A 44,469-nucleotide genomic window follows, 5' to 3' on the forward strand; every position below is an offset into this window, starting at 1 on the left:
ACCCAGATGGCCGACCAACTCGACCAGGCCATCGAACAGCGCGGCAAGGGCGACCTCACCACCCTCCTCACCGGCAACGACACCTGGACCGTCACCGGTTAGGACCACCATGGGGGCAACCTGAATCAGTACGGGTGCCCGGCCGGGGAGTCTGCGCGGGCCCCCGGGCGGGCACCCGTACTGATATGCCCATGGACCGTCTCGCGTACCGTGTCAAACGGCGGCTGCTCGGCAAACCGCTCACCACCGAGCGCATCGGCGCCGAGAAGCTGGACAACCGCACCGCGCTCGGGGTGCTGGCGTCGGACTGCATCAGCTCGTCGGCGTACGGTTCCGAGGAGATGCTCCGGGTCCTGGTGCCCGTGGTCGGGGCGGCGGCGTTCAGTCTGCTGATGCCCGTGACCGGGGCGATCCTCTTCGTCCTGGTGCTTCTGACGCTCTGTTACAGCGATGTCGTCACCATCTACACGCGGGCCGGCGGCTCGTACGTCGTGGCGCGCGAGAACTTCGGGCCGGACGTCGCGCAGATCGCGGCCGTGGCGCTGCTCGTCGACTACATCGTGACCGTCGCCGTCCAGGTGTCGGCCGGGACCAACGCGATCATCTCGCTCGCGCACCTGCTGGGCGGCGGCTGGACCGGCATGGACCACCTCCAACTGCCCATCTCCGTCGGGGTGGTCCTCTTCCTCGCGTACGGGAACCTGCGCGGGGTGCGCGAGGCCGGGCGGCTGTTCGCGCTGCCCGCCTATCTGTTCATGGCGGCCATCGCACTGCTGCTGGCCGTCTCCGCCGCTCGCGGGCTCAGCTCCGGGCTGCCGCGCGCCGATCTGCACGCGGCGGGGGCGATCCCGGTCGGCAGTGCGGGCAGCGGCTGGCTGTACGGGGCGTCGCTGTTCATGGTGCTGCGGGCGTTCGCCAACGGCGGGTCGTCGCTCACCGGGCTGGAAGCGATCTCGAACGGCATCTCGGCGTTCCGCGAGCCGCAGGGCCGCAACGCCCGCCGCACGCTGATCACGATGAGCTGTGTCCTGGGCGTGCTGGTGCTCGGTGTGTCGACGCTCGCGCACTTCACGCACGCGGTGCCGTACAGCGACGGGACCCCGACCGTCATCGCGCAGGAGGCCCACTTCGCGTTCGGCGGCGGGGCGCTGGGCACGGCCGGGCTCGTCTTCGTACAGCTCGCGACCGCGCTGATCCTCTACACCGGCGCCAACACTCCGTTCACCGGCTTCCCCTATCTGGCCAGCTTCGTGGCCGAGGACCGGTTCCTGCCGCGGCTGTTGACCCGGCGCGGGCACCGGCTCGCGTTCTCCAACGGGATCATCTCGCTGACCGTCGTCGCGATGGCGCTGCTGCTCGTGACCCGCGCCAACGTCGACAAGCTGGTGGCGCTGTACGCGATCGGGGTGTTCACCGCCTTCACCATGGCCGGAGCCGGGCTCACCGCGTACCACCTGCGGCGGCGCGAGCGGCACCGGCGACTGAAGGTCTCCGTCAACGGGCTGGCGGCCGTGGTGTCGGCGGCCGTCGTGCTGATCTTCGCGGTCACCAAGTTCACCGAGGGCGCCTGGCTGGTGGTCGTGGTGTTCCCGCTGGGGGTGTGGGCGCTGACGCGGATCAACCGGGAGTACCGGCGGGAGGCGGCGGCCCTCGACACCCTTCAGGCGCCCGGCGCCGATCTGCCGCACGGCCGCCGCCATCTGGTGTTCGTGCTGGTGGAGACGCTCGACCTGGCGGCGCTCAAGGCGCTGCGGTACGCGCACGAGCTGCGGCCCGACGAGACCCGGGCGGTCCACTTCGCGATCGACGAGCCGCACGCGCGGCGGCTCTCGGCGCAGTGGGAGGCGACGGCGGCGACCACGGTGGCGCTGGAGCTGGTGGAGTGCCCGGACCGGCGGCTGCGGCACGCCATGAAGGAGCTGGCGGCCCGGACGACCGAGGACGGCCGGACCTGGCTGACGGTGCTGGTCCCGCACCGCACGTACACCGGATTCCTCGGCAGGCTGCTGCACCGGGGCACCGGCGAGGCGATGGCCAAGGCGCTGGAGCAGCTGCCGTCGGTGGCGGTGACGGTGCTGCCGTTCGACGTGTCGCGGGCGCTGCGGTCGCTGGAGGCGGGGCGGGAGCCGCAGCGCGACTAGGCATCACGCCCGCCTGGCCTCCCGGGCCGTGTCGTAGACGGCGCGCGCCTCCTGCACCTGCTCCATCCGCACGCCGGTCCACTCGGCGAGGGCCCGTACGCGTTCGGCGGCCTCGCGGCCGAGGGGGGTCAGCGAGTAGTCGACGCGCGGCGGGATGACCGGCTTGGCGTCGCGGTCCACGAAGCCGTCGCGCTCCAGCGTCTGGAGGGTCTGGGCCAGCATCTTCTCGCTGACCCGGCCGACGTGCCTGCGCAGCTCACTGAACCGGTACGACCGGTCGAGCAGCGCGAGGAGGACCAGGACGCCCCAGCGGCTGGTCACGTGCTCCAGGACGAGCCGGTGCGGACACATCGCCTCGCGGAGGTCCTCTGAGGACCGGGTACTTACTGCCATACCAGTACCTTACTTCAAAGTGGGTACTTACGAAAGGTTAGCGCCAGCCGTACGGTGAGTGGCACGGGGTCCGCACGGGAACCCAGAGCCAAGGAGTCAGCAGCCATGAGCATCGTCGTCACCGGAGCCACCGGAGCCCTCGGCCGTCTCGTCGTCGACGAGCTGCTCGCCGCGGGCGTGCCCGCGAGCGGGATAGCGGCCGTCGTACGCAACAAGGAGAAGGCCGCCGGGCTCGCCGAGCGCGGTGTGGAGCTGCGCGTGGCCGACTACAGCGCGCCCGAGACGCTGGCCGGGGCCTTCCGCGCCGGTGACCGCGTGCTGCTGATCTCCGGCAGCGAGGTCGGGCAGCGGGTGGCGCAGCACGCCGCCGTGATCACGGCGGCGAAGGACGCCGGGGTGGCGCAGCTCGCGTACACCGGCATTCTCGGCGGACCGGAGGCCGACTTCCGCCTCGCGGACGAGCACAGGGCCACCGAGCAGCTGATCCTCGACTCGGAGCTGCCGTACACCTTCCTGCGCAACGGCTGGTACACCGAGAACTACACCGCCCACCTGGAGCCGGTCCTGGCGCACGGGGCCGTCGTCTCCAACGCGGGCGAGGGCCGGGTGGCCTCGGCCGCCCGCGCCGACTACGCGGCCGCAGCGGCGGCGGTGCTGACCGGCGAGGGCCACCTGGGCCGGACGTACGAGCTGAGCGGCGACGTGGCATGGTCCTTCGCGGAGTACGCGGCCGAGGTCGCGCGGGCGACCGGCAAGGAGATCGCGTACCAGGCCGTCGCCCCCGAGGTGCACCTCGGCATCCTCACGGGCGCGGGCATCCCGGCACCGTTCGCCGAGATCCTGGTCGACGTGGACCTGGCGATCGGGCGGGGGCGGCTGGCGGGCACGTCCGGCGAGCTGTCCCGGCTGATCGGGCGGCCGACGACGCCGATCTCGGAGACGATCGCGGCGGCCACCGCGGGGGCCGTGGCCTGACGGGATCCGGCAGCGGAATCGGGCCACACCACGGTCAGGACCGTTTTCGGATATAGGGCATGACAGGTGCGGACACCTGGCGCTACCTTCGATCACGTCGACGTGCGCGCGTCGACGTGCGCGCAGGGAGGGCCCATGGCCGAGGAACCGAGTACCGCCGCCGGTGAAGAGCGGACAGGACTGCTCTACGGGATCGGTGCCTACGGGATGTGGGGGCTGGTCCCGCTCTTCTGGCCGCTCCTGAAGCCGTCCGGCGCGATCGAGATCCTGGCCCACCGGATGGTGTGGTCCCTCGCCGCCGTCGGCGTCGCGCTCCTCGTACTGCGCCGCTGGGCGTGGATCGGCGAACTCCTGCACCAGCCGCGCCGGCTCGCGCTCATCGGCCTCGCCGCCGCCGTGATCACGGTCAACTGGGGCGTCTACATCTGGTCGGTGAACTCCGGCCACGTCGTCGAGGCGTCGCTCGGCTACTTCATCAACCCGCTGGTCACCATCGCGATGGGCGTACTGCTGCTCAAGGAGCGGCTGCGGCCGGTGCAGTGGGCGGCGGTGGGGATCGGCGCGGCGGCGGTGGTCGTCCTGGCGGTGGGCGCCGGCCGGCCGCCGTGGATCTCACTCACACTCGCGCTGTCGTTCGCCACGTACGGGCTGGTGAAGAAGAAGGTGAACCTCGGCGGGCTGGAGTCGCTGGCCGCCGAGACGGCCATGCAGTTCCTGCCGGCGCTGGGGTATCTGGTGTGGCTCGGGACGCGGGGGGAGGCGACCTTCGCGTCCCACGGCGCCGGGCACGGGGCGCTGCTCGCCGCGACCGGGGTCGTCACGGCGGCGCCGCTGGTCTGCTTCGGCGCGGCCGCGATCCGTGTCCCGCTGTCGACGCTGGGGCTGCTGCAGTACCTGGCGCCGGTGTTCCAGTTCGGCCTGGGCATCCTGTACTTCCACGAGGCGATGCCGGCCGAGCGGTGGGCCGGGTTCTCGCTGGTGTGGCTGGCGCTGACGCTGCTGACGTGGGACGCGCTGCGGACGGCGCGACGGGGGCGGGTCGCACTGGCGGCGGCTGGGCGGCGGGTTGAGCCCCTCCCCGCCCCTTCCCCAAACCCTCCGGGGGTGAGGGTGGGGGAGGAGTAGGGGTTTCTTCCCGGGGCTCCGCCCCGGGACCCCCGTTGCGGGGCCCTGCGGCCCCTGCACCCCGCTTTCGGGGCTCCGCCCCGGATCCCGTTCGCCTGCGCGTCGTCTGTGGCTGGTCGCGCCCACGCGGCGGAGCCGCACATGTCACGGCCCCGCGCCCCTGAAGGGGCGGGGGCTACACCCCCTGCCCAGCTCCTCGAACGCCGGAGGGGCTGATTTGCCCGGCCCCCCTCCTGCCGCTTTCAGGGGCGCGGGGAACTGCGCGACCAGCCCCCACCGGCCCGCAGACAAACGGGTCCCCGGGGCGAAGCCCCCGCCCTCCCAGGGCTTGAGGGGACGGGCGGGGTGGGGGAACAATCCGGCCACCGTCCGCCCACCGAACACCCATGTCCGGAATACGTTCTTGACGGTGAGTGAAACTCTCCCTGAACATCAGGCTCGCGTTTCCGTACCATCCCCGAACGGAATACGGAGCCCCCACATGCGCACCAAGCACTCCAAGCACCGCAGAAGCGCCCTCGCGGCCGCGACCCTCGCCGTCACCACCCTCGGCCTCGGCCTCGCCGCGCCGGCCGCTCAGGCAACCGCCACCGCCGCCGCACCCGACATACCCCTCGCCAACGTCAAGGCGCACCTCGCCCAGTTCCAGCAGATAGCCAACGCCAACGGCGGCAACCGCGCCCACGGCCGGGCCGGTTACAAGGCCTCGCTCGACTATGTGAAGGGCAAGCTGGACGCGGCCGGGTACACCACCTCCGTCCAGCAGTTCACCTCGTCCGGCGCCACCGGCTACAACCTGATCGCCGACTGGCCGGGCGGTGACACCACGCAGACCGTGATGACCGGCGCGCACCTCGACTCGGTGACCGAGGGGCCCGGCGTCAACGACAACGGCTCCGGCTCGGCCGGGGTCCTGGAGACCGCGCTCGCCGTCTCCCGCGCCCAGCTCAAGCCCGACAAGCACCTGCGGTTCGGCTGGTTCGGCGCGGAGGAGCTGGGCCTGGTCGGCTCGAAGTACTACGTGAACAGCCTGTCGTCGGCCGACCGCGGCAAGATCTCCTCCTACCTCAACTTCGACATGATCGGCTCGCCGAACCCGGGTTACTTCGTGTACGACGACGACCCGGCCCTGGAGAAGGTCTTCAAGGACTACTTCGCGACCCTCTCCATACCCACCGAGATCGAGACGGAGGGCGACGGGCGCTCCGACCACGCGCCGTTCAAGAACGCCGGCATACGCGTCGGCGGCCTCTTCTCCGGCGCCGACTACACCAAGACCTCGGCCCAGGCCCAGAAGTGGGGCGGCACGGCGGGCCGCGCGTTCGACGCCTGCTACCACTCCTCCTGCGACACCAGCGCCAACATCGACGACTCCGCGCTCGACCACAACAGCGACGCCATCGCGTACGCACTGTGGCAGCTGTCCGCGGGCACCACGCCCCCGCCCACCGGGGACGCGCACGAGAACACCACCGACGTGACCATCCCGGACTCCCCCGGCGCGGCCGTGACCTCGTCGGTCTCGGTCACCGGGCGTACGGGCAACGCGCCCGCCGCGCTCAAGGTCGGGGTGAACATCGTCCACACCTACAGCGGCGACCTGGTGGTCGATCTGATCGGCCCGAGCGGCAAGGCGTACCGGCTGCACAACTCGTCGTCGGACTCCACGCCGAACATCAACACCACGTACACCGTGAACGCGTCCACCGAGACGGCGAACGGGACGTGGAAGCTGAAGGTGCAGGACAAGGGGCCGCAGGACACCGGCTACATCAACAGCTGGAAGCTGACCTTCTGACAGCCCGTCCCCGGACCCTGGCCCTGACCCCGGGGCCACCACTCCCGCAATGAGCATGCGCGTGCATATACTGCACGCGCATGCTTTTCTCTGGAGGGGACCATGGCCCGCAACTTCCTTTTCCTGCTCGGCAGTACGCGCTCCGGCGGCAACACGGAGGCGCTGGCCAGGCTGGCCGCCGAGCAGCTGCCGAGTGATGTCTCGCAGCGCTGGCTGGACCTCTCCCGGCTGCGGCTGCCCGAGTTCACCGACCGGCGCCACGACGGCGAGGGCCTGTACGCCGACCCGGCCGGGGACGCCGCGACCCTGCTCGGCGCGACCCTGGAGGCGACCGACCTGGTCATCGCCTCACCGCTGTACTGGTACGGCGTCTCGACCCCGGTCAAGCACTACCTCGACCACTGGTCGGGGTGGATGCGGGTGCCGGGTCTGGAGTTCCGGCCGCGGATGGCCGGGCGCACCATGTGGGGCGTGACGGCGCTGGCCACCGCCGACCAGTCCGTGGCCGATCCGCTGGTGGGGACCCTGCGCCACAGCGCCGCGTATATGAGCATGCGGTGGGGCGGCGTACTGCTCGGCTCCGCCAACCGGCCCGGCACCGTCGGGCAGGACACGGAGGCGACGGTCCGCGCCAAGACCTTCTTCAGCTCGGAGACGGTGCTCGCAACGCACGCATGACGTGCGCCACCAGCGAGGCGATCCTGTCAGGGGCGTGGAACGGCCGCTTCAGCGCATGCCGGTAGTACAGCGGCCCGTACAGCATCTCCACGGCCAGCTCCAGATCGGCGTCCGGCGGCAGCTGGCCCTGGCGCTGTCCGGCGCGCAGCCGCTCGTGCACCAGCGCGACGCGCGGGCCGACCAGCTCCTCGTTGACGGCCGCCGCCAGCGCCTCGTCGTGGAGCAGCTCGGAGAGGATGCCGGTGTACGCGGGGCCGATCACCGGCGAGGTGAAGACCCGCATCACGCTGGTGACATGCGTCACCATGTCCGTGTCGATGTCCCCCGTGTCGGGCAACGGCGAGGTGCTGACCACGGCCTCGATCACGGCCTCCAGGAGCACCGCGCCCTTCGTCGCCCACCAGCGGTAGATCGTCTTCTTGCTCACGCCCGCACGGGCGGCGATGCCCTCGATCGTGACGCGTCCATAGCCGTTTTCCGCGCAGAGTTCGAGGGCCGCGGAGAGGATCGCGCGGCGCGATCTCTCGCTCCGGCGCCGGGGGTTGGGGGCGGGGCGTGGCGACTCGGTCACGAGGCGAGTCTACGAGGACGGTCCGTAGCGTATTGACAGCGGAATGGTCTGATCCAAGAATGTGCCAAGGAAACGGCACGTGTCGTGTCGAGCCGCCACGGGGGTCGGCTCGCACGACCCGTCCCTTCCGTCGTCGTCCCGGGCCCGTTTTCAGGCCGTGATGTCCTTCGCCGTGAAGCGCGCCCAGGCGGCCGAGCCGAACACCGCCACGTACAGCGCCTGCAGCTCCAGGTTCTTCACCAGCTGGTCCCAGTAGACCGGCACCCGCAGCAGGTCCGCGAAGGACAGCCAGTAGTGCGGGAACAGATACGGGTGTATCGCGTGCAGCTGGGGGATCTGGTCCAGGATCTGCACGGTGATCAGCAGGCCGACCGTCGCCGCCATCGCCGCGACGCCGCTGCCGGTGAGGGTGGAGATGAACAGGCCGAGCGCGGCCACGCCGGTCAGCGACAGGGCCACCACCCCGGCGATCGCGAGCGCGCGTACCAGTCCGTCCGCGAACGTTATCTGCGTGCCGGAGATGGTCGTGACCTCGCCGAGCGGGAAGAGCAGCGCGCCCACGGCGAGCGCGGACGCCGCCACGACCAGGGTCGCCAGCAGGCAGAACGCGAGCACCGACGCGTACTTGGCGAGGAGCAGCCTGGTCCGCCCGGCCGGGGCGACCAGGAGGTAGCGCAGGGTGCCGCTGTTGGCCTCGCCCGCTATCGCGTCGCCCGCGACCACGCCGATCGCCATCGGCAGGAAGACGGGGAGGGTCGCGGCGAGTCCCGCGAAGACGAGGAAGAGCCCGTTGTTGGTGACCTGCGAGATGAAGGCCGGGCCGTCACCGCCGCTGGGGCCGGCCGTGCCGCCGTCGCTCGTCTCGATCTTCACGGCGATGCCGATCAGGACCGGGACGGCCGCGAGCACCCCGAGCAGCGCGAGGGTGCGCCACCGCCGCACGACGGTGACCAGCTCGGACCGGAAGAGCCCGAGCGCCCAGAGGGGGCTGGGCCGCCGGCCCCCGGAGCCCGGCCTGTCAGGAGCGGCCTGGGCCTCTGTGGCCGCCGCCGTCTCCACCCCTGTGGCGGACCCGGCCTCTGTGGTCTGTGCCGCGTCGGGGGCGGCCTGGGCCTCTGTGGCCTGCGCGGCCTCGGCCGTCTCCGCCTCCGTGGCGGACCGTGCCTCTGCGGTCCGTGCCGCGTCCGGGCCCGGCGGGGGCGCCGACGTGGGCACGTCCTCCGTTGCGTTCACCTCAGCCCGCGACATCGAACCCCTCCCCCGTCAGTGCCACGAACGCGTCCTCCAGCGAGGCCCGTTCGACCCCGAAGGCCCTCACCCGTACGCCGCCGTGCACCAGCGCGGCATTGAGCTCCGCCAGTTCCACGTCGTCCGGCGGGACTTCGCCCGTCACGCGGTCTCCGTCCACGGTCACGTCCGCGACCCCGCGCTCCTTGAGCAGCCGGGCCGCGTCGGCCGGGTCCGGGGTGGTGACGGCGAGCCGGCCCCGGTTGCCCGCCGAGAGCTCGGCGACCTCGCCCTGGACGACCAGACGGCCCTGGGTCATCACCGCCGCGTGCGTACAGACCTGCTCGATCTCGTCCAGCAGGTGCGAGGAGAGGAAGACCGTCGTGCCGTCGGCGGCGAGCTCCCGCACCAGGGCGCGGATCTCCCGCATGCCCTGCGGGTCGAGGCCGTTGGTGGGCTCGTCCAGGACCAGCAGCTTGCGCGGCTGGAGCAGAGCGGACGCGAGCCCGAGCCGCTGCTTCATGCCCAGCGAGTACGCCCGCGCCTTCTTGCCGGAGGCAGCGGCGAGCCCGACCCGCTCCAGGGCGTGGGCGACCCGGCTCGCGCGGGTGCGGGGGTCGGCGGTCGGGTCGGCCGAGTCGTACCGTACGAGGTTGTCGCGGCCGGACAGGAATCCGTACAGCGCTGGGCCCTCGATCAGGGCGCCCACCTGCGGCAGGACCGTGCGCCCCGCGCGGGGCATGGGGCTGCCGAGGACTCGGGTCGTGCCGGAGGTCGGCTCGATCAGGCCCATCAGCATGCGGATGGTGGTCGTCTTGCCCGAGCCGTTGGGGCCGAGGAAGCCGAAGATGCTGCCGCTGGGGACGGTGAGGTCCAGGCCGTCCACGGCGAGTTGGCCGCCGCGGTAGCGCTTGCTGAGACCGTGGGTCTCGATCACCGATGGAGAGTTCCCCACCCCGCCCCTTCCCGTAACTGGTGCTTGGCCCCGGCCCCCTCGGCCGGTCAGCGCTGAGATTTCAGGGGGTTGCGAGGGGGGACCCGGGTCCCCCCTCCCCCTGACTACTTCGCCGCGTTCGCCGCGTTCACCAGCGCGTCCTTGTTGACCGCGCCCACGAACACCTTGCCGTCGTCCGTCACCAGCGCGTTGACCAGGCGGGTCTTGTAGACCGTGCCCGAGCCGAACCTGCCCGTGACCTTGTCGCCCAGGGAGTCGAGGAACTTCCGGGCCTCCGGCGGGACATCGCCCTTGCCGCCCTTGCCGGAAGGTGCGGTCGGGATGCCCTTACCTCCTGGAACGTCGAGGCGGGCGATGGAGTTCCAGCCCTTCCCGATGACGTTGAGACCCTTGAACTCGCTGCCGGAGCCCTTGAACCCCTTGTCGCCCCGGCCCGCGTGCGCCTTGCCGTCGTCCTGGGTGACCTTCGCCCCCTTGGGCGGGGTGAAGTCGAACGTCGAGGCGGACGGCTTGCCGAAGTCGACCTTGGTGAAGCCCGCGTCGATCACGGCCTTGCCCCCGCCGGACGGCGCGAGCGTGAACTTCAGCGGCACCCCGTTCTTCGCGTCCACCGCGATCCGGATCGCGCCGATGGTCGAGCCGGACTGCTTCGGCTTGATCACCAGCTGGTAGGCGTCCCGGCCCGCCACGTGGGACGTGCCGTCGACGGTGACCGAGGTGGTCGGGTCGACCGCCTTCAGGGCCTGCTCGGCCATCGCCTTGGGCGTGGTCGGCAGGGCATCCGGGGCCTTGCCCGAGCGGCCGTGGCGCTTGGCCGCGTCGCCCCCGAGCTCCTTCTTGCCGTCGCCGGCCCGCTTCGAGTGGTACACCTCGTTCGAGGCGCTGTCGTACGCCCACACGTCGTCCCCGGTGTGGATGACGCTGTACTCCGACGCGTTGTCGAGCACCGACAGCTTCTGCTTGTCCGGGCCGTCGGCCGCGACCCGCAGGGTGTGCGAGCCGGAGGCGAGCTCCATCAGCTTGCTGTCGGGCGAGGCGGACGAGCCGCCCTTGCCCGCGCCCCCCTTGGGGGCGAACGAGCCGAGGCCGCCGAAGGACGGCAGACCCAGGTCCGTCTTGATCTTCACCGTGCCGGAGAGCTGCTGGGCGTCCGACGCGGCGATCTTCTCGATGAGCTGCTGTGCGCTGATCTTCGGCAGATCGGGGTCACCTGAATCCGCGAGCGCCGGGACCAGCCCGATGGTCGCGGCCGCCACCCCCGCCACCGCGACCGGGACCAGATACCGGGCGGCCTTGCGGCGGCCCGCGACGAGGTCCCTGGCCTCCTCGGTGGTGTGTGCGCTGTCGTTCGGTGCCATGTGTGCCTTACCTCCGTGGTCGGCGGCGTCCGTCCGTAGTGCTGCGCTCTGTCCACCCCGCGCCGCCATTCTCACCCGAATTGGTCAGGAGTGGTGTTCTCAATCTGACCAAATCAGCCGCCGTCAGGCGTCACCCCTCGGGAGCAACCTCGTGTACCTCTCTGGGATGACAACGGCACGCGAGACCTCCCCCGACCAGTAGGGGTTGTACGTCGCGTACCTGTCAGAAGCGCCAACTCCGCCGAGGCCAGGCGGGATTGCCTCCCACCACCGCCAACGACCCTCGGCGCGCTCCGGACTGAGCCGCCTTCAGGAGCTGCCCGTACGCCGAGACACCGCCACCGCCGCCCGCCCCCACGGCGGCGGCATCCGCGAACCGCTCCCCTCCTCGCGGTGCACATTGCTCCGCCAGCTATGCCACCGTTTGCGCAGCGTCACCAGGCATCCAATAGTGTGACCTGGGTCACACTATTGCCAGATCGGGTGTTCGAGTCGCTTTGGGCCGGAATCCGTACACCTGAGTGAGAGCAACCGGCACCACAAAAGGGGATCGCCATGCTCACCGTCCACCGCATCGCCGTCGGCGCTGCCGCCGGGACAGCCGTCCTCGCGCTGGCCGCCACGGGGTGCGGAAGCAGCAACAGCAGCAGCAAGACCGAGAAGCCGTCGACCACCACGACGGCCCCCGCGACCCCGAATCCGGCCGCCCCCACCCTCAGCGCCGCCGACGTCGACAAGGTAGGCACGGTCGTCACCGACAGCAACGGATACGTCCTGTACCGCTTCGACGAGGACACCGCGAAGCCGTCCCACTCGAACTGTCTGGCCGCCTGCGCCGCGATCTGGCCCCCGGCCCCCGCCACCGACGCGCTGACCGTCAAGGGCATCGACAAGGCCCTGGTCGGCAAGGTCACCCGCCCGGACGGCAGCGCCCAGCTGACCCTCGCGGGCTGGCCGCTCTACCGGTACGCCAAGGATGACGGGCCTCGCGAGGCGTACGGGCAGGGCGCCGGCGGCACCTGGTTCGCGATCACCCCGACCGGGGCGAAGGCCACGGCCGACACGGGCGGAGGCACGACCTCGGGCGGCGTCATGACACCGCCGGGCGGCTCCGGCTACTAGGAACGGGTACCCGTAACGAGTACCGGAACAGGAACCGGACGGGTACCGGGACCGGCGGAGACGGCTCCTAGCCCGCCCGGTGCACCACCGCGTCGCACAGCTCCTCCAGAGCCGACTTCGCGTAGCACCCCGGCAGCGGCGCCAGCGTGGCGCGGGCCTCCTCCGCGTACCGCACGGTGTCCCTGCGGGCCTGTTCGAGCGCCGGGTGCACCCGCAGCCGGCGCAGCGCCTCGGCGTGCCGGGCGTCGTCCGTCAGGTCGCCGTCGAGCAGCGCGACGAGCTCCAGGTCCTCCGGGCGGCCGTGCTGGGCGGCGTGCGCCCGCAGGTGCAGGACCGGCAGCGTCGGGATGCCCTCACGCAGGTCGGTGCCGGGGGTCTTGCCGGACTCGTGCGAGTCGCTGGCGATGTCCAGGACGTCGTCGGCCAGCTGGAACGCGGTGCCGAGCCGCTCGCCGTACTGCGTGAGGATGTCGACGACCGACTCGTCGGCCCCCGACATCATCGCGCCGAACCGGCCGGAGACGGCCACCAGCGAGCCGGTCTTGCCCGCGAGCACGTCGAGGTAGTGGTCCACCGGGTCGCGGCCGTCGCGCGGACCGGCGGTCTCCAGGATCTGGCCGGTGACCAGCCGTTCGAACGCCTCGGCCTGGATGCGCACGGCCTCCGGGCCCAGGTCGGCCAGTATGTGCGAGGCGCGGGCGAACAGGAAGTCGCCGGTGAGGACCGCGACCGAGTTGCCCCAGCGGACGTTGGCGCTGGGCACCCCGCGCCGCACCTCGGCCTCGTCCATGACGTCGTCGTGGTAGAGCGTCGCCAGATGCGTGAGCTCGACCACCACCGCCGAGGGCACGACACCCGGCGCGTAGGGGTCGCCGAACTGCGCGGAGAGCATCACGAGCAGTGGCCGGAAGCGTTTGCCGCCCGCGCGCACGAGGTGCTGCGCGGCCTCCGTGATGAAGGGGACCTCGCTCTTGGTGGCGTCGAGCAGGCCCGCCTCGACTGCCGCCAATCCGGTCTGGACATCGGCTTCAAGAGCCTGGTCCCGCACGCTCAGCCCGAACGGCCCGACGACGGTCACGAGGGGTACTCCTGTCTGCTGACGATCACACGGATTGTCGATGTGTCGCTGCCTTCACTCAAGTCAGCGTATCCGGTCGCTGTTCGATCACCGCTGGCGCCTTCCCGTCACCCCTCGCGCACAGCCCGATGGACCCCGGTATGTTCGTGATCAGCTCATACGATCAGGAGTAGGCCTTTTGTCCGGAACGATCACCGACACCGCGACCGACCCCGGCGCCGAGCGGCCGCCGCCCCGGGACGACCACGCCTTCCTCGGCCACCCGGAGGGGTTGCTGACGCTCTCCGGCCCGGAGGTGTGGGAGCGGTTCTCCTTCCTGGGGATGCAGGCGATCCCGGTCCTCTACTTCGGCGACCCCGTGGCGCACGGCGGCATGTGCCTGGACGCGGCCACGGCGGCCTCGGTCTCGGCGGCGTACGGAACGCTCGTCCATCCCGTCCCGGTCGCGGGCGGCCGGCTCGCGGACCGCATCCTCGGCTCGTACCGCGCGGTCCTGTACGGCGGCGTCCTGATCGCCTGCGGCCACTACACGATGGCCGTCCCCGCCCAGGCGGCGACCTGGGCCGGACTCGGCCTGATCAGCGCCGGTACGGGCCTGCTCAAGCCGAATGCGGCCTCGTTGGCGGGCAAGCCCTACCGCACCTGCGGAAAGGTCTCCAACGCCGCCCACTTCGGCGTCAACGGCGCGATCGCGGTGGCCCCCGGCCTCGCGGTGATCGCGGCCGCGCCCTGGCCCAAGCGCACCATGCACCCCGTCCACTGAGGTCCTGCGAGGCTGCCATGCGGATCCGAACCGACTTCCCGTACGAGACCACCCGAGTGGACGTGCGCATTCCGCTCCCCGACGGGACGCTCCTCTACGCCCGGATCTGGCGCCCGGTGACCGACGAGCCCGTACCGGCGCTGCTCGAATACCTGCCGTACCGGCTGACCGACTGGACCGCGCCGCGCGACTGGCAGCGCCATCCCTGGTACGCGGGGCACGGCTACGCCTCCGTGCGCGTCGATGTGCGCGGGCACGGCAACAGCGAGGGCCTGCCGGGCGACGAGTACGACGCGCGGGAGCTCGCGGACGGGGTCGCGGTCGTCGAGTGGCTCGCCGCGCAGCCCTGGTGCGACGGCAAGGTCGGCATGTTCGGGATCTCCTGGGGCGGCTTCAACTCCCTTCAGATCGCGGCCCTCGCGCCCGAGCCGCTCAAGGCGGTCGTCACGGTCTGCTCGTCGGACGACCGCTATGACAACGACGTGCACTACATGGGAGGTTCCGTCCTCGCCGTGGGCATGCACGCCTGGGCGGCGACGATGCTGGCGTTCACGGCGCGCCCGCCGGACCCCGCGTACGTCGGCGACCAGTGGCGGGACATGTGGCTGACGCGCCTGGAGTCCATGGAGCCCTACATCCACACCTGGCTGGCGCACCAGACCCGCGACGACTACTGGAAGCACGGCAGCGTCCGCGAGGACTACGGGGCGATCGGCGCCGCGGTGCTCGCGGTGGGCGGCTGGCACGACCCGTACCGGGACACCGTGCTCCGGCTGGTGGAGCACCTGCCCGCCGACCGGGTGCGCGGGCTGATCGGGCCGTGGTCGCACGAGTACCCCGACCGGGGGCTGCCGCCGGGGCCTGCCATCGGCTTCCTCCAGGAGACGCTGCGCTGGTGGGACCACTGGCTCAAGGGCAAGGACAGCGGGGCCATGGAGGAGCCGCTGCTGCGCTCCTGGATCAGCGAGTCGCACCGGCCCGCCACGGTGTACGAGGAGTTGCCCGGCCGCTGGGTCGGCGACCCGGCGTGGCCCTCGCCGCACGTCACCCCCGTCCCGTACGCGCTCGGGGGCGCCCCGGTCCGGGTCGACTCGCCGCAGCACACCGGCCTGGACGCGGGCCGCTTCTTCCCCTTCGGCAACGAAGGCGACCTGCCGCCGGACCAGCGCGCCGAGGACGCGTACTCGGCGGCGTTCGACTTCGCGGTGCCGGACGACGGGCCGCCCCTTGAGATCCTCGGGCGCCCGCAGGTGACGCTGCGGCTGCGCATGGACGTCCCGTTCGGGCAGGCGATCGCGCGGCTCTGCGACGTGGCGCCGGACGGCTCGTCCACGCTGGTCACCCGGGGCGCGCTCAATCTGTCCGCGCGCGAGAGCCGGGACCGCGCGGACGCCTGGCCGCTGGGCGCCACCCAGGACGTGACGTTTCTCCTCAACGGCATCGGCCACAGCTTCCCACCGGGCCACCACGTCCGCCTCGCGGTCTCCTCCGCGTACTGGCCGTGGATCTGGCCGCAGGCGGACTCGGTGGGCTTCACGATCGACCCGGAGGGCAGCTCTCTGAGCCTGCCGGTCCGGGAGCGGACGGCCGACGCGATCGCCTTCGGGGAGCCCGAGCAGTCGGCGCCCCTCGGTGCGGTCTCCCCCGCCTCGCTGGACGAGCCCCGCCCGGAGCGCCTCGTCGTCCGCGACGTCGCCAAGGGCGAGTGGCGCCTGGAAGTGGACCCGCGCCGCGGCGGTACGCGGGTCCACCCCGACGGCCTGGAGTTCACCGAGGACGCCCTGGAGACGTACACGATCGACGAGGCGGACCCCCAGTCCGCGCGCACCCGCTCGGACTGGACGATCCGGCTGCACCGGCCGGAGCTGGCCTGGGACGTCACGATCACCACGCGGTCCGAGATCGCCTGCGACGCGGCGGACTTCCTCACCTCGGACGAGGTGGTGTGCCGGGACGGCGGGGAGGTCGTCTTCCACCGGACGTGGGAGAAGCGCATCCCCCGGACGGCGGGCTGACGCGGCGCCCCGGCCGCTTCAGCCGCCCGCCGCCACCGACGCCGCGAGCCGGGGCGAGGCGTACTCCGTACCGCACACGAACCGCATCACCGGCCCGAACGACGACGCGGCCGGCAGCCCCGTGAAGTACAGGCCGGGCACCGTCGACCGGTACCCGGCGTCCAGGACCGGCGCGCCCCGCGAGGTGGACAGCTGGGTGCGCACGCCCGGGCCGAGGTAGTCGAGGGCGGCGACGTCCATGCGGTAGCCGGTCGCCGCCAGCACGTGGTCGGCGGCCAGTTCGCGCTGGGCGCCGGCGGCGCCGCTCAGCGTCAGGACCGGGCGGCCGGACTCGACGCGCGCGCGGACCACGCGGCGGCCGTCGGTCACCGCGACCCTGCCGGTGAACCGGTCGCGCAGCCACCACGCGCCCAGCGGGCCCAGCACCCTGCGCACCAGGTAGTGCCGGGTGGGCGCGGGCAAGTGGCGGAAGTGGGTGGCGTGGTACGAGAACGCGTACAGCGACCAGGCGCGGCCGAACGGCGAGTCGGGGCTGAGCCGAGGCTGCTGGTCGGGCGCGGCGCCGAAGCGGACGGCCCCGGTCCGGCGCGCCACGATCCGTACGCTCGCGCCCGCCTCCGCCATCAGCACCGCGCTCTCGATGGCCGACTGGCCGGCGCCCACGACCAGCACCTCGCGCCCGGCGAAGCGGGAGAGGTCGGCGTGCTGCGAGGCGTGCGAGACGAGGCCGGTGACGGAGGGGCCGTCGGGGACCACGGCGGCCAGCTCGCGCGGCATCCGGGCCAGTCCGGCGAGCCCGGTCGCGACCACCACCGCGCGCGCCTCGAAGGCCTCGCCGGAGTCCAGCTTCAGCTCGAAGTGGCCCGCCCGGGTGCGGTCCACGGAGACCACCCGTACGTCCTCCAGATCGGGCAGCAGCTTCTGGGCGAACCACTGCCCGTACGCCGCGAAGTCCTCCACCGCGATGAGGTCCCAGTCGGACTCGTACCGCCGGATCCCGGTGTCGGCGCAGAAGTCGACCAGGGTGTGGCCGGGTTGGGGCGCGTCGATGCTGGAGGCGGACGGCGTCGACTTCAGGACCATGCCCGCGGGCATGTGCGCGCGCCAGCTCACCATGGGCGAGCCGAAGACGCGGACCGGGAGGCCGCGCCCGCGCAGATGCGCGGCGGTGGACAGACCGTAGGGCCCCGCCCCGATGACAGCTACCGGACGAATCACGTGAAGGTCCCCTCCCCAGGGTGGTACGCGCAAGTGCTGGCCGTGCCTGTTCCGCTGGTCCCGCCGGGCTACTCGGCGATCGCGCGGCGGGAGCTCCGCCACAGCTGGTAAAGGTGCTCGGCCCCCGGTCGTACGAAGCGGGCGAGCATGGTGAAGAACGGCCTCGGGTCGTCCCGGGCGAGCCACGCCAGCTCGGTGCCACGGGGGCGCGCGGGCGCGTGCGGGGTGGTGTAGCCGCTGCGCCGGTAGGCGAGCAGCGCGGGCAGGTCGATGTTCTCCACTACATAGCGCCGCCCCGCCCGCTGTTCGCCCTCGGGGACCGCGCGGCCGGTCAGGTGCAGATGCTGGGCGCGGACGACGTCGATGCCCGCCTCGCTCTCGAAGAGGCGGAACTGAGCGCCCATCCGCGGGTTGAAGTCGAGCAGCTTGTACCGGCCGTCGCGCCGGTCGAAGCGCAGGTCGAGGTCGACGATCCCGCTGAAGCCGATCCGCTTCACGAACTGCTCGGCCAACAGCGCGAGTTCGGGGTTGTCGACGACGTACGCGGTGGCGGTCATCCCCGCGTGCGGCGGCCAGGAGCGGACCTTGACGCCGGTGAACATCGCCAGCGGCGTCGCGTTCTCGTCGAAGTAGGCGTGGACGATCCAGTCCTCGGCCTCCTCGCGCGGCAGGTACTCCTGGAGGATCACCCCCGGCCGTTCGCCCCACTCGCGGGCGAGGGCGAGCAGGTGCGCGGCGCTCTCCACGCGGGTGGTGCCGCGCACCGCGGGCCGCTCGCGCCGGACGAACGCCTCGCGGTTCTTGGCGACCAGCGGGAAGCGGGCGTGCCGGGCGAAGTCCTCGATGTCGTCGTACGTGTCGGGGAAGGCGGCCGCGGGCGAGGGCACCCCGTGCTCGACGCACAGCTCGTGCAGTCCGCGCTTGCTGGCCAGCCTGCGGGGCAACTCGGGGGCCACGGGCGGGAAGAGGAAGTGCCCGTCGAGCTCCTTCTGATGCTCGGCGATCAGCACCGCCGCCTCCTCGTCGGTCGGCACGAGGACGGTCGGCCGGCCGATCCGCCGCCCGATCCGCAGCAGCCCGTCGACCAGGGCGTCCGGGTCCTCGCGACCGGTGGTGGGCCAGGCGAAGGCGTGGCGCAGATAGCGGGAGCGCGCCGCGGGTGTCCAGCGGTCCTCGGTGATCGCGTACATCGGCACGCCGAGTCTGCCGAGGCTGCGGATGGCGCCGACGCCGCCGTGGTGCAGCGGATAGCTCCCGATCTTCACGATCAGTGCGGGCACGGTCCGGTCGGCCGTGAACAGGGCATTACTGCTCGACACCAGTCCCCCCTCAGGACGCACGGCCCCCTCGCCGCGTTCGTGTCCCGGCAAGGACGGTAAGGGGGAATCTCCCCCTCCGGACGGGAAGTTTCCGGACATTACGAACTCTTTAGGCACTGCCTACGCAACCATCGCCGACGTAACGTGTCCTCCACACCCGTGGAAAGCGAGGCAGGCACAGATGTCCGAGCAGAGCCCGCTCGACCTGGCCGAGGGCGACCCCTTCGGCCCGCACAACCTTCCGTACGGCGTCTTCTCCACGCCCGACGCGCCCGAGCACCGCCGCGTCGGCGTCCGCATCGGCGATCACGTCCTGGACGCGGGAGCCGCCGCGCACGCACTCGGCTCCCCGTACGCGGCACTGCTCGCCCGGCCTTCGCTGAACCCGCTGCTCGCGGCCGGGCGCACGGCCTGGCGCGATGTACGGCGCGCGCTCACGGCGTGGGTCACCGTCCCCGCGCACCGGCCCGACATAGAGCCCCTGCTGCACCCGCTGGACACGGTCACCCTGCATCTGCCGTACGAGGTCTCGGACTACGTCGACTTCTACGCGAGCGAGCACCACGCCACCAATGTGGGCCGGATCTTCCGGCCGGACGGGGACGCGCTCACCCCCAACTGGAAGCACCTGCCGATCGGTTACCACGGCCGGTCCGGCACGATCGTGGTCTCCGGTACGGACGTGGCGCGCCCGCACGGGCAGCGCAAGGCGCCCACCGACCCGGCGCCGGTGTTCGGCCCCTCGGTGAAGCTGGACATCGAGGCGGAGGTGGGCTTCGTGGTGGGCACCCCGTCCGCCCTCGGCCGGCCGGTGGACCTGGCCTCCTTCGAGGACCACGTCTTCGGCCTCTTCCTGCTGAACGACTGGTCGGCGCGGGACATCCAGGCGTGGGAGTACGTGCCGCTCGGCCCGTTCCTGGGCAAGTCCTTCGCCACGTCGGTCTCGGCGTGGGTCACTCCGCTGGAGGCGCTGACGGCCGCGCGGGTGGCCCCGCCCGCGCGGGACTTCCCGCTGCTGCCCTACCTCGACGACGCGGACGCCGAGGTGCCGGGCGGCTTCGACATCCGCATCGCCGTCGCGCTCAACGGGCAGCTGGTGGCCGAGCCGCCGTTCGCGGGCATGTACTGGACGGCCGCCCAGCAGCTCGCCCACATGACGGTGAACGGCGCGTCGCTGCGGACGGGCGACGTGTACGGCTCGGGGACCGTCAGCGGCCCCGAGCGCGACCAGCGCGGCTCGTTCCTGGAGCTGACCTGGAACGGTACGGAGCCGATGGAACTCCCCACCGGCAAGCGCACGTTCCTGGAGGACGGCGACGTCGTCACGATGACGGCGTGGGCCCCGGGGCCGGACGGGGTCCGGGTGGGTCTCGGCGAGGTCACCGGCCGGATCGTGGAGGCCTGACGGGCGTGGGGGGGGGGGGGGGGGGGGGGGGGGGGGGGGGAAGGGGGGGGGGGGGGGGGGCGGGGGGGGGGGGGGGGGCCCCCCCCCGCCCCCCCCCGCGGCTACTCCTGCTCCCCCAGCGCCTCCAGCACACCCTCCCCGTACGTCGCCAGCTTCTTCTCGCCCACCCCGGCGATCGTGCCCAGCTCCTCCACCGAGCCGGGGCGGGCGACGGCGATCTCCCGCAGGGTCGCGTCGTGGAAGATCACATACGCCGGGACGCCCTGCTCGCGGGCCTGCGCGGCCCGCCACGCGCGCAGCGCCTCGAAGAGCGGGGCCGCCTCCTCCGGGAAGTCGGCCGGGGCCGCCTTCGCCTTGGCCGCACCCCGTGCGCGGGGCGCGCGCTCCGGCTTCGCCGGTTCCGAGCGGAACCTGACCTCGCGCCGGCGCCCGAGGACCTCGCCGCTGGTCTCCGTCAGGACCAGCGTCCCGTACTCGCCCTCCACCGCCAGCAGGCCCTGGGCGAGCAACTGCCGCACCACGCCCCGCCACTGCGCCTCGGAGAGGTCCTCGCCGATACCGAACACCGACAGCGCGTCGTGGTCGAACTGGATCACCTTCGCCGTCTTGCGGCCGAGCAGGATGTCGATGATCTGGCCCGCCCCGAACTTCTGGCGCCGTTCCCGCTCCAGCCGTACGACGGTGGACAGCGCCTTCTGCGCGGCCACCGTGCCGTCCCAGGTCTCGGGCGGGTTCAGACACGTGTCGCAGTTGCCGCAGCGGTCGGCCGGGGCCTCCTGGCCGAAGTAGCCGAGGAGCTGGGCGCGGCGGCACCCGGCCGTCTCGCAGAGCGCCAGCATCGAGTCCAGATGCGCGGCCGCCCGGCGCCGGAACGCCTCGTCGCCCTCGCCGCTCTGGATGAGCTTGCGCTGCTGGACCACGTCCTGCAGGCCGTACGCCATCCACGCCGTGGACGGCAGGCCGTCGCGGCCCGCGCGGCCCGTCTCCTGGTAGTAGCCCTCGACCGACTTGGGCAGGTCCAGATGGGCCACGAACCGGACGTCCGGCTTGTCGATGCCCATGCCGAACGCGATGGTCGCCACCACGACCAGCCCGTCCTCCCGCAGGAAGCGGGACTGGTGCCGCGCGCGCGTGCCCGCGTCGAGCCCCGCGTGGTACGGCACCGCCGCCACCCCGTTGTCGCTCAGGTACTGCGCGGTCTTGTCCACGGAGGCGCGCGAGAGGCAGTAGACGATGCCCGCGTCCCCGTCGTGCTCCTCCTTCAGGAAGGTCAGGAGCTGCTTCTTGGGGTCGTTCTTCGGCACGATCCGGTACTGGATGTTCGGCCGGTCGAAGCTCGCCTCGAAGTGGCGCGCGTGCGGCATCGCCAGGCGGTCGGTGATCTCCCGGTGGGTGACCCGCGTCGCCGTCGCCGTCAGCGCGATGCGCGGCACGTCCGGCCAGCGCTCCCCCAGCAGCGAGAGCGCCAGGTAGTCCGGGCGGAAGTCGTGGCCCCACTGCGCCACACAGTGCGCCTCGTCGATCGCGAAGACCGAGATCTTGGCCCGCGAGAGCAGGTCGAGCGTTGCCTCCACGCGCAGCCGCTCGGGGGCCAGATACAGCAGGTCGAGCTCGCCCGCGAGGAGCTCCGCCTCCACCGTGCGGCGCTCGTCGAAGTCCTGGGTGGAGTTGATGAACCCGGCCCGCACACCGAGCGCCCGCAGGGCGTCCACCTGGTCCTGCATCAGGGCGATCAGCGGCGAGACGACGACGCCCGTACCCGGTCTGACCAGGGCCGGGATCTGGTAGCAGAGCGACTTTCCGGCGCCCGTCGGCATGAGCACCACGGCGTCCCCGCCGGCCACCACGTGCTCGATGACCGCACCCTGGTCACCGCGGAAGGTCTCGTAGCCGAAGACCCGGTTCAGCGTCCGCAGCGCCTCGCTCTCACCCACCGCAGCCTTCTCGTCCGTCCCGATCATCGCTCTGTCCCCGCCCGTCGTCCTCGTAACTCCGCCACCCCTGCCACGATAGGTGCCCGGGCCGACAGGCCCGGCCGAGGCGGTGCCAGATTTCCCCAGTACGGGCAAGAAACCCAAGGTCAGGGGCGGTAAAAAGTTATCCACAGGGGGCAGTGCAAAGCCCCGGCACCACCCACACGTGCCAGGGCCATGCACCCCTGAGGGGCGCGGGAAACTGCGCGACCAGCCACAGCGGACCCGCAGCCAAACCGAACCGCCTCCGCAGAGCGTCAGCGCACGAACACCCCCGCCTGACTGGCCAGATCCAGGAAGTACTGCGGCGCCACACCCAGCACCAGCGTCACCGCGACACCGACGCCGATCGCCGTCATCGTCAGCGGCGACGGGACCGCCACCGTCGGCCCGTCGGCCTTCGGCTCGCTGAAGAACATCAGCACGATCACCCGGATGTAGAAGAACGCCGCGATCGCCGACGAGATCACACCGACCACGACCAGCGGGCCCGCGCCGCCCTCCGCCGCCGCCTTGAACACGGCGAACTTCCCGGTGAAGCCGGACGTCAGCGGGATGCCCGCGAAGGCGAGCAGGAAGACCGCGAACACGGCCGCCACCAGGGGCGATCGGCGCCCGAGCCCGGCCCACTTGGACAGGTGCGTCGCCTCGCCGCCCGCGTCGCGCACCAGCGTGACCACCGCGAACGCCCCGATCGTCACGAACGAGTACGCCGCCAGGTAGAACAGCACCGACGAGATGCCGTCCGCGTTGGTCGCGATGACACCCGCCAGGATGAACCCCGCGTGCGCGATCGACGAGTACGCGAGGAGCCGCTTGATGTCGGTCTGGGTGATCGCGACGATCGCGCCGCCCACCATCGTGACGATGGCGACGCCCCACATCACCGGCCGCCAGTCCCACCGCATCCCGGGCAGCACCACGTACAGCAACCGCAGCAGCGCGCCGAAGGCCGCGACCTTGGTGGCGGCCGCCATGAAGCCGGTGACCGGGGTGGGCGCGCCCTGGTAGACGTCCGGCGTCCACATGTGGAACGGCACGGCGCCGACCTTGAACAGCAGCCCCATCAGGAGCATCGCGCCGCCGATCAGCAGCAGCGCGTCGTTGCCCATCGTGCCCGCGAGCGCCGGGTCCACGGTCTGGACCGTGCCGTCGACGACGTCCGCGATGGTCGCGTACTGGACCGAGCCCGCGTAGCCGTACAGGAGCGCGATGCCGAACAGCAGGAACGCCGACGAGAAGGCGCCGAGCAGGAAGTACTTCACTGCCGCTTCCTGCGACATCAGCCGCTTTCGGCGGGCCAGCGCACACAGCAGGTACAGCGGGAGGGAGAAGACCTCCAGCGCCACGAAGAGCGTCAGCAGGTCGTTGGCCGCCGGGAACACCAGCATCCCGGAGATCGCGAAGAGCGCCAACGGGAAGACCTCGGTGGTCGTGAAACCGGCCTTGACCGCGGCCTTCTCGCTCTCGCTTCCCGGTACGGACGCGGCCTGCGCGGCGAAGGAGTCGACCCGGTTGCCGTGCACGTCGGGGTCGAGGCGGCGCTCCGCGAAGGTGAAGATCGCGACGATCGAGGCGAGGAGAATGGTGCCCTGGAGGAAGAGCGCCGGGCCGTCGACGGCCACCGCGCCCATCGCCGCGATGTGCGCCTTCGTCGTGCCGTATCCGTCGGCGGCGAGCCCGACGACCGCGGCGAAGGCGGCGGCGAGCGCGACGACGGAGAGGAACACCTGGGCGTAGTAACGGCTCTTGCGCGGGACGAACGCCTCGATCAGCACGCCCACCACCGCCGCGCCGATCACGATCAGCGTGGGCGAAAGCTGTGCGTACTCGATGTGCGGCGCGGGGATCTTGTCCACCTTGCCGTCGGCCGCCGTCGTCCACAGGCTGTGGACAGCTGCTGCTGTGCTCACTGGGCCGCCTCCACCACGGGCTTGGGGTCCTTCTTGTGTACGTCTGTCATGGTGTGCTGCACCGCAGGGTTGACGATGTCGGTCAGCGGCTTCGGGTAGACCCCCAGGAAGACCAGGAGCGCGATCAGCGGGGCGACCACCAGGAGCTCGCGGACCTTGAGGTCCGGCATGCCCTGCACCTCGGCCTTGACCGGGCCGGTCATCGTCCGCTGGTAGAGCACCAGCACATAGAGCGCGGCAAGCACGATGCCCAGCGTGGCGATCACGCCGATCGCCGGATAGCGGCTGAACGTGCCCACCAGGACCAGGAACTCACTGACGAAGGGCGCGAGCCCCGGCAGCGACAGGGTCGCCAGACCGCCCACCAGGAACGTGCCCGCGAGCAGCGGGGCCACCTTCTGCACCCCGCCGTAGTCCGCGATCAGACGCGAGCCGCGGCGCGAGATCAGGAAGCCGGCCACCAGCATCAGCGCGGCCGTCGAGATCCCGTGGTTGACCATGTACAGCGTGGCGCCGGACTGGCCCTGGGTGGTCATCGCGAAGATGCCCATGACGATGAACCCGAAGTGCGAGATCGACGCGTACGCCACCAGGCGCTTGATGTCCCGCTGGCCGACCGCGAGCAGCGCCCCGTAGATGATGCTGATCACGGCGAGGACCATGATCACCGGGGTGGCCCACTTCGACGCCTCCGGGAAGAGCTGGAGGCAGAAGCGGAGCATCGCGAAGGTGCCGACCTTGTCGACGACCGCCGTGATCAGCACGGCGACCGGGGCCGTGGCCTCGCCCATCGCGTTCGGCAGCCAGGTGTGCAGCGGCCAGAGCGGGGCCTTCACCGCGAAGGCGAAGAAGAAGCCGAGGAACAGCAGCCGCTCGGTGTTGGTCGCCATGTCCAGCGAGCCGTTCGCGCGCGCGGCCGCGATCTCGTCCAGCGAGAACGTCCCGGCCACCACGTACAGCCCGATCACCGCGGCCAGCATGATCAGGCCGCCGACCAGGTTGTAGAGCAGGAACTTGACCGCCGCGTACGACCGTTGGGTGGCCGCCGCCTCGTCCCCGTGCTCATGGGCGCGGTCGCCGAAGCCGCCGATGAGGAAGTACATCGGGATCAGCATGGCTTCGAACAGGATGTAGAAGAGGAAGACGTCGGTGGCCTCGAAGGAGAGCACCACCATCGCCTCGACGGCGAGGATCAGGGCGAAGAAACCCTGGGTGGGCCGCCAACGATAGTTCTCGGTCTCCTTGGGGCCTCCCCTGCTCGAACGGAGTTGAGAGCTTGGGGAAGGATCCGCGTCGTGCCAGCCCGCGACGATGATGAACGGGATCAGCAGGGCGGTGAGCGCGATCAGCGCCACCCCGATGCCGTCCACGCCCAGCTCGTAGCGGACACCGAAGTCCTTGATCCAGGAGTGGGACTCCGTCAACTGATAGCGGTCACCGCCCGGTTCGAACCGTACGAGCTGGACGGCGCCCAGGACCAGTGTGCCGAGCGACACCAGCAGCGCCAGCCACTTGGCGGCGGTCCGCCGCTCGGCCGGGACGGCGGCGGTGGCGATCGCGCCGACCGCCGGGAGCGCCGCCGTCGCGGTAAGGAGGGGGAACGACATGCCTTACACCGCCCTCATCAGCAGGGTGGCGGCGATGAGCACCGCCGCACCTCCGAACATCGAGACCGCGTACGAACGGGCGAAGCCGTTCTGCAGCTTGCGCAGTCGGCCGGAGAGCCCGCCGAACCCCGCTGCGGTGCCGTTGACCACTCCGTCGACCAGGGTGTGGTCGACGTACACCAGCGAGCGGGTGAGGTGCTCGCCGCCGCGGACCAGGACCACGTGGTTGAAGTCGTCCTGGAGCAGGTCGCGGCGGGCGGCCCGGGTGAGCAGCGAACCGCGCGGGGCGACGACCGGGACCGGCTTGCGGCCGTACTGCGCCCAGGCGAGGCCCACGCCGACCAGCAGCACCACGATGGTGGCCGCGGTGACGACGCCGGCGCTCACCGGCGAGTCGCCGTGCGAGAAGCTCGTGACCGGCTCCAGCCACTTCACGAACGCCTCGTTGATGCTGAAGAGCCCGCCCGCCAGGACCGAGCCGAAGGCCAGGACGATCATCGGGATCGTCATGGTGCCGGGCGACTCGTGCGGGTGCGGCTCGGCGTGTGCGCCCCGGGTCTCGGCCGCGGGCTCCACGCCCGGCTCCGCCGGCGACGGGGTCGGCGCCTTGCGCCAGCGCTCTTCGCCGAAGAACGTCATCAGCATCACGCGCGTCATGTAGTACGCGGTGATGGCCGCGCCGAGCAGGGTGACCGCGCCGAGGATCCAGCCCTCGGTGCCGCCCTTGGCGAACGCCGCCTCGATGATCTTGTCCTTGGACCAGAAGCCGGACAGGCCCGGGAAGCCGATGATGGCGAGGTAGCCGAGGCCGAAGGTGACGAAGGTGACCGGCATGTACTTGCGCAGGCCGCCGTACTTGCGCATGTCGACCTCGTCGTTCATCCCGTGCATCACGGAGCCCGCGCCGAGGAAGAGCCCGGCCTTGAAGAAGCCGTGGGTGACCAGGTGCATGATCGCGAAGGCGTAGCCGATGGGGCCGAGGCCGGTGGCGAGGATCATGTAGCCGATCTGCGACATGGTCGAGCCCGCCAGGGCCTTCTTGATGTCGTCCTTCGCGCAACCGACGATCGCACCGAAGAGCAGGGTGACCGCACCGACGATCACCACGACCGTCTGGACGTCCTGCACCTGGTTGAAGATGGCGCCGGAGCGGGTGATCAGATACACGCCCGCGGTCACCATCGTCGCCGCGTGGATCAGGGCCGAGACCGGGGTCGGGCCCTCCATCGCGTCACCGAGCCAGGACTGCAGCGGCACCTGCGCCGACTTGCCGCAGGCCGCGAGCAGCAGCATCAGGCCGACCGTGGTGTTGCGGCCCCAGCCGGTTTCGCCGACCTGGTTGAAGACCGTCGAGAAGGCGAACGAGCCCCAGGTGGTGAACATGACCATGATGGCGATGGACAGGCCCATGTCGCCGACCCGGTTCACCAGGAACGCCTTCTTGGCCGCCGTCGCCGCGCTGGGCTTGTGCTGCCAGAAGCCGATGAGCAGGTAGGACGCCAGACCGACGCCCTCCCAGCCGACGTACAGGAGCAGGTAGTTGTCGGCGAGGACCAGGAGCAGCATCGCCGCCAGGAACAGGTTGAGATAGCCGAAGAAGCGGCGGCGGTTCTCGTCGTGCTCCATGTAGCCGATCGAGTAGATGTGGATCAGCGTGCCCACACCGGTGATCAACAGGACGAAGGTCATCGACAGCTGGTCGAGCTGGAAGCCGACGTCGGCCTGGAAGCCCTCCACCGGGACCCAGCTGAACAGGTGCTTGTGCACCGCCCGGTTGTCGGCCGAGCGGCCGAGCATGTCGGCGAAGAGTGCCACACCGAGGCCGAAGGACACGGCGGCGAGCAGCGTGCCCAGCCAGTGTCCGACGGCGTCGAGCCGCCGCCCGCCGCACAGCAGGACGGCCGCTCCTAGCAGAGGCGCCGCGATGAGCAGCGCAATCAGGTTGTCCACGATTCAGCGACCCCTTACAGCTTCATCAGGCTGGCGTCGTCGACCGAGGCCGAGTGGCGGGAACGGAAGAGCGACACGATGATCGCGAGCCCGACGACGACTTCCGCCGCGGCGACGACCATCGTGAAGAAGGCGATGATCTGGCCGTCGAGGTTGCCGTGCATCCGGGAGAAGACCACGAACGCGAGGTTGCAGGCGTTGAGCATCAGCTCGACGCACATGAAGACCACGATCGCGTTCCGCCTGATGAGCACGCCGGCCGCGCCGATGGTGAACAACAGGGCGGACAGGTACAGGTAGTTGACGGGGTTCACTTCGCGGCCTCCTCTTCACGGCCGAGCCGCTCGGCGGAGCGCTGCTCCAGCGCCTTCAGGTCGGACAGCGCCTCGCTGGACACGTCGCGGATCTGGCCCCGGCCGCGCAGTGTCTGGTTGACGGTGAGCTCGGACGGGGTGCCGTCGGGCAGCAGGCCCGCGATGTCCACCGCGTTGTGCCGGGCGTAGACACCCGGGGCCGGCAGGGGCGGCAGGTGCTTGCCGTCGCGGACGCGCTGCTCGGAGAGCTCGCGCTGGGTCTTGGCGCGCTCGGTGCGCTCGCGGTGCGTGAGCACCATCGCGCCGATCGCCGAGGTGATCAGCAGGGCGCCGGTGATTTCGAAGGCGAACACGTACTTGGTGAAGATGAGGGCCGCCAGGCCCTCCACGTTCCCCCCCGCGTTGGCCTGCTTCAGTCCGTCGAAGTGCTTCAGGGAGGCGTTGGAGATGCCCGCGATGAGGAGCACCCCGAAGCCGATCCCGCAGACCGCGGCCCAGATGCGCTGGCCCTTGATGGTCTCCTTGAGCGAGTCGGCGGCGGTGACACCGACCAGCATCACCACGAAGAGGAAGAGCATCATGATCGCGCCGGTGTAGACGACTACCTGGACGATGCCCAGGAAGTACGCCCCGTTGGCGAGGTAGAAGACCGCCAGGATGATCATGGTCCCGGCCAGGCACAGCGCACTGTGCACGGACTTCTTCATCAGTACGGTGCACAGCGCGCCGATGACGGCGACGGTGGCAAGCACCCAGAACTGGAACGCCTCCCCGGTGGAGGTCGTCGTGGCGGAGACGGCGAGCTGCATCATGCGTCCACCTCCTCGGACTGTTCCCCGTCGGCGGGCTGCTCGCCCCTGGAGACGGCGACCTGGCGGACCGTGCCGGGCGCGGCCTCGGTGACCAGGCCCCGGTAGTAGTCGCCCTCGGTCATGCCCGGGTAGATGGCGTGCGGCGAGTCGACCATGCCCTCTTCGAGCCCGGCGAGCAGCTGCTCCTTGGTGTAGATGAGGTTCGCGCGGCTGCTGTCGGCCAGTTCGAACTCGTTGGTCATCGTCAGCGCGCGCGTGGGACACGCCTCGATGCACAGCCCGCACAGGATGCAGCGGGCGTAGTTGATCTGGTAGACGATTCCGTACCGCTCGCCCGGCGAGTAGCGCTCCTCGGCCGTGTTGTCCGCGCCCTCCACGTAGATCGCGTCGGCCGGGCAGGCCCAGGCGCACAGCTCGCAGCCGACGCACTTCTCCAGGCCGTCCGGGTGCCGGTTGAGCTGGTGGCGCCCGTGGAATCGGGGGGCCGTGGTCTTTGGCTGTTCCGGATACTGCTCGGTCAGCCGCTTCTTGAACATGGCCTTGAAGGTCACGCCGAAGCCGGCCACCGGGTTCAGGAACTTGGCCTCGGACGAAGCCCCGGGCTCCCCCGAAGTCTCCGCCGGTTCCGATGACTCAGACACCCTCGTCCTCCCTTCCGTCACGGTCACTCTCAGTATCGGACCCACCACTGACAACCAACTCCCGCTCGTACCTCGGGCGTCGGCGCGGCACCGGCGGAAGGGTCTGTCCGGGCAGCGGTGGCACCGGGAATCCGCCCGCCATCGGGTCGAACGCGGGTGGCCCGTCCTCGGCCGCCGACTCCTCCTGGCGGCCCCGGAAGACGTCCGCGACCAGCGAGATCAGCAGGACCGCGACGACCGCGCCCCCGACGTACAGCACGATCTTGGAGAAGTCGTGGCCGTCGTTGCGCAGCGCGCGCACGGTCGCCACCAGCATCAGCCAGACGACCGAGACCGGGATGAGGACCTTCCAGCCGAGCTTCATCAGCTGGTCGTAGCGGACACGGGGCAGCGTGCCGCGCAGCCAGATGAAGAAGAAGAGCAGCAGCTGGACCTTGATGACGAACCAGAGCATCGGCCACCAGCCGTGGTTGGCGCCCTCCCAGAAGGTGGACACGGGCCACGGGGCCCGCCAGCCGCCCAGGAACAGGGTGGTCGACACCGCCGAGACGGTGACCATGTTGACGTACTCGGCCAGCATGAACAGCGCGAACTTGATCGACGAGTACTCGGTGTTGAAGCCGCCGACGAGGTCGCCCTCGGACTCGGGCATGTCGAAGGGGGCGCGGTTGGTCTCGCCCACCATGGTGACGACGTAGATGATGAAGGAGACCGGCAGCAGCACGATGTACCAGCGGTCGTGCTGCTGGGCGACGATCTCCGAGGTCGACATCGACCCCGAGTAGAGGAAGACCGAGGCGAACGCGGCGCCCATCGCGATCTCGTACGAGATCATCTGCGCGCACGAGCGGAGCCCGCCGAGCAGCGGGTACGTCGACCCGGAGGACCAGCCCGCGAGCACGATCCCGTAGATGCCGACCGAGGCGCACGCGAGGATGTAGAGCATCGCGATCGGCAGGTCGGTGAGCTGCATCGTGGTGCGGTGGCCGAAGATCGACACCTCGTTGCCGGACGGCCCGAAGGGGATCACGGCGATCGCCATGAAGGCCGGGATGGCGGCGATGATCGGGGCCAGGACGTAGACGACCTTGTCGGCCCGCTTGACGACGAGGTCTTCCTTGAGCATCAGCTTGATGCCGTCGGCGAGGGACTGGAGCATCCCCCAGGGGCCGTGCCGGTTGGGCCCGATGCGCAGCTGCATCCAGGCGACGACCTTGCGTTCCCAGACGATCGAGAACAGCACGGTCACCATCAGGAACGCGAAGCAGAACACGGCCTTGAGGGCGATGAGCCACCAGGGGTCGCGGCCGAACAGGGAGAGGTCCTCGGCCGCGAGGAAGGTCGGGGTCACGCTCGCACCTCCGGTACGTGGACGGCGGCGCCCGGTGCCGCGGGGCGGACGGGGTAGTCGGTCACGGCTGCACCTCCGGTGCGGCGGTGGCGGCGTCCTGCGCCGCCGGGCCGATACGGACGACCTGGCCCGGGACCGCGCCCGTGTCCGCGTACACGCCGGTGCCGGTCGAGTTGAGCGGCAGCCACACCACCCGGTCGGGCATCTCGGTGACCTTCAGCGGCAGCCGGACCGCGCCCGCGGGGCCGCTCACCTCCAGCAGGTCGCCGTCCTTGACGCCGGTCTCGGCCGCCGTGGCCGCCGAGAGCCGGGCGAGGGCCGCGTGCCGGGTCCCGGCCAGCGCCTCGTCGCCCTCCTGGAGGCTGCCCAGGTCGAGCAGCAGCCGGTGGCCCGCGAGGACCGCCTCGCCCTCGGCGGGCCGGGGCAGCACATGCGCCGTCTCCAGCGGCTCGGTGGCGCGTGGTCCGCCCCAGTGGCCCAGACCCCGCAGCTCCGCGCGCGCGGCGCGGTTGTCGGGGAGCGCGAGGTGCACGTCCATGGCGTCCGCCAGCATGTGCAGCACGCGCGCGTCGGCGGGCGCCAGACGCCGGATCACCTGCTCGGGCTTCAGCGCGGCCTCGAACATCCGCGCCCGGCCCTCCCAGTTGAGGAAGAAGCCGGACTTCTCGGCGACGGCCGCGACCGGGAAGACCACGTCCGCCCGCTCGGTGACCTCGCTCGGCCGCAGCTCCAGTGAGACCACGAAGGCGCCGGCGAGTGCTTCACGCGCGCGTACCGGGTCCGGCAGGTCGGCCGGGTCGACGCCCGCGACGAGCAGCGCGCCCAGCTCGCCGGTGGCCGCGGCCTCCACGATCTGGCCGGTGTCCCGCCCGAAGCGGTGCGGCAGTTCGCGTACGCCCCAGGCCGCGGCGACCTCTTCACGCGCGCGTGGATCGGTGGCCGGGCGCCCGCCGGGCAGCAGCGCCGCCAGGGCGCCCGCCTCGATCGCACCCCGCTCGCCGGCCCGGCGCGGGATCCACACCAGCTCGGCGCCGGTCGCGGCGGCGGCCCGTACGGCCGCGCTCAGCGCGCCCGGCACGGCCGCCAGCCGCTCGCCGACGACGATGACGGAACCGGTAGCCCGCAGGGCCTCGGAGGCGGCCGAACCGTCGCCGTCCAGGCCGGCCCCGCCCGCCAGCGCGTCGAGCCACTCGGTCTCGGTGCCGGGCGCGGCGGGCAGCAGCGTGCCGCCCGCCTTCCGCAGGCCCGGCGTGAGGTGTGTGGCGAGTGAGAAGGTGCGCTGGCCGTGCTTGCGCCAGGCCTTGCGCAGCCGCAGGAAGACGCCGGGCGCCTCCTCCTCCGCCTCGAACCCGACGAGCAGCACCGCGGGCGCCTTCTCCAGCGAGGCGTACGTGACACCCTCGCCGGTGAGGTGGCCGCGCCCGGCGACCTTCGCCGCCAGGAAGTCGGCCTCCTCTGCGGAGTGCACGCGCGCGCGGAAGTCGACGTCGTTGGTGTCGAGGGCGATCCGGGCGAACTTGGCGTACGCGTAGGCGTCCTCGACGGTCAGCCGTCCGCCGGTGAGCACCCCGGCCCGGCCCCTGGCCGCCGTGAGGCCGGCCGCGGCCGCCTCCAGCGCCTCGGGCCAGGAGGCCGGCTCCAGCTCACCGGCCGCGTTGCGCACCAGCGGGGTGGTCAGGCGGTCCGGCTTCTGTGCGTACCGGAAGCCGAACCGGCCCTTGTCGCACAGCCATTCCTCGTTGACCTCGGGGTCGTTGGCCGCCAGGCGGCGCATGACCTTGCCGCGCCGGTGGTCGGTGCGGGTGGCGCAGCCGCCCGCGCAGTGCTCGCACACCGACGGCGAGGAGACCAGGTCGAAGGGGCGCGAGCGGAACCGGTACGCCGCCGAGGTCAGCGCGCCGACCGGGCAGATCTGGATGGTGTTGCCGGAGAAGTACGAATCGAACGGGTCGCCCTCTCCGGTGCCGACCTGCTCCAGCGCCCCGCGCTCCAGGAGCTCGATCATCGGGTCGCCCGCGATCTGCTCGGAGAAGCGGGTGCACCGCGCACACAGCACGCACCGCTCGCGGTCGAGCAGCACCTGCGTCGAGATCGCCACCGGCTTCTCGTACGTGCGCTTCTTGCCCTCGAAGCGGGTGTCGGGGTCGCCGACCTGCATGGCCTGGTTCTGCAGTGGGCACTCGCCGCCCTTGTCGCAGACCGGGCAGTCCAGCGGGTGGTTGATGAGCAGCAGCTCCATCACCCCGCGCTGGGACTTCTCGGCCACCGGCGACGTCAGCTGCGACTTGACCACCATGCCGTCGGTGCAGGTGATGGTGCAGGACGCCATCGGCTTGCGCTGGCCCTCCACCTCCACGATGCACTGGCGGCAGGCGCCGACCGGGTCGAGCAGCGGGTGGTCGCAGAACCGGGGGATCTCGATGCCGAGCTTCTCGGCGGCCCGGATCACCAGCGTGCCCTTGGGGACGCTGATCTCGATGCCGTCGATGGTCAGCGAGACCAGGTCCTCCGGCGGCACCGCCGCCTCTCCGCCGCCGGAGGGAGCGCCAGTCGTCACCGTCATGCGTTCACCTCCGTGGTGCGGTGCGGGGTGTCGGCCCACAGGGTCGACTTGGCCGGGTCGAAGGGGCAGCCCCGGCCCGTGATGTGCTGCTCGTACTCCGCGCGGAAGTACTTGAGCGAGGAGAAGATGGGCGCGGCGGCGCCGTCGCCGAGCGCGCAGAACGACTTGCCGTTGATGTTGTCGGCGATGTCGTTGAGCTTGTCGAGGTCGCCCATGGCGCCCTTGCCCGCCTCGATGTCGCGGAGCAACTGGACGAGCCAGTAGGTGCCTTCGCGGCAGGGCGTGCACTTGCCGCAGGACTCGTGGGCGTAGAACTCGGTCCAGCGGGTGACCGCCCGTACGACGCAGGTGGTCTCGTCGAAGCACTGGAGCGCCTTGGTGCCCAGCATCGAGCCGGCCGCGCCGACGCCCTCGTAGTCCAGCGGGACGTCGAGGTGCTCGTCGGTGAACATCGGGGTGGATGAGCCGCCCGGGGTCCAGAACTTGAGACGGTGGCCCGGGCGCATCCCGCCGCTCATGTCGAGCAGCTGGCGCAGCGTGATGCCGAGCGGGGCCTCGAACTGCCCCGGGTTGGCGACGTGCCCGCTGAGCGAATACAGCGTGAAGCCGGGCGACTTCTCGCTTCCCATCGATTTGAACCAGTCTTTCCCGCGAGTGAGGATCGCGGGAACGCTGGCGATGGACTCGACGTTATTGACAACAGTGGGGCACGCGTAGAGACCGGCGACCGCAGGAAAGGGGGGACGCAGCCGGGGCTGACCGCGACGGCCTTCCAAGGAGTCCAGCAGGGCGGTCTCCTCACCGCAGATGTACGCGCCCGCGCCCGCGTGCACGGTGAGTTCGAGGTCGAGACCGCTGCCCAGGATGTCCTTGCCGAGGTAGCCGGCCGCGTAGGCCTCCCGCACCGCCTCGTGCAGCCTCCGCAGTACGGGGACGACTTCCCCGCGCAGATAGATGAACGCATGCGACGACCTGATCGCGTAACAGGCGATCACAATGCCCTCGATGAGGCTATGCGGGTTGGCGAAGAGGAGCGGGATGTCCTTGCAGGTCCCGGGCTCCGACTCGTCGGCGTTGACAACTAGATAGTGCGGTTTGCCATCGCCCTGCGGGATGAACTGCCACTTCATGCCCGTGGGGAAGCCCGCGCCGCCCCGGCCGCGCAGCCCGGAGTCCTTCACGTACGCGATGAGGTCGTCCGGCGACATGGCCAGGGCCTTGCGCAGCCCCTCATAGCCGTCGTGCCGGCGGTAGGTCTCCAGGGTCCAGGATTCGGGCTGGTCCCAGAAGGCCGACAGAACGGGTGCCAGCAGCTTTTCGGGGCTGCTTCCGTTTCCGTTCCCACTCAGTTCGGCTGCCAAGGTCATCACTCCCCCTCCTCGTCGACCGGGCCCGCCGGGTGCGCGGGGTCGGACGCAGAGGTCTGCTGCGGTGCGTCATGCGAACTCAAGTGCTCGGAGCCGGGCTGCGGTTCGTCGCGGGGGCCCTCGCCGCGCGGGTGGACCACGCGCGGCTGCGGGGTCTCGCCCTTCGCCAGGCGCAGACCGGTCAGGGAGGCCGGGCCCGCGCCGCCGCTCGCCGCGACGGCGCCGGGGCGCTCGTCGGGGAAGCCGGCCAGGATCCGGGCGGTCTCCTTGTAGGTGCACAGCGGAGCCCCTCGGGTGGGCTCCACCGGCCTGCCCGCGCGCAGGTCGTCGACCAGTTGCCTGGCCGACTCGGGGGTCTGGTTGTCGAAGAACTCCCAGTTGACCATCACCACGGGCGCGAAGTCGCAGGCGGCGTTGCACTCGATGTGTTCGAGAGTCACCTTGCCGTCGGTGGTGGTCTCGTCGTTGCCGACACCGAGGTGGCGCTTGAGCTCGTCGAAGATTGCGTCCCCGCCCATCACCGCGCACAGGGTGTTGGTGCAGACGCCCACCTGGTAGTCGCCGGAGGGCTTGCGCCGGTACATCGTGTAGAAGGTGACGACGGCGGTCACCTCGGCGGTCGTGAGGTCCAGCATCTCGGCGCAGAAGCGCATCCCGGTGCGGGAGACATGACCCTCCTCCGACTGCACGAGGTGCAGCAGGGGCAGCAGCGCGGAGCGGCTGTCCGGGTAGCGGGCGATGACCTCCTTGGCGTCCGCTTCGAGCCGGGCGCGGACCTCGGCCGGGAAATCGGGCGCGGGCAGCTGGGGCATGCCCAGGCTCGTCGGCGTGGTCTCGGTCACCGGTCGACGCCTCCCATCACGGGGTCGATGGATGCGACGGCGACGATGACGTCGGCGACCTGGCCGCCCTCGCACATCGCCGCCATGGCCTGGAGATTGGTGAAGGACGGGTCGCGGAAGTGGACCCGGTAGGGGCGGGTGCCCCCGTCGCTCACGACGTGCACGCCGAGCTCGCCCTTGGGCGACTCGACGGCCGCGTAGGTCTGTCCGACGGGAACCCGGAAGCCCTCGGTCACCAGCTTGAAGTGGTGGATCAGGGACTCCATGGAGGTGCCCATGATCTTCTTGATGTGGTCGAGGGAGTTGCCGAGTCCGTCCGGGCCGAGCGCGAGCTGGGCGGGCCAGGCGATCTTCTTGTCGGCGACCATGACCGGGCCGGGCTCCAGGCGGTCCAGGCACTGCTCGACGATCCGCAGCGACTGGCGCATCTCGTCCAGGCGCACCAGGAAGCGGCCGTAGGCGTCGCAGCTGTCGGCGGTGGGGACCTCGAAGTCGTAGGTCTCGTAGCCGCAGTACGGGTCGGTCTTGCGCAGGTCGTGCGGCAGGCCCGCGGAGCGCAGGATCGGTCCTGTCGCGCCGAGCGCCATGCAGCCGGTCAGGTCGAGGTACCCGACGTCCTGCATACGGGCCTTGAAGATCGGGTTGCCGGTGGCGAGCTTGTCGTACTCCGGCAGGTTCTTCTTCATCGTCTTCACGAACTCGCGGAGCTGGTCCACCGCGCCCGGGGGCAGGTCCTGGGCGAGCCCGCCGGGGCGGACGAACGCGTGGTTCATCCGCAGACCGGTGATCAGCTCGAAGACGTCGAGGATGAGTTCGCGGTCGCGGAAGCCGTAGATCATGATCGTCGTCGCGCCGAGCTCCATACCGCCGGTGGCGATGCAGACCAGGTGCGAGGAGAGCCGGTTCAGCTCCATCAGGAGCACCCGGATGACCGAGGCGCGGTCGGGGATCTGGTCGGTGATGCCGAGCAGCTTCTCCACGCCCAGGCAGTACGCCGTCTCGTTGAAGAACGGCGTCAGGTAGTCCATGCGTGTGACGAAGGTGGTGCCCTGCGTCCAGTTGCGGAATTCGAGGTTCTTCTCGATGCCGGTGTGCAGATAGCCGATGCCGCAGCGGGCCTCGGTGACCGTCTCGCCGTCGATCTCCAGGATGAGGCGCAGCACACCGTGCGTGGAGGGGTGCTGGGGGCCCATGTTGACGACGATGCGCTCGTCGTCGGCGCGGACGGCGGTGCGGGCGACCTCGTCCCAGTCGCCGCCGGTGACCGTATATACGGTCCCCTCCGTCGTCTCCCTGGCGGAAGCGCGCGAAGTTGCGCTGTCGGTGTTCATCAGCTGTACGACCTCCGCTGGTCCGGAGCCGGGATCTGGGCGCCCTTGTACTCGACGGGGATGCCGCCGAGGGGGTAGTCCTTGCGCTGCGGGAAGCCCTGCCAGTCGTCCGGCATCATGATCCGGGTGAGGGCGGGGTGGCCGTCGAAGACCAGGCCGAAGAAGTCATAGGTCTCGCGCTCGTGCCAGTCGTTGGTCGGATAGACACTGACCAGCGACGGGATGTGCGGATCGCTGTCCGGGGCGGTGACTTCGAGGCGGATCAGCCGGCCGTGGGTGAGCGAGCGCAGGTGGTAGACGGCATGCAGCTCGCGGCCCTTGTCGCCCAGGAAGTGGACGCCGCTGACGCCCGTACAGAGCTCGAAGCGCAGGGCCGGGTCGTCGCGCAGGGTGCGTGCCACGCGTACGAGGTGCTCGCGCGCGATGTGGAAGGTGAGCTCGTCGCGGTCGACGACCGTCTTCTCGATGGCGTTCTCGGGGAGCAGGTCCTGCTCCTCCAGGGCGCCTTCGAGTTCGTCGGCCACCTCGTCGAACCAGCCGCCGTAGGGGCGGGAGGAGGCGCCCGGCAGGGTCACGGTGCGCACCAGGCCGCCGTAGCCGCTGGTGTCGCCGCCGTTGGCCGCGCCGAACATGCCCTTGCGGACGCCGATGACGTCACCGGTGTCGTCGCGCTGGGCGGGCAGGCCGCCGTTCTCCGGCGCCTCGGGAGTACGGTCGTCGCTCACCGCAGCAGCCCCTTCATCTCAATGGTGGGCAGCGCCTTGAGGGCGGCCTCCTCCGCCTCGCGGGCGGCTTCCTCCGCGTTCACCCCGAGCTTGGAGCCCTGGATCTTCTGGTGGAGCTTGAGGATCGCGTCGATCAGCATCTCGGGCCGGGGCGGGCAACCGGGCAAATAGATATCGACCGGCACAATGTGGTCGACGCCCTGCACAATTGCATAATTATTGAACATTCCGCCCGAGGATGCACAAACCCCCATGGAGATGACCCACTTGGGGTTGGGCATCTGGTCGTAGACCTGCCGCAGGACCGGGGCCATCTTCTGGCTGACCCGGCCCGCCACGATCATCAGGTCCGCCTGGCGCGGTGAGCCGCGGAAGACCTCCATGCCGAAGCGGGCCAGGTCGTACCGGCCGGCGCCCGTCGTCATCATCTCGATGGCACAGCAGGCCAGACCGAAGGTGGCAGGGAAGACGGACGCCTTGCGCACCCAGCCCGCGGCCTGTTCGACGGTGGTCAGCAGAAAGCCGCTCGGCAGCTTCTCTTCGAGTCCCATAGGTGCCCCTCAGCCCCTCAGTCCCATTCCAGGCCGCCGCGCCGCCACACATACGCGTAGGCGACGAAGACGGTGAGCACGAAGAGCAGCATCTCCACGAGCCCGAAAACCCCCAGGGCGTCGAAGGTGACGGCCCAGGGGTAGAGGAAGACGATCTCGATGTCGAAGACGATGAAGAGCATCGCCGTCAGGTAGTACTTGATGGGGAAGCGGCCGCCTCCGGCCGGCGTGGGCGTCGGTTCGATACCGCACTCGTACGCCTCAAGTTTCGCCCGGTTATACCTTTTTGGGCCGATAAGCGTGGCCATGACCACGGAGAAGATCGCAAACCCAGCCCCTAGGGCGCCGAGCACGAGGATGGGCGCGTAGGCATTCACGCTCCTCGCTCCTTCCAGTCGTCCTTGACCGTTGGACCGCACACGGGCACCGCTGCCACCCCCTCGCCGCGCGAAGATCGCGCACATGTGAGGCAGTTCACAAGCCCGACTGCACCGCATCCTATGCCCGGTGGTCTGTGATCTGCGACACGGGGTACGCCAACGGCTTTGTGATCTCCACCACCTGACGAAGGATCATGAAGTCGGATGAGCGGTGATCTTCACACCCGAAGCGGCCGAGTGATCACAAGGCGTAGCATCTACTCCTGTTACCGCTGGTCGCAAGGGGTGCGGCACTATCAAGACATGGGCCCTGCAGGCAAATTGGCGATGGACTCATTCGAGTGATAAAAGGTCGCGGCTCACTCGTGCGGGTGGGAGCCTCCCCGGAGGGTGGACCTGTGCACGCGTTCACGAACTCCGGACCGCCCCGGGGCCGACCCGGATCGGCTCGAAGTGATCTAGAACCAACTCCGGGCCGACCGCCCCCGTCGCCCCGCCCCCGCCTCGCTGATCACGAGCCGGTCACGGGACGGCCGACAGCCGGATACGAAGTGACCTGCGTCACAAGAAATCGTCACGGATTAAACCGGGCTTGGCCAACGGTGTGAACGGATGGTAGGCGACGGGCAATTCGGACTATTTATAAAAACCACATGATCACAGCCGTGATCGCGCATGCCCGGATTGCCCGTTACGGCGTCAATAAGGGCTCAGAGGAACCAGATTCGTTCGTCCCGACCGCAACTGTGGCGCAGCACACGTTTCTTGAAGGGAACCGTGAACCCCTGATAGCGGTTGTCCTCATGTCCCACACCGCTCACATACCCAGCCACCGGAAGCCCCGCCGCAGCGCCTCCAAGCTCGCGCTCCGTGCCGGAGTTGCCGGTGGCGTCCTCAGCACCATCGCGGTGGCAGGCGCCACAGGTCAGGCGCAGGCCGCCCAGCCGGTGACCGAGACCATCGAGATGCCCACGCTCACGACCGGGCTCGCGAGCACCGCCGCCGCTTCCGCCGAGGCCACCCAGCAGGTCGCCACCGACCTCCAGCTGAAGGCCCAGCAGAACGCGGCCGCCTCCAGCGCCGCCAAGGTCGCCAAGAAGGCCAAGGCCGACGCTGACGCCAAGGCCGAGTCGGAGAAGAAGGCCAAGGCCGAGGCCAAGGCGAAGGAGGAGGCCGCCGCGCGCGCCTCCCGCTCCTCCGCGCGCACCACCCTGAGCGCGTCGACCGGTGGCAGCAGCTCCGTCACCTCGTCCTCCACCGCGACGGGTTCGGCCGCCACCATCGTGAACTTCGCGCTGGCGCAGGTCGGCAAGGCGTACGTGTCGGGTGCCACGGGCTCCAGCGCGTACGACTGCTCGGGCCTCGTGCAGGCCGCGTACCGCCAGGTGGGCATCGACCTGCCGCGGGTCTCGCAGGACCAGTCGACGGCGGGCCGCCAGGTCTCGCTCTCCAACCTCCAGGCCGGCGACATCCTGTACTGGGGCGGCGCGGGCTCCGCGTACCACGTGGCGATCTACGTGGGCGGCGGCAAGTTCGTCGGCGCGCAGAACTCCTCGACCGGTGTGGTCGAGCGCGGCATGGACTGGGACCGGCCGACCGGCGCGGTCCGCGTTCTCTAGTCCTGGCGCTCACAGACGCACAGAAGGGCCGGTGCTCCCCGGAGAGGGGGGCACCGGCCCTTCTGGCGATACGAGCCGGACGAACACGTACGAGAGCGCACGAGACCCGCTCAGGCCTTCCTCAGGGCCTCCCAGAGCTTCTCGGGCCTTGGTAGCCACCTTGGCAAGGCCGGATCAGTGATGATCCGGCCTTGAATGATCAAGCTTTGGGAGCCACCTTCGAGAGGCCGTTGATGATGCGGTCCATCGCGTCGCCGCCCGTGGGGTCGGTCAGGTTCGCGAGCATCTTCAGCGTGAACTTCATCAGCAGCGGGTGGGTCAGACCGCGCTGCGTCGCGATCTTCATGACCTTCGGGTTGCCGATGAGCTTCACGAAGGCGCGGCCCAGCGTGTAGTAGCCGCCGTAGGTGTCCTTGAGGATCTTCGGGTAGTTGTGCAGCGCCAGCTCGCGCTGGGCCGGGGTCGCGCGGGCGTGCGCCTGGACGATGACGTCTGCGGCGATCTGCCCCGATTCCATCGCGTACGCGATGCCCTCGCCGTTGAACGGGTTGACCAGGCCGCCCGCGTCGCCCACCAGCAACAGGCCCTTGGTGTAGTGCGGCTGGCGGTTGAAGGCCATGGGGAGCGCGGCGCCGCGGATCGGGCCCGTCATGTTCTCGGGGGTGTAGCCCCAGTCCTCGGGCATCGAGGCGCACCAGGCCTTCAGGACCTCGCGCCAGTCGAGCTCCTTGAAGGAGTTGGAGGTGTTGAGCACGCCGAGGCCGACGTTGGAGGTGCCGTCGCCCATGCCGAAGATCCAGCCGTAGCCGGGCAGCAGCCGGTCCTCGCCGGGCCCGCGCCGGTCCCACAGCTCCAGCCAGGACTCCAGGTAGTCGTCGTCGTGGCGGGGCGACTGGAAGTACGTCCGTACGGCCACGCCCATCGGGCGGTCCTCGCGGCGGTGCAGGCCCATCGCGAGGGAGAGCCGGGTGGAGTTGCCGTCGGCTGCGACGACGAGGGGCGCGTGGAAGGTGACTTCCCGCTTCTCCTCCCCCAGCTTGGCGTTGACGCCGGTGATGCGGCCGGTGCGGTCGTCGACGATGGGGCTGCCGACGTTGCACCGCTCGTACAGCCGCGCCCCGGCCTTCTGCGCCTGGCGGGCCAGCTGCTCGTCGAAGTCGTCGCGCTTGCGGACGAGTCCGTAGTCGGGGTAGCTGGCGAGCTCCGGCCAGTCCAGCTGGAGCCGGACGCCGCCGCCGATGATGCGCAGACCCTTGTTCCGGAGCCAGCCGGCCTCTTCGGAGATGTCGATGCCCATCGCGACCAGTTGCTTGGTGGCCCGCGGGGTGAGCCCGTCGCCGCACACCTTCTCGCGCGGGAAGGCGGTCTTCTCCAGCAGCAGTACGTCGAGTCCGGCCTTGGCCAGGTAGTACGCGGTCGTGGATCCGGCGGGGCCGGCCCCGACGACGATCACATCCGCGGTGTGTTCGGAGAGGGGCTCGGTCACAGCGGGTTCTCCCGAAGACTCGATTTTGCGTGCCGGAAAGCACGGGACTTGTGCAGTCTATGGGTGGCTGTTGATCGTTATCGCGAAGGGTTGCCCCGCTATGAGCTTGTCCGAGGAGAAGTCCCTGCCACCGTCCCTGCCGTCCCCGCCCGTCGTACGGCTGCGCGTGCCGACCGAGGAGGACGCGTACGCATGGCACGAGGTATTCGACGACCCGGAGGTCATGGAGTTCCACGGGGGTGCCGCGGCGGAGCTGTCGGTGTATGAGGAGCTGACGGCGCGGCAGCGCAAGCACGACGCGGAGCGGGGGTTCTGCCTGTGGACCCTCCTTGGGGAGCACGACCAGGTGCTCGGCTTCACCGGGGCGCAGCCGTGGCCGCATGCGTGGGGGCCGGTGGGGGAGGTGGAGATCGGGTGGCGGCTGGCCCGGTCCGCGTGGGGCCAGGGGTACGCGACGGCCGCGGCCCGGGCCACTCTTGAGCGGGTGCGGGCGGCCGGGGTCGACCGTGTGGTGGCGATGGTGGATGCGCGGAACGCGCGGTCTGTGGCGGTTACGCGGCGGCTCGGGATGCGGCTTGCGGAGACGTTCGTTACGCCGGCGTCCGAGCGGGAGGGGTATTGCTTCCGGCTGTCGCTGTGAGCGCCCCCGGATCGCCTCGGCCTTTGCCTGCGGGCCGGTGGGGGGGTGCTCGCGCAGTTCCCCGCGCCCCCCAACCACCTTGATCTTCGCCTGCGGGCCGGTGGGGCCGAGTGCGCAGTTCCCCGCGCCCCTAAGGGGCGGCGGAGCCGCAAATGTCATATCCCCGCGCCCCCAAACCCCCGTGGGTGAGCGTCTTTCGGCCAAGCTGGGCCCCAACCCCGCCAGGGGCGCGGGGAACTGCGCGAACGGCGGCCCACGGCGGCCCGCAGGCAAAAGACCGCACGAGCCATCCGCTTCCCAGGGGCGCGGGGAACCGCGCGACCAGCCCGGCACGGCCCGCAGAGAAAAGACCGCACGACGCCACCCACTTCCCAGGGGCACGGGGAACCGCGCGGTCAGCCAACGACGGCCCGCAGGCACAGCCTCGTAAGAGGAGCGCGGGCTCAGAAGACCGACAAGCCCGTCAGGGTCGTGAAGCGGTCCAGGGCCGCGACCCCCGCCACCGAGTTGCCCCGCGCGTCCAGCCCCGGGCTCCACACGCACAGCGTGCAGTGGCCGGGGACGACCGCCACGATTCCGCCGCCGACGCCGCTCTTGCCGGGGAGGCCGACGCGGTACGCGAAGTCGCCCGCCGCGTCGTACGTCCCGCACGTCAGCATCACCGCGTTGATCTGCTTCGCCTCGCTGCGCGACAGCAGCCGCGAGCCGTCGGCGCGCAAGCCGTGGCGGGCCAGGAAGCGGGCCGCGAGTGCCAGGTCCGCGCAGCTCATCTCGATGGCGCACTGCCAGAAGTAGTGGTCGAGGAGCGTGGGTACGTCGTTGGCGATGTTGCCGTACGAGGCCATGAAGTGGGCCAGGGCCGCGTTCCGGTCGCCGTGCGCCGCCTCCGACTCGGCGACCACCGCGTCGAAGGCGAGCTCCGGGTTGCCGGTCTCCTCCCTCAGGAACTCCAGCAGCTCGCTGCTGGCGTCACCCGTGAGGGTCTGGAGCCGGTCGGTGACGACCAGCGCGCCCGCGTTGATGAACGGATTGCGCGGGATCCCGTTCTCGTACTCCAGCTGGACGAGCGAGTTGAACGGGTTGCCCGACGGCTCGCGGCCGACGTGCTCCCAGAGGCTGTCGCCGCCGCGCGCGAGCGCCAGGGCGAGCGTGAAGACCTTGGTGATCGACTGCGCGGAGAACGGCCGCTGCCAGTCCCCCACCCCGTACACCTTGCCGTCGAGGTCGGCCACTGCCATCCCGAAGCGGGACGGGTCGACGTCGGCGAGGGCGGGGATGTAGGCGGCGGGGGTGCCGCGCCCCACGAGGGGCGCGACGTCGTCCGCGATCTGATGGAGGACGGCCTGGTAGTCCACGGTGGTGTGCTGCTCGCCGGGTTACTGGGGCTTGTGGCCGCGGTGCAGCGCCACCACACCACCGGTGAGGTTGCGCCAGGCGACCTTGGACCAGCCGGCCTGCTGGAGCCGCGCGGCGAGCGCGGGCTGGTCGGGCCAGGCGCGGATGGACTCGGCGAGGTAGACGTACGCGTCCGGATTGGACGACACGGCCGTGGCGACCGGCGGCAGCGCCCGCATCAGGTACTCGCTGTAGACCGTACGGAACGGCTTCCAGGTCGGCTGCGAGAACTCGCAGATGACCACGCGCCCGCCGGGGCGCGTCACCCGGAACAGCTCGCGCAGGGCCGCGTCGGTGTCCTGGACGTTGCGCAGCCCGAAGGAGATGGTGACGGCGTCGAAGGTGTCGTCCTTGAACGGGAGCGCGGTCGCGTCCCCGGCCGTGAACGGCAGGTGCGGGTGGCGTCCCTTGCCCACCTTCAGCATCCCGATGGAGAAGTCGCACGGGACGACGTACGCACCGGTGGCGGCGAAGGGGAGCGACGAGGTGGCCGTGCCGGCGGCGAGGTCCAGGACCTTCTGGGCGGGGCGCGCGTCGACCGCCTTCGCGACCTCCTTGCGCCACAGCCGGGACTGGCCGAGCGAGAGCACGTCATTGGTGAGGTCGTAGTTCGCGGCGACGTCGTCGAACATCGTGGCGACTTCGTGCGGCTGCTTGTCCAGAGTTGCGCGGGTCACCCCTTCATTGTGCCCCCGGGGCTCCGCCCCGCCGCCCACGCCCCCCGTGACGCGCTCGTTCACCTGCGGGCCGTATGCGGCTGGGCGGGGGGGGGGGGGGGGGGCCTCCCCCCCCCCCCCGCCGGGGGGGGCGGGGAGGATACCAACAAACGCAACAGCGCAAAGGAAAACCACGACCAGGGCGTTGTCAA

General features: G+C 70.8%; 36 protein-coding genes and 1 pseudogene. 11 read left to right on the forward strand and 26 right to left on the reverse strand.

Annotated features, from left to right (window positions below; all coding sequences use genetic code 11):
* Nucleotides 1–185: 185 nt before the first annotated feature.
* Nucleotides 186–2,141: an APC family permease gene (locus ACZ499_RS30130; RefSeq protein WP_468679398.1), complete on the forward strand. Its 1,956-nt coding sequence runs from the start codon at nucleotides 186–188 to the stop codon at nucleotides 2,139–2,141.
* Between the two features lie 3 nt (nucleotides 2,142–2,144).
* On the opposite strand, the gene ACZ499_RS30135 is transcribed toward ACZ499_RS30130, so the two are convergent.
* A complete protein-coding gene (locus tag ACZ499_RS30135; RefSeq protein ID WP_468679399.1) occupies nucleotides 2,145–2,534 on the reverse strand; it encodes a winged helix-turn-helix transcriptional regulator in 390 nt (129 codons plus the stop codon).
* Between the two features lie 105 nt (nucleotides 2,535–2,639).
* Here ACZ499_RS30135 and ACZ499_RS30140 point away from each other — a divergent pair, with 105 nt between their 5' ends.
* The 4 genes from ACZ499_RS30140 (at nucleotide 2,640) to ACZ499_RS30155 (ending at nucleotide 7,110) form a co-directional block, all read left to right on the forward strand.
* A complete protein-coding gene (locus tag ACZ499_RS30140) occupies nucleotides 2,640–3,509 on the forward strand; it encodes an SDR family oxidoreductase (protein ID WP_468679400.1) in 870 nt (289 codons plus the stop codon).
* A 135-nt stretch (nucleotides 3,510–3,644) separates the two neighbouring features.
* Nucleotides 3,645–4,634, forward strand: a complete 990-nt coding sequence (gene rarD, locus ACZ499_RS30145) for an EamA family transporter RarD (protein ID WP_468679401.1) — start codon at nucleotides 3,645–3,647, stop codon at nucleotides 4,632–4,634.
* 481 nt (nucleotides 4,635–5,115) lie between these two features.
* The gene (locus ACZ499_RS30150; protein WP_468679402.1) at nucleotides 5,116–6,432 is read left to right on the forward strand and encodes a M28 family metallopeptidase; all 1,317 of its coding nucleotides are present in this window, start codon (nucleotides 5,116–5,118) and stop codon (nucleotides 6,430–6,432) included.
* Nucleotides 6,433–6,534: 102 nt separating this feature from the next.
* A complete protein-coding gene (locus ACZ499_RS30155; RefSeq protein ID WP_468679403.1) occupies nucleotides 6,535–7,110 on the forward strand; it encodes a flavodoxin family protein in 576 nt (191 codons plus the stop codon).
* Here ACZ499_RS30155 and ACZ499_RS30160 read toward each other — a convergent pair.
* The 4 genes from ACZ499_RS30160 to ACZ499_RS30175 form a co-directional block, all read right to left on the reverse strand.
* On the reverse strand, nucleotides 7,076–7,681 hold the full coding sequence (locus tag ACZ499_RS30160) for a TetR/AcrR family transcriptional regulator (protein ID WP_468679404.1): 606 nt from the start codon (nucleotides 7,679–7,681) through the stop codon (nucleotides 7,076–7,078). The two genes, ACZ499_RS30155 and ACZ499_RS30160, sit on opposite strands and share 35 nt — an antisense overlap.
* Before the next feature lie 150 nt (nucleotides 7,682–7,831).
* Nucleotides 7,832–8,740 (reverse strand): ABC transporter permease, encoded by a 909-nt coding sequence (locus ACZ499_RS30165; RefSeq protein WP_468679468.1) that lies wholly within the window; start codon nucleotides 8,738–8,740, stop codon nucleotides 7,832–7,834.
* Between the two features lie 175 nt (nucleotides 8,741–8,915).
* Nucleotides 8,916–9,863, reverse strand: coding sequence for an ABC transporter ATP-binding protein (locus ACZ499_RS30170; RefSeq protein WP_468679405.1), 948 nt, complete (start codon nucleotides 9,861–9,863; stop codon nucleotides 8,916–8,918).
* 104 nt (nucleotides 9,864–9,967) lie between these two features.
* Nucleotides 9,968–11,221, reverse strand: a complete 1,254-nt coding sequence (locus tag ACZ499_RS30175) for a LolA family protein (protein ID WP_468679406.1) — start codon at nucleotides 11,219–11,221, stop codon at nucleotides 9,968–9,970.
* 555 nt (nucleotides 11,222–11,776) lie between these two features.
* Here ACZ499_RS30175 and ACZ499_RS30180 point away from each other — a divergent pair.
* Complete coding sequence (locus ACZ499_RS30180) at nucleotides 11,777–12,343, forward strand: hypothetical protein (protein ID WP_385538053.1); 567 nt, start codon at nucleotides 11,777–11,779, stop codon at nucleotides 12,341–12,343.
* A gap of 67 nt (nucleotides 12,344–12,410) precedes the next feature.
* Here ACZ499_RS30180 and ACZ499_RS30185 read toward each other — a convergent pair whose 3' ends face one another.
* A complete protein-coding gene (locus tag ACZ499_RS30185) occupies nucleotides 12,411–13,421 on the reverse strand; it encodes a polyprenyl synthetase family protein (protein WP_468679407.1) in 1,011 nt (336 codons plus the stop codon).
* Between the two features lie 190 nt (nucleotides 13,422–13,611).
* Here ACZ499_RS30185 and ACZ499_RS30190 point away from each other — a divergent pair.
* Nucleotides 13,612–14,115, forward strand: a pseudogene (locus ACZ499_RS30190) (peptide MFS transporter); the annotation flags it as partial.
* Nucleotides 14,116–14,201: 86 nt separating this feature from the next.
* A complete protein-coding gene (locus tag ACZ499_RS30195) occupies nucleotides 14,202–16,199 on the forward strand; it encodes a CocE/NonD family hydrolase (RefSeq protein ID WP_468679408.1) in 1,998 nt (665 codons plus the stop codon).
* Nucleotides 16,200–16,217: 18 nt separating this feature from the next.
* On the opposite strand, the gene ACZ499_RS30200 is transcribed toward ACZ499_RS30195, so the two are convergent.
* Both ACZ499_RS30200 and ACZ499_RS30205 read right to left on the reverse strand, forming a co-directional pair.
* Nucleotides 16,218–17,417: an FAD-dependent oxidoreductase gene (locus ACZ499_RS30200; RefSeq protein ID WP_468679409.1), complete on the reverse strand. Its 1,200-nt coding sequence runs from the start codon at nucleotides 17,415–17,417 to the stop codon at nucleotides 16,218–16,220.
* Between the two features lie 68 nt (nucleotides 17,418–17,485).
* The gene (locus ACZ499_RS30205; RefSeq protein ID WP_468679410.1) at nucleotides 17,486–18,736 is read right to left on the reverse strand and encodes a carboxylate--amine ligase; all 1,251 of its coding nucleotides are present in this window, start codon (nucleotides 18,734–18,736) and stop codon (nucleotides 17,486–17,488) included.
* Nucleotides 18,737–18,917: 181 nt separating this feature from the next.
* Between ACZ499_RS30205 and fahA the strand changes: the two genes are divergently transcribed.
* Nucleotides 18,918–20,141, forward strand: coding sequence for a fumarylacetoacetase (gene fahA, locus ACZ499_RS30210; RefSeq protein ID WP_468679411.1), 1,224 nt, complete (start codon nucleotides 18,918–18,920; stop codon nucleotides 20,139–20,141).
* A 101-nt stretch (nucleotides 20,142–20,242) separates the two neighbouring features.
* Here the strand turns inward: fahA and recQ are convergent, their stop codons facing one another.
* The 15 genes from recQ to ACZ499_RS30285 form a co-directional block, all read right to left on the reverse strand.
* Nucleotides 20,243–22,102, reverse strand: coding sequence for a DNA helicase RecQ (recQ, locus tag ACZ499_RS30215; RefSeq protein WP_468679412.1), 1,860 nt, complete (start codon nucleotides 22,100–22,102; stop codon nucleotides 20,243–20,245).
* Nucleotides 22,103–22,371: 269 nt separating this feature from the next.
* A complete protein-coding gene (gene nuoN / locus ACZ499_RS30220) occupies nucleotides 22,372–24,027 on the reverse strand; it encodes an NADH-quinone oxidoreductase subunit NuoN (protein ID WP_468413000.1) in 1,656 nt (551 codons plus the stop codon).
* Nucleotides 24,024–25,634 (reverse strand): NADH-quinone oxidoreductase subunit M, encoded by a 1,611-nt coding sequence (locus tag ACZ499_RS30225; protein WP_468679413.1) that lies wholly within the window; start codon nucleotides 25,632–25,634, stop codon nucleotides 24,024–24,026. The genes nuoN and ACZ499_RS30225 overlap by 4 nt, the downstream gene beginning before the upstream one ends.
* 3 nt (nucleotides 25,635–25,637) lie before the next feature.
* Nucleotides 25,638–27,584, reverse strand: a complete 1,947-nt coding sequence (nuoL, locus tag ACZ499_RS30230) for an NADH-quinone oxidoreductase subunit L (protein WP_468679414.1) — start codon at nucleotides 27,582–27,584, stop codon at nucleotides 25,638–25,640.
* Between the two features lie 14 nt (nucleotides 27,585–27,598).
* Nucleotides 27,599–27,898 (reverse strand): NADH-quinone oxidoreductase subunit NuoK, encoded by a 300-nt coding sequence (nuoK, locus tag ACZ499_RS30235; protein WP_067163047.1) that lies wholly within the window; start codon nucleotides 27,896–27,898, stop codon nucleotides 27,599–27,601.
* Entirely contained in the window at nucleotides 27,895–28,707 is an 813-nt protein-coding gene (locus tag ACZ499_RS30240; protein ID WP_468679469.1) for an NADH-quinone oxidoreductase subunit J, read from the reverse strand. Before ACZ499_RS30240 ends, nuoK begins: the two co-directional genes overlap by 4 nt.
* Nucleotides 28,707–29,351 (reverse strand): NADH-quinone oxidoreductase subunit NuoI, encoded by a 645-nt coding sequence (gene nuoI, locus ACZ499_RS30245; protein ID WP_468679415.1) that lies wholly within the window; start codon nucleotides 29,349–29,351, stop codon nucleotides 28,707–28,709. The genes ACZ499_RS30240 and nuoI overlap by 1 nt, the downstream gene beginning before the upstream one ends.
* Nucleotides 29,344–30,702, reverse strand: coding sequence for an NADH-quinone oxidoreductase subunit NuoH (nuoH, locus tag ACZ499_RS30250; RefSeq protein ID WP_468679416.1), 1,359 nt, complete (start codon nucleotides 30,700–30,702; stop codon nucleotides 29,344–29,346). Before nuoH ends, nuoI begins: the two co-directional genes overlap by 8 nt.
* A gap of 61 nt (nucleotides 30,703–30,763) precedes the next feature.
* A complete protein-coding gene (locus ACZ499_RS30255; protein WP_468679417.1) occupies nucleotides 30,764–33,265 on the reverse strand; it encodes an NADH-quinone oxidoreductase subunit G in 2,502 nt (833 codons plus the stop codon).
* Complete coding sequence (nuoF, locus tag ACZ499_RS30260) at nucleotides 33,262–34,632, reverse strand: NADH-quinone oxidoreductase subunit NuoF (RefSeq protein ID WP_385825542.1); 1,371 nt, start codon at nucleotides 34,630–34,632, stop codon at nucleotides 33,262–33,264. Before nuoF ends, ACZ499_RS30255 begins: the two co-directional genes overlap by 4 nt.
* Entirely contained in the window at nucleotides 34,632–35,444 is an 813-nt protein-coding gene (nuoE, locus tag ACZ499_RS30265; RefSeq protein ID WP_468679470.1) for an NADH-quinone oxidoreductase subunit NuoE, read from the reverse strand. The genes nuoF and nuoE overlap by 1 nt, the downstream gene beginning before the upstream one ends.
* Before the next feature lie 26 nt (nucleotides 35,445–35,470).
* Nucleotides 35,471–36,805 carry an NADH-quinone oxidoreductase subunit D gene (locus ACZ499_RS30270; protein WP_468679418.1) on the reverse strand — a complete coding sequence of 445 codons (1,335 nt, stop codon included), beginning with the start codon at nucleotides 36,803–36,805 and terminating at the stop codon, nucleotides 35,471–35,473.
* Complete coding sequence (locus ACZ499_RS30275; protein WP_468412984.1) at nucleotides 36,805–37,530, reverse strand: NADH-quinone oxidoreductase subunit C; 726 nt, start codon at nucleotides 37,528–37,530, stop codon at nucleotides 36,805–36,807. The genes ACZ499_RS30270 and ACZ499_RS30275 overlap by 1 nt, the downstream gene beginning before the upstream one ends.
* Nucleotides 37,527–38,081, reverse strand: coding sequence for a NuoB/complex I 20 kDa subunit family protein (locus ACZ499_RS30280; RefSeq protein WP_067163033.1), 555 nt, complete (start codon nucleotides 38,079–38,081; stop codon nucleotides 37,527–37,529). Before ACZ499_RS30280 ends, ACZ499_RS30275 begins: the two co-directional genes overlap by 4 nt.
* A 17-nt stretch (nucleotides 38,082–38,098) precedes the next feature.
* A complete protein-coding gene (locus ACZ499_RS30285; protein WP_007383963.1) occupies nucleotides 38,099–38,458 on the reverse strand; it encodes an NADH-quinone oxidoreductase subunit A in 360 nt (119 codons plus the stop codon).
* An 806-nt stretch (nucleotides 38,459–39,264) separates the two neighbouring features.
* On the opposite strand from ACZ499_RS30285, the gene ACZ499_RS30290 reads away from it, so the two are divergent.
* Complete coding sequence (locus ACZ499_RS30290; protein ID WP_468679419.1) at nucleotides 39,265–40,080, forward strand: C40 family peptidase; 816 nt, start codon at nucleotides 39,265–39,267, stop codon at nucleotides 40,078–40,080.
* A gap of 199 nt (nucleotides 40,081–40,279) precedes the next feature.
* Here ACZ499_RS30290 and ACZ499_RS30295 read toward each other — a convergent pair whose 3' ends face one another.
* A complete protein-coding gene (locus tag ACZ499_RS30295) occupies nucleotides 40,280–41,566 on the reverse strand; it encodes a geranylgeranyl reductase family protein (RefSeq protein WP_468412980.1) in 1,287 nt (428 codons plus the stop codon).
* Between the two features lie 100 nt (nucleotides 41,567–41,666).
* Between ACZ499_RS30295 and ACZ499_RS30300 the strand changes: the two genes are divergently transcribed.
* Nucleotides 41,667–42,206 carry a GNAT family N-acetyltransferase gene (locus tag ACZ499_RS30300; protein ID WP_468412978.1) on the forward strand — a complete coding sequence of 180 codons (540 nt, stop codon included), beginning with the start codon at nucleotides 41,667–41,669 and terminating at the stop codon, nucleotides 42,204–42,206.
* Between the two features lie 443 nt (nucleotides 42,207–42,649).
* On the opposite strand, the gene ACZ499_RS30305 is transcribed toward ACZ499_RS30300, so the two are convergent.
* The gene (locus tag ACZ499_RS30305; protein ID WP_385537995.1) at nucleotides 42,650–43,561 is read right to left on the reverse strand and encodes a glutaminase; all 912 of its coding nucleotides are present in this window, start codon (nucleotides 43,559–43,561) and stop codon (nucleotides 42,650–42,652) included.
* A 21-nt stretch (nucleotides 43,562–43,582) separates the two neighbouring features.
* Nucleotides 43,583–44,278 carry a demethylmenaquinone methyltransferase gene (locus ACZ499_RS30310; RefSeq protein ID WP_468412974.1) on the reverse strand — a complete coding sequence of 232 codons (696 nt, stop codon included), beginning with the start codon at nucleotides 44,276–44,278 and terminating at the stop codon, nucleotides 43,583–43,585.
* Nucleotides 44,279–44,469 lie beyond the last annotated feature (191 nt).

It is taken from the genome of Streptomyces sp. NPDC031265, from assembly GCF_055570295.1.

Excerpts from the sequence above, each read along its gene's own strand:
- ACZ499_RS30175 (WP_468679406.1), bottom strand. The coding sequence starts at position 11,221 with ATGGCACCGAACGACAGCGCACACACCACCGAGGAGGCCAGGGACCTC.
- ACZ499_RS30155 (WP_468679403.1), top strand. The coding sequence starts at position 6,535 with ATGGCCCGCAACTTCCTTTTCCTGCTCGGCAGTACGCGCTCCGGCGGC.
- ACZ499_RS30150 (WP_468679402.1), top strand. The coding sequence starts at position 5,116 with ATGCGCACCAAGCACTCCAAGCACCGCAGAAGCGCCCTCGCGGCCGCG.
- ACZ499_RS30140 (WP_468679400.1), top strand. The coding sequence starts at position 2,640 with ATGAGCATCGTCGTCACCGGAGCCACCGGAGCCCTCGGCCGTCTCGTC.
- ACZ499_RS30135 (WP_468679399.1), bottom strand. The coding sequence starts at position 2,534 with ATGGCAGTAAGTACCCGGTCCTCAGAGGACCTCCGCGAGGCGATGTGT.
- ACZ499_RS30270 (WP_468679418.1), bottom strand. The coding sequence starts at position 36,805 with ATGAACACCGACAGCGCAACTTCGCGCGCTTCCGCCAGGGAGACGACG.
- ACZ499_RS30290 (WP_468679419.1), top strand. The coding sequence starts at position 39,265 with ATGTCCCACACCGCTCACATACCCAGCCACCGGAAGCCCCGCCGCAGC.
- rarD (WP_468679401.1), top strand. The coding sequence starts at position 3,645 with ATGGCCGAGGAACCGAGTACCGCCGCCGGTGAAGAGCGGACAGGACTG.
- ACZ499_RS30180 (WP_385538053.1), top strand. The coding sequence starts at position 11,777 with ATGCTCACCGTCCACCGCATCGCCGTCGGCGCTGCCGCCGGGACAGCC.
- nuoE (WP_468679470.1), bottom strand. The coding sequence starts at position 35,444 with ATGCCCCAGCTGCCCGCGCCCGATTTCCCGGCCGAGGTCCGCGCCCGG.
- ACZ499_RS30240 (WP_468679469.1), bottom strand. The coding sequence starts at position 28,707 with ATGCAGCTCGCCGTCTCCGCCACGACGACCTCCACCGGGGAGGCGTTC.
- ACZ499_RS30280 (WP_067163033.1), bottom strand. The coding sequence starts at position 38,081 with ATGGGACTCGAAGAGAAGCTGCCGAGCGGCTTTCTGCTGACCACCGTC.
- ACZ499_RS30130 (WP_468679398.1), top strand. The coding sequence starts at position 186 with ATGCCCATGGACCGTCTCGCGTACCGTGTCAAACGGCGGCTGCTCGGC.
- nuoF (WP_385825542.1), bottom strand. The coding sequence starts at position 34,632 with ATGACCTTGGCAGCCGAACTGAGTGGGAACGGAAACGGAAGCAGCCCC.
- recQ (WP_468679412.1), bottom strand. The coding sequence starts at position 22,102 with ATGATCGGGACGGACGAGAAGGCTGCGGTGGGTGAGAGCGAGGCGCTG.
- fahA (WP_468679411.1), top strand. The coding sequence starts at position 18,918 with ATGTCCGAGCAGAGCCCGCTCGACCTGGCCGAGGGCGACCCCTTCGGC.
- ACZ499_RS30225 (WP_468679413.1), bottom strand. The coding sequence starts at position 25,634 with ATGTCGTTCCCCCTCCTTACCGCGACGGCGGCGCTCCCGGCGGTCGGC.
- ACZ499_RS30255 (WP_468679417.1), bottom strand. The coding sequence starts at position 33,265 with ATGACGGTGACGACTGGCGCTCCCTCCGGCGGCGGAGAGGCGGCGGTG.
- ACZ499_RS30195 (WP_468679408.1), top strand. The coding sequence starts at position 14,202 with ATGCGGATCCGAACCGACTTCCCGTACGAGACCACCCGAGTGGACGTG.
- ACZ499_RS30300 (WP_468412978.1), top strand. The coding sequence starts at position 41,667 with ATGAGCTTGTCCGAGGAGAAGTCCCTGCCACCGTCCCTGCCGTCCCCG.